The sequence below is a fragment of the Rhizobium sp. 01T417 genome (genome assembly GCF_056398905.1).
The window spans coordinates 1-57671 of record NZ_JBFTQH010000015.1 but is presented as its reverse complement, the minus strand read 5'-3'; the positions used below and the strand labels follow the sequence as shown (position 1 = coordinate 57671).

Genomic DNA, 57671 nt, shown 5'->3' with positions numbered 1-57671 from the left:
CATGGTGCCTCCACCGGGCGTCTTGCATAATCCCCCTGCGCTGCAGGCATGCGTCGACTTCGTTGCCGCAGAGAAGGCTCGATTCGTGTTCATCGCGATCGGGTGCCCGCAATCGGAAAAAATCGCTCACGCCCTCGCTCAGCGACCGGACGCGTGTGGGGTTGGATTATGCATCGGAGCCTCATTGGAATTTCTCGTTGGTGCACAAAGGCGTGCGCCTCTATGGATGCGCCGCGCGGGGATGGAATGGGCACACCGGCTGGCGTCCGACCCCAAGAGGCTCTGGCGGCGATACGCGTTTGCGGTGGCGCCGCTCACCCAGCTCTTTGTGAGGGAACTCGTTACCCGCGCCCGGAAGCATCCTTCATAATTCGGCAAAAGGACGGCGGCATTCAACGACGCCCGCCCCGGCAACTCCGGTTTCCTGCGCCCTACACTGCCGGCCAATTGCCGCATTGAGGTTTGCGAGAATCTGCCGTAGAGCTTCTTGCCAACTGGAGGAGCATGGCTCAGGTGAGTGTCGCCGGTTCGAGATTGACGGAGTGGCTCGTGCGGGTGATCTGCGCGATAGCATTGCTGTTTTCCGGCTTTGCCTATCAAGCTCCGGGCATCACGATTGGCGCCGCAGCCGCGGCGGAGTTCTCCGAATACGTTCTGCCGGACGGCACACTGCCGGTAATCTGCGCCGACGGCAGCAAAGGTGCCGCCGGTCAACATGACAAGTCGCATGTCCCTGGCTGCGAGGTGTGTCGGATCAGCCCGTCGATCCTTCTGCCTTTGCCCGACGCGATCAAGATCGCATTCCTTCGCATCGATACCCGCATCATCGCGCCGACGATGGTTGAGGGAAGGCGCGAGGAGCCGTTTCCGCCCAATAAGGGCCCAAGAGCGCCACCCCACCTTCCTGTCCTCGGATAATCCGCCTTGCGGTCGACGCCGTAGCGCCAGTGCAGTTGTCGGTTGCCCGTCACCAGCATGCAGGCCGACCGGGGTCACGGCGTAATTTTCGTTCTTTTTACACCCAGGCACGTTGCAAGATCGGTACAATCGTAATCAGCCACAACGCGACGGCCAAACCGAGAATCGCACTATGAAAAAGCTCATGATCCTCCTCACCGGCCTGATCTTTGCCGGTTTTTTTGCTGCAATCGCTACAGCCAATGACGTCAAGGTTGGCGCCATCGATATCGGCCACCCCCGCACTCGCGCCATGGTGCCGGGTGCCAAGGTCGGCGGCGGCTACTTGAACCTGACCAACACCGGGTCAGCCGATGACAAACTCGTCAGTATTACGTCCGATCGGGCAGCAAAAACTGAAGTGCATCAGATGAGCGTCAACAACGGCGTCATGACCATGCGCCCCGTCACCGGCGGCCTCGTCATTCCCGCTGGTCAAACAGTTGAGCTGAAGCCAGGCGGCTTCCACATCATGTTCATGGATGTTGCGCAGCCATTCAAGCAAGGGGAAACGATCAAGGCCACCCTGAGCTTCGAGAAGGCGGGATCGGTGGACGTCGAGTTTGCAGTCGGCGGTGCTGGCGGCGCGAATGCAGCCGCAAAGGACGGCCACTCGGACATGGGCGGGATGGACATGTCCAAGCCGCAGTAAAGGCGGCGACCACCAGGCTTGCTTGCGCTGCCGCATCAGAACCGTGACCAGAATATGAGATAGAAACATGTCCAAACATTCACGCTTTGCCGCACTGTCGGCGATTGCACTCGCCATTTTTGCCGGGCAGGCTTTTGCACATGCTCATCTGACCAAGAGCGTGCCCGCCGACAAGGCAACGGTCGCAGTCTCTCCCGACGAGCTCGACCTGCACTTTTCCGAAGAGCTGGATCTCAAGTTTTCCGGCGCGAAAGTCATCGGCCCGGACAAGGCCTCAGTGAAGACCGGTGATGCCATGCTGATGGATGAAGGAAAGACCCTGATGGTTCCTCTTCCGGAAAAGCTCGATCCCGGCGCCTATGAAGTGGAATGGCACGTTCTTTCGACAGACGGCCATAAGACCACGGGCGCATACGGATTCACGGTCAAGCCGTGACACCAGACGCCGCGCTCGTCCTGTGCCGCTTCCTGTTCTATGGTTCCGCCATATTTTTGTGGGGCGCATCAGCTTACATCTGCTGGATTGCGCCAGCAGATCTGGCGGCGCAGGTGAGTCGACGGCTCCGTCATTGCTATGGCCTCTCAACGCTTCTGATCATCGGCACGACGGCGTCCCTGCTCCCGCTGCGGGCGGCTGCGATCGGCGAGGGCTGGGCCGACGCGTTCGCGCCGCAAATGCTATCCTCCGTCCTTACAGGGACCAATGTCGGGCAGGCCTGGATTGCCCAGGCTGGTGCCGCCGCTCTCCTCATCGCATCTTGCATGGTAACCGGCCGTTTCAAACACAGCGCGCGCGTGGTGAGCGCCGGCTTCCTGCTCGTCAGCCTCACGCTCAGCGGCCATGCCGCGATGCACAGCGGCTGGTTACGCATGATGCATCGCCTCAACGATGGGGTTCATCTCCTGTCGGGCGGCGCCTGGCTTGGCGCCTTGGTCCCCATCGTCGTCACCTTGCCGTTGTTGAGAGATGCCCGATGGCAGAAGGACGCACGAACGGCGTTGATGCGGTTTTCAACCGCGGGTCATGTTGCCGTGGCACTCGTCATCACGACCGGCATCATCAATACGGCCCTGATCGTCGGAACTCTCCCGCTGGACTGGCAGCTCGAGTATCAGCTTCTGCTCAGCATCAAGATCCTGATCGTATTCGCCCTGATTGCGCTTGCGATAGGCAATCGCTACCTTCTTGTTCCAAGGCTTGCCCGCAACCCGTCGCTCGAGCCCCTCAAGTGGACGACTGGCGCCGAAATAGCCCTGGGGTTTGCCGTGCTTGGCCTTGTCGCCGTGTTTGGCATGCTGCAGCCGACTTGAGCGGCTCGATGTCGAGCCGACCTACGTCAAATGACGGTGTCGCTGATTTTTTTGCTTTATCCCCCTGATCCAGCGTGCCATTTTCGGGACAACGTGGACAAAGTAGGGGCCAGTCATGTTTTCAAAGATTTCCAGATTTAACGCCGCGTTCGCGGCTTGCGTCCTTGCTCCATCGCTCGCCTTCGCCCACACCGGCACTGGCCAGACAATTGGGTTCGCCCACGGCTTCACGCATCCCGTCTCCGGGCTCGATCACGTTCTCGCGATGATCCTCGTCGGCGTTCTTGCCTGGCAGCTCGGCGGCCGTGCGCTGTGGCTCGTGCCGACCACCTTTGTCTCGGTCATGGCGATCGGCGGCGCACTCGGGATGATGGGAATTTCCGTTCCATTTGTCGAAGCCGGCATTGCTTTTTCCGTGATCGTCCTTGGTGCCGTCGTCGCGCTGAGTATCCGCGCTCCCCTCGCCATCGCAGCCGGTGTCGTCGGCCTTTTTGCTATCTTTCACGGACATGCGCACGGCTCCGAAATGCCCGCGGCTGCAGGTGGCGTTGCCTATGCGGCAGGCTTCATGCTGGCAACGGCGGCACTGCACATTGCCGGCATAGCCCTCGGCTATCTGCTCGCCAAAATGAGCGAACGGCAGGGTTCAATCGTCATGCGCTCGGTTGGCGGCACTGCAGCACTCGCCGGCATCGGGCTGTTTACCGGCCTCATCTAGCAAATCGGCTGCCCGGCCAAGACGGGGCACGCCCTCAGCGCACCCCGATACCGGCCGTCAGACCGCCGTCGATACGGTGATCCGATCCGGTAATGAACGCGGCCTTGTCCGACGCCAGGAAGGCCGCAAGTGCGGCCACCTCTTCGGGTTCGGCAATGCGGCCAAGCGGATGCGCCTTTCCGAAACGCCGAAACACCGCATCGATATCGGCATCCTTTCCTTCGAATGTGCGTGCCGCCAGCTCCAGGATAGGTGTGCGCACCGAACCGGGGCTGATCGACACCACGCGTATATTGTCTCCCGCAAAGTCGATCGCCATCGCCCGCGTCAAAGCGTGTATCGCCCCTTTCGAAGCGACGTAGGCAGAAACACCAGGCTGGCAGGCAAAGCCTTGCACACTTGAAATATTGACGATCACGCCACCGCCGCGCTTGCGCATCTCGGGCACGCCATGCTCGGCCGTCAAATGGATCGAGCCGACATTCACCGCCATGCAGCGCATGAACGTCTCGAAGGGTGTATCGGTGGCGTTGCCGTAAGGGTGCACCGCCGCCGAATTGACGATGATATCCACGCCACCGAACGCTGCGACAGATTCGGCAAAGGCGTCAGCCACGCTTGCCGGGATGGAAACATCCGTTCGGATAACGCGCAGGGCCAGACCGTCCTCCGCACCGATCTCCGCAAGCTTGGTATTCGCCTCTTCATCGATGCCAAGGCAGGCAACGGCCGCGCCCTCGCGCGCCAGGTGCAATGCGATCGCGCGTCCGATTCCGGTTGTCCCAGTAACGATTGCGATCTTGCCGGCATATTCTCCCATCAGCCTCTCCTCCTGTTCCGCATGCTCATTCAGCAATGAACTCAAGACCGGCACTGAGGTGCCGATCCATGTGATAGACAAAGGCAATCCGGTCGCGATCGCGAAGGGCCCGAAGGATGTCGCGATGCTCGGCCACAACCGCCTCCAAAGTCAGTCGATGCGATTTTCCGGCGAGCATCAATCGCTGTATGACAGGCTTCAGCATTCCATAGGTTTCCGACAATGTGCGATTGCCGGCAGCTTCCACAAGCAAGCGGTGAAACTCGAAATCGAGCTCGGAGGCACGCTCGGCGTCCTCCGCCATCAGGATGGCTGCGTTGACTGCTTCCATCTCGGCAAGAGCCTGTTCCGTCAGACGCTCGGCAAGCAGATCGAACAGGTTCATTTCCGTCAGTCGCCGATAGCCCTGGATGTCGCGGAAGGCATCGACGGAAATCTCCATGGCAAAGGAAAAGAGATCGCGCATGGCGTTCTGATGCTGGTCTGTCAGGACGGCGCCGACTTTTTGTCTGGATTCGGCGACCCCATAGGCCTTCAAGGTGCGGAAGGCTTCACGCACCGTATTTCGGCTGGAATCGAACATCGCGGCAAGCTCGACTTCGCTCGGCAGGACATCGCCCACACCGAGCCCCCGCTCGCGGATCAGACGCCGGATCTGCCGGACGACGTCATCGACCGCCGAAGCACGATTCCCTAACTCCACAGTGCGTACCTCCGCTTTCGAGAAAGCCTAATATGTTGGCCTTATCTTGACAACCGCCGCTTTTGTCTTGCGTCAGGCAGAAAAAACGAGCCTAATTGTCCAACATTTTAGGGAGGCCTTGTCATGCTGGAAAGTTGGCGCTGGTTCGGACCGCAGGATCCTGTCACATTGTCCCATGCTCGTCAGGCCGGCGCGCACGGCATCGTAACCGCGCTCCACCACATCTATGACGGCCGGGTCTGGACGCCGGACGACGTTGCCGAACGCAAGGCCCTGGTAAGAAATGCCGGCATGGTCTGGTCGGTATGCGAGTCCATCCCAGTCAATTCGGCGATCAAACTGCGAAACGCGAACTGGCGTCGTTATGTCGATGCGTGGAAGCAGAGCCTGGCCAATCTCGGCAAAGGCGGCGTACCTGTGGTCTGCTACAATTTCATGCCCGTCGTGGACTGGACACGTACCAACCTGCTCTATCCGACGCCCGTTGGCGGCCTGGCGCTTCGCTTCGACATGATCGATTTCATCGCCTATGACGTCTTTGTCTTGAAGCGGACTGCAGCCGAAGAGAACTACAACGCTCCGCTCGTTGAAGCGGCGCGAGTTCGATTGGCAGGCATGAGCGAGGAGGATGTGGATACCCTCGAGAGGAATATTATTGCCGGCCTTCCAGGCGGCGAGGACAGCCACACGCGGGAAAGCATCCGCGGGCATATCGCGGCATTCGACGAGCTCTCGGACGACGACATGCGCAGCAATCTCGTCGAGTTTCTCAAAGAGGTCGTGCCGGTAGCCGTCGAAAACGATGTACGTCTTGCAATTCACCCGGACGACCCGCCCTTCTCGCTGTTCGGATTGCCGCGTGTCGTCTCGAAGTCGGAAGATATCGAGACCATCCTTGCAGCGGTCGATCACGCTGCCAACGGCATAACCCTGTGTGCCGGATCCTACGGCTCGCGCCACGGCAACGACGTCGTCGGCATGGCGAGCCGCTTTGCCGAGCGCATCCATTTCGCGCACCTGCGAAATGTCAGCAAGGAACCGGATGGATCGTTCATCGAATCCGAGCACCTGGGCGGTGACGTTAACATGGTCTCGCTTATTTCCGCGCTGCGTCGCGAGGAGCGCCGTCGGGCCGCGTCCGGCAGAGCAGACAGCGTCATTCCGATGCGCCCCGACCACGGCCATCTGCTGATTGACGACCAGACAAAGAAGGTCAACCCGGGCTATTCCTGCATCGGCCGGCTGAAGGGCCTGGCGGAGCTTCGAGGCGTGATTGCAGCGGTGGATCAGTTGGACGTTCAGACGGTATAGCTCTGGCCGCATGGCGACGCGGATAGCTGGCGCGTTTCGCGCATTTTCGACTTACAGCCTCGTCACGCGCTCCGGCGCGCGTCGAGAGCATGGCGCAGGGAGTTCTGCACGATCGATGGCGTTGCCGGCTTGCTGAGGACCCCAAGCGCCCCGTGCACGCGGCCAACGACCGCCGCGGGGTTGCTGGTCATAAAAATCACCGTGATGCCAAATTCATCTACGAGACGTCGTCCGATCTCTGGGCCAGTCGCGCCGTCGGCCAAGTTGACGTCGACAAATGCTATGTCGGCCTGCGGGGCCAGCGCCAGAGCCTGCCTTGTGTCAGTCGCGACACCGACCACATCAAGGCCTATGTCCATGACTGTCGTTTCAAGGTCCAGCGCAACGAGGAATTCATCTTCGACGATCAAAACGCTTTCACGCGTAGCGTCGCCGGTCCGCCGCTGTGTTTCGACATCGCTGCCCATGATTGCCCCTTGCTTCTGCTTATTTTGCAACACTGGCTACGCTTAACTGTATGTTGGCGAGCGGATAACGGCGTTGGCGATGATATGTTCCGCGATGAGGCGGAATAGTTCAGGGGCAAATAGCTATTAACGCTAACAAATCGTAACGAAGCCGGTCCCATCAAGGCGAGCTTGGCCAAAATATCAAACCATTCCGCAAGGAGCGTCGCCACGACGGTGGGACGGTAGATGGACGTGAATGACTGCTGCCGCCAGCAGCCCTGCACTTAAGCAAGCCACTCAGTCGCCTGCGCCAACGGATCCTGCCATCGCAGCGTGGATTATCACCTGGATCCCGCTGTTGCTTCTGGCGCCCGGTGACAAACATGTCGAGGCTAAGCAATGCTAGCGGTCTCAACCAAGATTCCAATCCTTGCCAGGGCGCGTGTTCGCACTTCAAGAGGGGTGCCTGACTTCGCCGAGATCATGACCGCGACATCGCTTGACGATGCGTTCGACATGAAGGTCGCAAGGGCGTTCTCATCGAACGGAGATTCGTCCCAGTAATTCATGCACAGCATTGTATCGGCCGAATAGGGCGTTCCTCCCAAGACCTCATCGACATAGACGCCATAGAGGATTCCCTCGGAAAAATGCAGTTGAGCTGCAATTGCCGACTGCCACGTCTTGCCGGTCGTCTCCTGGATGCGCTGCAGCATCGAACGTACGATCTGAGGATCCCAAGACATCGGCCAGCAAATATAGTCGTGCAACGGAATCCGATCTGAGGCTGGCAATCCGAGCAATTTCCGCGCTACGCGATGCCAAAGGATATGCCTTTCCATTCCAATGTGGATAGCATTTGCTGCACGGAAGAACCGAGTTTGACCGTTCCTGTAAAAGGTATCCACCGAAAATGGACGTATGAACACAATATCGGAATCGACCAAGAGAACGACACTTGAGTGCGATTGAGCCGCTGATGCCAATTTGATCACCTGCTGCGCAATCCAACCTCTGATTGGAGGGATCGGGTGCCGCAAATTAATCCATAAGTTTCGCGGAATGGGTACGAAGCTTCTGGGCAGGTATTGGCTGGCATCCTGCACATCACCAATTCCCGCAAACAAATCCAAGTCTACCGTTGGGACAATAATCCTATGCGTTAGATCCGCCGGTCCAAATTTTTGAAGCGATTGGTTCAATTGACGACATAATTCAAGATCTGGCCGGTAGCTCGGCGTAACGACTGACAACGATGCCACTGCATTCTTCCTTTCTGATGCGCAATGTTGCGCGTCGCGCATGAAGGTTTGGCACTCTTTAAAGATATGGCGAGATCGAACCTATGGACTTCATCTGGGTTTCAGAGGCTTACTCCAGCAATGATTTCTCCAACCGTCTCACCCGATTGGTTCTTCTCCCACCTCCAAATTCTGCGTGAACCGGCAGGGCCCGCGTTTTCTGCAATCTTGACCTCGGCAGGTTTGCTTCCCCCGTTGCGAGGGCAGCATCAGGCTTGCTGTCCCTGATCCAAAGGCCACTTCCAAGAAGCAGCAGAAAGAGCACGTAAGCGGCGTCCCAGTAATAGACGGTCATTCCAACCAGGCACCAGTTTAGAACCGCGATGATATAAGCCGTGCGGCACGCTTCCTGCTTCTCGTCGAGGCCGCTTTTCCAACCGGTTGATACAACGCAAAATAGAACTGCCAGGGCGAGCAGTAGCGCCGATGGGATCCCGTTCATGACCGCAAAAGCAAGCCAGAAATTATCGATGCTGGCGGGCATCCAAAGAGGCCTGTCCCACCGACCCATTGCCGTTCCGAACAGAGGGTGATTTGCAACCGAGTGCCACGCATACTCAAAGATTAGATTCCGCGACCAGTATGACATCGGATCAAACGTTAGCCTACCGACCACGAATTCGATCATCGATCGGTTTGCTACCCAGAAAATCCCTTGCACAACCAAGTAGGAGGTGATCGTGACAATGCTGAGAAGTTTCATCCCGATAGCATCAGCCAGTCGCTTCCAGGCGATTAACATGCACTGAATTGCGATCCCCAAAACGGGACCGGCGGAAAGCGAAAGCGCAGCGGTGAATGCCACAATGCCAGCCTTCCCGTACCTTTCGATAAAGCGATTTCGGAAGCCCACGACCAGAAAAGTGAGCGCAAATCCGGTGCTACAAAATGCCCCAAAGAGTATGGAGTGGTCGAATGGCCCCTGTACCCTTACCAAACCGGCTCGGAATTCCATTCCAAAATCTTGGTAGGTGGGAAGAAGAGTACCAAAAACCTTTAAGATCACCCTCGAGCCGGTCGTTGCTTCAATGAGGGCGAACGGCATCATTACAGCAATCACAACAAAGAGTGTCTTTGCCATTGCTCGAAAATCATCGGCTGAACGGACACACGCCCGCGCGAGGAAATACGCGCCGAGCGTTTCCACAAAGGATATTCCAATCGTTTGAAGCGCGATCGACCCGTCCATGACGAAAAACGATGCGGCCCTCCAACAAGAAAAAAGAATGACTGCAAAATCCGCAATCCGCATTTTTCCAGTGCGGCCCGTTACCCAAAGAAAGGCGCAGGGAAGTATGGTGATGCACAGTGTCAAGCGATAGACGGACATCCGAGCCGGGCCGATGGAAAAAATCCAAGGAATCACCAGCGAAACGATGAATAGCGCAATGAGCCGTCGGCGCCATGTCGATCCGGAGTCGGAACTTCTACTTTCCGATTTTCGCGTTACTCGGCCCCCGTTCCGCAACGCATTTGGACATTCTGCTTTTTGAAGAGATGCCCCCGTCTTCAGGGGATCATCAAATGCTGAATGGTCGTCGATCTCATGTCGACCATCCACACGCCGGCCGGCCGGCATTGACAAGCCGCTTTTGCGGGATCGGGCGGTCTGAGTTGGTATTTCGCCGTACACTTTCACCTTGGAAGCGTTTCCACACTCTGGCTTGGATGGCTGCGGGTCCATCAAGAGTTCCTGATCCGACGGAATCCGACCAGCCGCTGGAATTTCAGAACCCCGATATTGAAGTTTGGCTCATCTAATAAGCCCGAATAGATTTGCGAGATAGAAACCCTTTCGACGTAGGCGCGCAATTGAATCGCCAGCCTGGCGTTCGCCGCTCTTCGAGCATGCATCAAACGGCCGGCCCAGTCGCCGCTGTTGACGCGAAAGGATCGCTAACCACAAAGGCGAGGAGCGAGCGAATTGGCTCACAGGAATACATCGGCCGCCCGGTAATCTGCCAGATAGAACAGCGCCCCCCAAACCGTTCTCGCCTACCCTTGGCTCATTCCGAAACAACGCTCTGGCCAAGTTGACAACCGGTTGTGGAGTGCGGAGAGTGCACTCTGGACCAGCGCCAGTCACCTTGGGGGGACCTATGTCTGTACGCGCGTTTTTCGCCTTCACCGCCGTTGCTCTTGCGTCTCTTACTGCAAGCCTTCCCGCATACGCGGCAGACACAAAACGCGAAATCCAGACAACACAGGATGCCGATTACTTCGGCTTCGATTTGCGGACCGAACAGAACCTTTCGCTGGATCAGTGCAAGGCGTCCTGCATCGGCGACAAGTCCTGCAAGGCCTTCACCTACAATCCGAAGGTGAAGTGGTGCTTCCTGAAGTCCGACTTCAAGACGATGAACGCATTCCCGGGCGCTGTCGCCGGCAAGATCGTCGAGACCGCCGCTGCGAAACCGGAGCCGGATATCGGTGCCGCCCCCCGGCTCAACTTTCTTTCCGGAGATGTGAGAGAGCAGGCGCGCGACGACAAGGCCAATCTTGAAGTGGCCGACGACCAGCAGGGCCAGAGCGCCGACAGCCTGATCGCCAACGGCCGTCTCGACCTGACGGCAGGCAATGTCATTGATGCCGTGAAATCCTTCCGAAGTGCGCTCGCACTTTCCCCCGACAATGCCGATCTTTGGCTGGAAACGGCGCGCGCCGGTGACAGCTTTACTAAGACCGACGACAACGATGGCAGCGAGATCTACGGACAGGCTGTGCTCGACGCGGTCAATGGCTATGAGTTGACACGAACAGCCTCGGCCCGTGCCGAGGCGCTCTCCGTGCTTGCCGCCGCGCTCGACAAGAACACCAACTATCGCGCCGCACTCAATGCCTACAAGGCAAGCCTGGCACTCGTGAACTCGAAGGAGGTCCAGGCGGCCTTCCTGCAGCTGAAAACGACGCAAGGATTTCGCATTACCGAGCATACCGTCGATGCCGACAGTGCAAATCCGCGTATCTGCGCGACATTCTCCGAAACCCTGGTCAAGACGCAGGACTATACGCCCTTCGTGACGCTGAATGGTTCCGCCCCGAAGGCGCTCGAAACCAAGGACAAGCAGGTCTGCATCGAGGGGCTGACCCACGGTGAAAACTACAAGATCACGTTCCGCACCGGCCTGCCCTCTTCGGTCGACGAGGTCCTCGAGGCCCCCGTCAGCCTCGATATCTACGTCAAGGACCGCACAGCCAGCGTACGCTTCACTGGCGACAGCTTCGTTCTGCCGTCGACGGCCCGCCGCGGGATCCCGATCGTTTCCGTCAACATGCCTTCCGCCAATCTGAAGCTCTATCGTATCGGCGATCGCGGCATCGCTCCGCTTTTGACGAGCTCGCAATTCCTGACCCAGCTCGACGGATACAGCGCACAGCGCATCGAAGACGAGAGCGGCGAACTGGTCTGGCAAGGCTCGATCGAGATGACCAACGACCTCAACAAGGATGTCGTCACCAGCTTCCCGGTTGATGAGGCGCTGCCCGAGCGCAAGCCTGGTGTCTATGTGCTGACGGCAACGGCGCCGAACGCCCCGGATCAGGATTGGAATGCCCAGGCGACACAATGGTTCGTGGTTTCCGATATCGGCATCACGACATACGCGGGTACCGATGGCCTCAACGTCTTCACCCGCTCGCTCGCCTCGGCAAAGCCGATCGCTGGCGTTGAGCTCCAGCTTCTGGCGAAGAACAATGAAGTACTCGGCACTGCAACGACCGATGAGAACGGTCGGGCGACGTTCACCGCCGGTCTGATGCGTGCGACGGCTGCCCTGACGCCCGCTGTCATCACCGCCCGGAAGGGTGGCGCCGACTATGTCTTCCTCGATATGACGCGCGCGGGCTTTGATCTCTCCGATCGTGGCGTCACCGGGCGTGCTTCTCCCGGCGCCATCGATGTCTTGAGCTGGACGGAGCGCGGCATCTACCGCGCTGGCGAGACAGTCCACGCGGCTGCCCTTGCCCGCGATACCGATGGCAAGGCCATCGAGAGCCTGCCGCTGACCTTCATTTTTCTGCGCCCCGATGGTGTCGAGGACCGGCGGATCGTCAGCCAGACCAGCAATGTCGGCGGTTATGCCATCGACCTGCCCGTTCAGGAAAATGCCATGCGCGGCACCTGGACGATGAACATTCACACCGACCCAAAAGGCTCGCCGATCGCGACAAAAACCTTCCTGGTCGATGACTTCGTGCCGGATCGCACCGACATGGAGATCAAGACAGAGGCGAAGGTTATCGGTCCGGAGACGTCAGCGACAATCAATATATCAGGCAAGTATCTCTATGGCGCACCTGCGGCAGGGCTGTCGCTCGAAGGCGATGTCGTGATCAAGCCGACCCGCCAGGCGGACGCCTTCCCGGGCTATTTCTTTGGGCTTGCCGACGAGGAAGCCAGCGAAGAGACGCGCCAGACGATAGAAGGCCTGCCCGACCTCGACGAAGATGGCGAAGGTATCACCGACCTGACTGTCGGCGATCTGCCGGCGACGACGCAGCTTCTGAACGCCACGGTCTATGTCCGCATGCAGGAAGCCGGTGGCCGCGCCATCGAGCGTTCGCTCGTGCTTCCCGTCAAGAACCAAAGCCCGATGATCGGCATCAAGCCGGAATTCTCCGGCGACCTTGGCGAGAATTCGATCGCGAACTTCACCATTATCGGCGTTGATGAAGACGGGGTGAAGCAGGCGATGAGCGGCCTGCGCTGGAAACTCTACAAGCTGAACCGCGATTATCAATGGTATCGCGACGGTACCGCCTGGAAATACGAGCCGATCTATACCGCCGAGCAGGTCGCCAACGGCAATCTCGATGCGTCCCTGGACGGAGCGAAGATATCGTCTCCCGTCGCCTGGGGGCGCTACCGCCTCGAAGTCGAAAGCACGCAGACCGACGGCCCTGCTTCGAGCGTGGAATTCGATGCGGGATGGTTCGTCCAGGCAACGTCGACGGAGACGCCTGACGGGCTTGAGATCGCGCTCGACAAGGAGAGCTACAGGATCGGCGAGACGGCGAAGCTGAAGGTCTCATCGCGCTACGCAGGCGAATTGATGATCGCGGCCGGTACGGAAACCCTCGTAGCCATCCAGAACGCATCCATTGGCGAGAACGGTGGCGAAGTCGATATTCCCGTCACTTCAGATTGGGGGGCTGGCGCCTATGTCACCGCGACATTGTTCCGCCCCGGCGATGCTCAGGACAGCCACATGCCGATGCGCGCGATCGGCGTGAAGTGGCTGAAGGTCGATCCCGCGGAGCGAGCATTGCAGGTAGCGATCGATGCGCCGGAGAAGATGCTGCCGCGCGCACCGCTGCCGATCACCCTTGCCGTTGCCGGCGCGGGCGCCAACGAGGACGCCTATGTGACGGTCGCGGCTGTTGATGTCGGCATTCTCAATCTGACCCGCTACGAGCCACCAAACCCAGAAGACTGGTATTTCGGCCAGCGCCAGCTCGGTCTCGAAATTCGAGACCTTTACGGACGGTTGATCGATGGTTCGCTCGGCACTGCCGGTAAGCTGAGGACCGGCGGCGACGGAGGCGCTGTGGCTCTTCAGGGAAGCCCGCCGACGCAAAAGTTGGTTGCCTTCTTCTCAGGCCCGATGAAACTGGATGCCCAAGGCAAGGCGAATGTCAGCTTCGACATTCCCCAGTTTAACGGCACTGCCCGCGTGATGGCGGTCGCCTGGTCGAAAGCCGGCCTTGGCCATGCGACGAAGGACGTCATCATTCGTGACCCTGTCGTGGTGACGGCGAGCCTGCCGGGCTTCCTCGCGCCCGGAGATACCTCCGAGCTTCGGCTCGATATCGCCAATACGGACGCGCCGGCAGGCGACTTCAAGCTGACCGTTGCTGGCAACGATGCCGTGCGCATTGGCGAGGCGTCGCAGACCATTCATCTCGAGGCCCGCGCCAGATCAGCCGTGACGCTCGCTGTTACCGGTACGCAACCGGGCCATGGCAGCGTTTCGATCAATCTCGCTGACGCGGCCGGCCTGTCGCTGGATCAGACGGTTGACGTTCCTGTTCGACCAGCTGTTCTGCCGATGACCGAACGCCGCGTTCTGGCGCTCAATCCAGCCACCAGGCTGACGGTCGACAAGGCATTGCTGGCAGACAGCGTTCTACAAGGCGCCTCCGTCAGCGTCAGCGTCACGCGTTCGGCCGCCTTCGACATACCGGCTCTGCTGATGTCGCTCGACCGTTACCCGTTCGGCTGCGCCGAGCAGACGACCAGCCGTGCCCTGCCGCTGCTCTATCTGAGCGAGCTTGCCCATGAGGCCGGTCTGGAGGATGACGCCGACGTCAAGAAGCGCGTTCAGGACGCAATCTACCGCGTGCTTTCCTATCAGGCGTCAGCCGGAAGCTTCGGCCTTTGGGGACCGGATAGCGGCGACCTCTGGCTCGATTCCTATGTCACCGATTTCCTGACCCGCGCACGCGAGCAGAAATACGACGTCCCGGATCGTGCATTCGCGCAAGCTCTGGAGAACCTTCAGAACGCGCTGAGCTATGATGTCAATGTCAAGGATCAGGGCGACCAGATTGCCTATGCGCTCTACGTTCTCGCCCGCAACAAGAAGGCAGCGATCAGCGACCTTCGCTATTATGCCGACACGATGATCAACGACTTCCCGACGCCGCTCGCCAAGGCACATATCGCGGCAGCACTGGCGCTTTATGGCGATGCGACGCGCTCGAAGAACATCTTCGTCGACGCATTGCAGATGTCTGAACAGTCCATGGTGACGCGCGTCAATCTTTCAAGAACGGACTATGGCTCGATCCTTCGCGATGGTGCCGCAATCCTTGCTCTTGCCGCCGAAAGCCGTCCGGTCCCGCCGGTGGTTTCGGAACTGGCCAAAGCGGTCGCCAAGGAATGGAACCGCAGCAAATACACGAGCACCCAGGAACAGGCCTGGATGCTGCTTGCCGCGCGCGCCATAAAGGGCGGTGATGACTCTATCAAGATCGACGTCAACGGTGCGCTGCACAATGGCGCCTACATGGCGAAGATGACCGGGGATGCCTTGATGGGCAATGCGCTCACGCTCACCAACCAGACCGGCGAGCCTGTCTCGGCGGTGGTGACGACATTTGCTGCACCTGTCGTGCCGCCGCCCGCCGGCGGTGACGGCTTTGCCATCGAGCGCACCTACTACACGATGGATGGCGAGCAGGCGAATGTGACCGAAGCCAGGCAGAACGAGCGCTATGTCGTTGTGCTGCACGTCACGGAAAGCAACAACTGGCCGTCGCGGATCGTCGTGACGGACCTGCTTCCGGCCGGTTTCCAGATCGACAATCCGAACCTGGTCGACAGCGCCCAACTGACGAACTTCGACTGGATCGGCGAGGTGACGGCGGCCCACACCGAATTCCGCAATGACCGCTTCGTGGCCGCGTTCAATCGGTCGGCGGACGACAATCGCGAAATCAATATCGCTTATGTCGTGCGCGCCGTGACCCCAGGCACCTACGATCATCCGGCCGCCGTCGTCGAGGACATGTATCGACCGCAGCTCTCCGCACGCACCGCGACTGGCAAGATGGAGGTTACCGCAGCGTCGAAATGAGACTTGCAACGAAGCTCGCGATCGGAAGCGCTGCCGGGATCATCCTTGCCGGCACCGGGTTGGTCTTGCTTGACATCGCCGACCGGGCCTATCCGCCGCCGCTCGACAAGGCGGAAACGGTCTCTGCGGAAATGGTCGATGCCGATGGTCAGTTGCTGCGTGCCTTTGCAACGCCTGAAGGCCTCTGGCGTCTGAAAACCACAGCCGCCGATGTCGATCCACAATTCCTCAAGATGCTGATCGCCTACGAGGACCGGCGTTTTTACAGCCATGCCGGTGTCGATCTTCAGGCAATGGCACGTGCCGCCCTGCAGTTCGTTACCAATGGCCGCATCGTCTCCGGTGCATCGACGCTGTCGATGCAGGTCGCCCGGCTGATCGAGCCGCGTCAGGGCCGCTCGCTGTTGGCGAAGCTCCTGCAGATGGCACGCGCCATCCAGATCGAGCGGCGGCTATCCAAGGCGCAGATCCTCGATCTCTACCTGACGCATGCGCCCTATGGCGGCAATCTCGAAGGTGTGCGGGCGGCGAGCCTCGCCTATTTCGGCAAGGAGCCACGGCGGCTGACGGTCGCGGAAGCCGCTCTCCTCGTCGCGCTGCCACAGCTGCCTGAAAAGCGTCGCCCGGACCGCAACCTCGCGACAGCCGAGGTGTCGCGCAAACGGGTGCTTGAGCGTGTCGCGGTCGCCGAGGCTGTCGGCGAGGGTGAGGCGGCGCGTGCCGAAATCGTGCCGGTGCCGTCTCAACGCATGCAGCTTCCGGCGCTTGCAGCCCATGTTGCCGAAGCGGCACGACGCAAGGATCCGAAAGCACGGCAATACGAGACGACCCTGAAGAAACAGGTGCAAGCAGGATTGGAGGCCGTTGCCCGTGCCTCCGCCTTGAAACTGGGTCCGAAGCTGTCAATTGCCATGGTCATGGCCGATGCACAAACGGGCGACATTCTCGGCGAGGTTGGCTCGGCCGACTACTTCGATGCCAGCCGTTCAGGCTGGATCGACATGACTCGCGCCAGCCGTTCGCCAGGCTCGACGCTGAAGCCATTCATCTATGGCCTCGCATTCGAAGAAGGCCTTGTCAGCCAGGAGACGATCATCGAGGACCGCCCCGCAGATTTCTTCGGCTACAGGCCGCGGAATTTCGATATGAGCTATCAGGGCGACGTTACGGTGCGCGAGGCGCTGCAATTGTCGCTGAACGTCCCGGCAGTCAAATTGCTTGATGCCGTCAATCCGGCCAAGCTGCTGATCCGTTTTCGCCGCGCCGAAGTGCGTCCCCTGCTGCCCCCGAACGAAACACCCGGGCTGGCAATCGGTCTCGGCGGCCTCGGCATCACGTTGAAGGATCTCGTCCAGCTCTACACCGCGCTTGCCAATCGTGGCCAGCCGGTCCGCATCGGCGATGGCGTCAACGACCGCCCCGGCAAGATCGATGGCGAGGGCATGCTTGATCCGGTGGCCGTCTGGAATGTCGCAGATATCCTCTCGGGCGTCATTCCACCGGCCGGCGCTCCGAAACGCGGGATCGCCTACAAGACCGGCACCAGCTACGGCTATCGCGATGCCTGGTCCGTCGGCTACGATGGGCGCTATGTGCTCGGCGTCTGGGTTGGGCGCCCTGACAATGGCGCTGTCCCGGGATTGACGGGTTACGGCACTGCCGCGCCGATCCTCTTTGAGAGTTTCGCAAAGTCAGAGATTGCGAGGACGCCCCTCCCGCGCCCGCCCTTGGGAGCAATACGGATCGCCCAACCAGAACTGCCGATCAGCCAGCGTCGCTTTGCCATCAATCCAAGCGGCCTGTTGGCGACCTCCGGCCGTGAACCGGCGCCGCAGATCGTCTATCCCCCGGAGGGCGCACATGTCGACCTTGGGGCGAAGAGCGGCGATCTCTCGCCGTTGATGCTGAAGCTGCAGGGCGGACGCGCGCCCTTCCGTTGGCTCGCCAATGGCAAGCCTTTGCCCGATATTTCCCGGCGCCGCACCAATCAGTGGATCCCGGACGGCGGCGGCTACTCAAAGCTCACGGTGATTGACGCCATGGGCCGGGCGGCAAGCGTCGGCGTCTTCATCGATTGATCGTCTGCAGCGATCAGTCATATTTTCTCTAGGTATGCCGGATCCAGAGCGCGTTGACCGGCTCCAGCGTGGTTCGCCGAACAATCTGGTGACCATCGCGATTCGTGGGACTAGTCCGCGCGCGGCCGGAGGACCCAGTTTGCCGCAAACCCCAGGCCCACGCCAATCGCTGCACCGACAGCCTTTACAGCAGCGTCCTCAAGCCGCGCATGCCGGGTTGGTGAAAGATACTGAAGGAGTTCTATTGCGGCCGCTCCGAATACGACCAGGACAGCGCAAACCCAAAACCGGCGGGGATAGGCTACGACGAACAGGAAAGCCATTGTCGTGAAGGCGAGCGCCCGGTCATCGCGCACGGACATGACGTCGTGCGGTCGCAGACCGATCGGCGAAACAGTCACGAACAGGATGGCGGCAAGCGACAACCAAGCGGCGATCTTCAGGAGTCGGTCGAAAAGCATGTACTCAGGATAGCGAAGTGCTCCGGCTGTATCCAGTCGGGTTGGTCGGCTAAACCACGCATTTCATTGCACCAATAGGTGTTTTTGACAACTGGATTGGGAATTCCTGCTTCGAGCATGGCGGCACCACACGAGACGTGCCCTTTATTGCAATATTACTACATCTGAATGTACAACTTTTGAGCGATGAAATCGGCCGATTTGGGAAGTAGCGCGTTCAACCCAACACGTTCAGAATTGCAGGTGTCTACAAATGGGGATTGTCGATGGCCGAGGAATATAGTCTCCGCACTGAAGACGCAGGCTGGTCTATCATCGATCGGGCGACGCACGAGCCAGCGCGCCTGGACGGCATCCCACTGTCCGCGATGGACGCAGAGGAAGCCAAGCACATGTTGGCCATTCTCAGAGGCATTGATCGCGTTCGGACAGCTTCAAAAAGAGCGGCATCATTCGCGAACAAGAAACGCGCCAATACGGGCCAAACCGCGGCAAGTCCTCAAATCAACGCAGATTTTGGAATGTTGAGACCCTTCAGAGGCGACTGAGCGCGCTGCGGCAGCTGCAGGCAGATATGCGGACGAGGATGAGATGAAGTCGGTGAAACAATCGACTGGGATGAATCGTCTGATCGCGCGAAGGAAGCTGCCGTTTTCGTAAGTAATGAAACAGTCGTAAAATAAAGCCCGAAACATGTGACTTACAAAGTTCTCTTCCCGCTCGGACCCTTCGGTATCAGTGCGCCAGCCTAGAGATGCGACCCCATCAGCTTTGACAGGCCGATGCTGGTTGGCGCTGAGCGTGGCGACACGAGCGCGCAGGGCCACGGAATGTACTTGCCTGTGGCTACACCCAACGGAGTACGTGCCATCAAAGGGAAGTTGCGACACTATTGGATCATATCAGAACGATCGGTTGTATTGGATACCCCATCACTCTTCGTCGGCTTTTCCTTGTTTGCGTCGTCGGCAAGCCAAGTCTGCATCCCGCAGTGCGATCAACAGGGACGTGAACATGAACAACAGCGAAGAACCCCAGTGGGAGCTCGACGACGAGTTCAAGACGTTGACGATCACCTTTCCGACTGATCCACCCGTCGCGTTTGTGCTTGATACCGAGTCCGTATCAAAGCTCATTGAAGGTGCCGGCCAGATCAGGGCGGAGATGCCGCCGCCTCACGACGAGACCTGGGAAGGCGGGCAAATGGTCGACGCCGTGCTTGATCCACGCTGGTACACAGAGCCCGACGCATTGCTTGGAGAACCGCTTCTGCACATTCGCGATCCTCGCTATGGATGGCTGCACTACTGCCTGCCACGAGAGTCAGCCAGAGCGCTCGGAACCCTGCTAATTCTTCAGGCTGATGAGGGCCCGGCGGACGATCAGGAGCAGCCTCGCAAGAACTGACCTCCTAGCCAAATGACGGGCCTTGATACTACTTTTTCCTGCGATGCGACCCTTAGCCGGGTGTGGTGTTATATCTCGCAGGATGCGGAATTTGTTACTAGTCATATTTCAATATCGGCCATTATCTCATGCAAGGCCTGCCTCGCGGCAGGCCTTTTTGTTTCACGACGCCGTTTCTTGGGTCGATGATCAGCCCGCGCGCCGACCGCAGCCTCAACAGTCGCGACCGCTGTCTTTGCCGTGAGGCGGTCCTGCTACCCGGGTCATGCTTTCCGTTTCGCCCGCGCAACCTGACGACAGGCGTGTCAAAAGCACGTCGAAATGCGGCGGCAGGTCCGAATGGGCTATTCTATCCACATTCGTCGTTGCGCAACTTTCCCCTTGACCTTCCAGTCGCTGGAAGGTTCATAAGGATGTCCAATGCCACATCAGGGCAAGGGAGAATCGCATGGATAGCACGCAGGACCATCATAACCACGGGCATCATGGCCATGACCACCATGAGTACCGAGCGCCCTCTGCGGACGACGTTGTGCGCGATCCTGTGTGCGGCATGACGGTCGATCCCGAGGCAGGCAAGCCCTCGCTCCGGTATGACGGGCATGCCTATCATTTCTGCTCGGAAGGCTGCCGGCGAAAATTCGAGGCTGCGCCACAAGACTACCTGACAGCGAAGGATCCGGTCTGTGGCATGACCGTCAATCGGGCGAACGCCCGGCATTTCCTGAAGCAAGGGGGTGAAAAGTTCTATTTCTGCTCGGCCGGCTGCAAGGCGAAGTTCGAAGCCGATCCCGCCGCCTACCGCGATGGAAACCGGCCCGCCGCAAAGCCGATGCCGAAAGGGACGCTCTATACCTGCCCGATGCACCCAGAGGTCGTCAGCGATCATCCGGGCGACTGCCCGAAGTGCGGCATGGCCCTGGAACCGATGGGTATTCCACCTGTCGATGAAGGTCCCAACCCGGAACTCGTGGATTTCACCCGCCGGCTCTGGGTGAGCGGTGTGCTCTCGATCCCGCTGCTTGCAATCAGCATGGGGCCGATGATCGGCCTGCCGCTGCGTGACTGGATTGGAGAGCCGCAGGCGACGTGGATCGAACTCGTTCTTGCGACACCTGTCGTCCTTTGGGCCGCCCTGCCCTTCTTCCGCCGCGCCTGGGCCTCTCTTGTCAACCGCAGCCCGAACATGTGGACCCTGATCGGCCTCGGCGTCGGGACGGCGTATCTTTATAGTGTCGTAGCGGCAATCCTGCCTGGCATCTTCCCTCATACCTTCCGCGGCCATGGCGAGACGGTTCCTGTCTATTTCGAGGCCGCCGCCGTCATCGTCGCTCTGGTATTCGTGGGTCAGGTTCTGGAACTGAAAGCCCGCGAGAAAACCGGTTCGGCCATCCGTGCATTGCTTGATCTTGCGCCGAAGACCGCGCGCCGGGTCAACGAGGACGGTTCTGAAACCGATGTACCGGTCGATGATGTCCGGGTTGGCGATCATGTGCGAGTTCGCCCGGGCGAGCGCATCCCGATCGACGGATCCGTCAGTGAAGGGCAGTCGACGGTCGACGAGTCGATGATAACTGGAGAACCCATCCCGGTCGAAAAACAGAAAGGCGACGCAGTTACCGGCGGTACCATCAACAAGAATGGCGCCCTGGTGATGGTGGCAGAAAAAGTTGGCGCCGACACGACCCTGTCGCGCATCGTCGACCTTGTCGCAAAGGCACAGCGTTCGCGCGCCCCGATCCAGGGCGCGGTGGACCGCGTTTCTGCCGTCTTCGTGCCCGCCGTCGTTGCCGCGGCTGTCGCTGCCTTCGTTGTCTGGAGCCTTGTTGGCCCCGAGCCGCGCATGGCGCATGCGCTGCTCGCCGCCGTTGCCGTGCTCATTATCGCTTGCCCATGTGCGCTTGGTCTTGCAACCCCCATGTCGATCATGATCGCGACCGGGCGCGGCGCTCAGGAAGGCGTTCTCATCAAGGATGCAGAAGCGCTTGAGCGCTTCGCGCGAGTCGACACGCTGATCGTCGACAAGACAGGCACGCTGACAGAGGGAAAGCCGAGGCTTACGGATGTCGTCGCGCTTGGCGGTATCGAAGAGGCTCGCCTGCTGCAGCTGGCCGCCAGCCTGGAGCGTGGATCCGAACATCCGCTGGCCGAGGCGATCCTATCGGGTGCCGAGGAGCGTGGCATTGAGCTCAGCGATGTCACCGACTTTGAAGCACGAACGGGCAAGGGTGTCGTGGGCAAGACCGGCGGGATAGTCGTTGCGCTCGGCAACGCCGCAATGATGGATGATCTCGGTATGGACGTCACGCCGCTCGCCGAGCAGGTTCGGTCACTGCGCGACGAGGGTAAGACGGTGATGTTCGTCGTCATCGATCAAGGTCTCGCCGGTTTTGTGGCGGTTGCCGACAGGATCAAGCCAACCACGGCGGCTGCGATAAAGGCGCTGCACGAGCACGGCCTGAAAATCATCATGGCCACCGGCGACAACGAGCGCACTGCGCGCGCCGTTGGAAAGAGCCTCGGCATCGACGAGGTGCGCGCCGACATCCTGCCCGAAGGCAAGAAGGCTCTGGTCGACGAATTGCGCGGCAAGGGTGCCGTGGTCGCAATGGCAGGCGATGGCGTCAACGATGCACCTGCGCTTGCGGCAGCCGATGTGGGTATCGCGATGGGCACCGGTGCCGATGTGGCCATGGAAAGCGCCGGCCTGACGCTGGTCAAGGGCGATCTGACGGGGATCGTGCGCGCCAGACGGCTTGCCATGGCCACCATGCGCAACATTCGCCAGAACCTCGGCTTTGCCTTCGGTTACAACGCACTCGGCGTGCCGCTCGCCGCTGGCGTGCTCTATCCGGTGTTTGGCCTGCTGCTGTCGCCGATGATCGCCGCGGCCGCCATGAGCCTGTCGTCCGTCTCGGTCATCACCAACGCACTTAGACTGCGGCTCGTCAAACTATAGGAGATTGCCATGAACATTGGGCAAGCATCGGAACACTCCGGACTGGCTCCGAAAACGATCCGCTACTACGAGGATATTGGCCTGATCCGCCCCGACCGGGGCGGAAATGGCTATCGCGACTATGCCGAGGCCGATGTTCACAAACTCCGCTTCCTTCAAAGGTCGCGCGGCCTTGGTTTTTCCGTCGAGGAATGTCGCCAGTTGCTGGCACTCTACGAAGACAAGAGCCGGGCGAGCTCGGATGTAAAGGAACTGACGCAGACGAAGTTGACAGAGATCGATCGAAAGATCCGGGAGCTTACCGAACTGCGCCGGACATTGGAGCATCTGGTCCACGCATGCCACGGCAATGACAGACCTGATTGCCCCATCCTTGAGGAGCTGTCGGACGCTCGGCCTGAATAAGGCCCCGCAGCCTCCTGCGTGCCTTTGCCTCGGCGTCATCGCGACGCCAGCCTTCCGGCTTCCTACCGATCCCCCAAAAAACCGGGCCAAATTTTTTTTGCGGCGGCTGGAATAACTCTTCGCTCGCATCCGTATACTCAGTCATGGAACGGAAAGAACGCCCATTCGATGTCATCAGCCAGCTTGCGGCGCTTCGGCGCTACGCGCGCTCGCTCGTGCGCAATTCGGATGATGCGGAAGACCTCGTTCACGACGCGCTGATGCGCGCTTACGAGAAGAAGCAGAGTTTCCGTCGTGGCGGCAACCTGCGAACGTGGCTGCTGTCGATCATGCACAATGCTCACATCGACCGCATCCGCCAGGACCGCTCCCTGGTACGCCGGCACGACGAGGCAGCGCTGGAGACCGAACAGTCTTTGCAGGCCGGCCAGGAACACGCGGTTCGTCTCCAGCAGGTACGCGACGCGTTCTTCCATCTTCCGGAAGAGCAGCGAGAGGCACTGCATCTCGTTGCGATCGAGGACCTTTCCTACCAGGAAGCGGCAGCGGCGCTCGGCATCCCGATCGGCACATTGATGTCGCGCATATCACGCGCCCGTGCCCAGCTTCGCGAGTTCGAGGAGAAGACGCCGCGCGCGGTACACCTGAGACTCATCGGAGGGAACGGCAATGAAGGCAATTGATCCTATCGTCGACGCTGATCTCGATGCTTATGTCGACGGCGAACTCGATGTGGCGCGCCGCATTCAGGTGGAATCCTTCCTGTCAGAGAACCCGGCAATTGCCGCCAAGGTCATGGCTGACCTCAGCATGAGGGGTGAGTTGCGCCTTGCGCTTGCCAGCGAAAACGCCTTCGGCCGCCCGGAAACGCGCGACGCTGCTCGACGCCTGGAGCGCGGCCTCACCTATGGCCGGATCTTCCATTCGATGCAGCGGATCGCGGCTGTCGCCGTTCTCATCGCCGCAGGCTGGGTCGCCCACACTTCTTTCGGCGCGTTTACGGCAACCGAAGTAGCCGCCTCTGTGCCAGCGCCGGCCTATGTCGAAGATGCAGTGCGCGCCTATCAGACGGCGCTGCTTCGCCAGTCCGTGCCGTCTCAGCCCGTCGCGAGCTACAAAGCCGAGGACATTCGCGCAGCAACTGCGATCGTCATGCCGCAATTGCCCGAGAACTGGAAGATCTCCGACGTACAGATCTTCCCGTCCGAATTCGGTCCGAGCGTCGAAATGGCGATCAAGACGCCTGAGGACAAGCAGATCTCGCTTTTTGCCGTCCGGCCGGGTGCATTTGCCGTGCAGTCCGTAAAGCATGTCGCCCTCGACAAGGCCGAAGCAGCCTACTGGCAGATCGGCGATGTGGCTTATGCGCTCGTGACCGGCGATCGCGACATAAATCTCGATGCGGAAGCCGAGCGGCTTGCCCGCGCCCTCTACTAGTTCGTTCAACCGAGGAGATCAGCATGAACCCCACCAATCCGCGTTTTGGCTACGGCTCGGCCGCCGGCTCTCAGGCGCTGTTCGACGAGGGCCTGCGCCGGCATATGCTGCGCGTCTACAACTACATGGGCCTCGGCCTCGTCATCACGGGCATCGTCGCATTCATCGTCGGCAGCACACCGGCGCTTTACGTGCCGATCTTCCAGTCCCCGCTGAAGTGGGTCGTGATGTTTGCGCCGCTTGCCTTCGTCTTCTTCTTCTCGTTCAAGCTTCAGACGATGTCGGCCAGTGCGGCCCAGATGACCTTCTGGGCCTTCTGCGCAGTCATGGGCCTGTCGCTCGCATCTGTCTTCCTGGTGTTTACAGGCACGAGCATCGCACGCACCTTCTTCATCGCCGCGACCATGTTCGGCGCGACCAGCCTTTACGGCTATGCGACCAAGCAGGATCTCTCACGCTTCGGCTCGTTCCTGATGATGGGCCTGATCGGCGTCGTCATCGCGAGCATCGTCAACATCTTCCTTGGCTCGAGTGCCCTGCAGTTCGCAATCTCGGTGATCGGTATCCTCGTCTTCGTCGGCCTGACGGCCTACGACACGCAGAACATCAAGGAACAGTATTCCGAAAATTATGATCAGGAATCGAACCAGAAGCTTGCCGTCTTCGGTGCGCTGTCGCTCTACCTGAACTTCGTCAACATCTTCCAGCTGCTGCTCAATTTCACGGGCGAGCGGGAACAGGGCTAAGCGCTTCTGGGGGCAATGGAAGCGCTAGGCACCCGGTTCGCACTCTGTGACAGGATGCGCGGATCGGGTGCTCACTAACGACAGCGGCCGGGTCTCCACGCCCGGCCGCTTTCGTTTCTTCTGAGATCAGATGATGCCCCAGGCGCGGTAGCGCCCTCGCCCGGTGATTTCCCGGATGCCGATATCATTCAGCAGATTGAGCGCGCCACGGCTCGTTATCCGCAACTCGCGGGCCACCATTGCCGAGGAAACCATCGGCCGCGACAAGACAAAATCCGCAAGCTGCGGCAGGCTGCTGTTCGAGCGACGATCCCTGAAGCGGATTTCCATCTGTGTGCGCGCCAGCGAAAGCCGGTCCATTTCCTTCAAGCCCGCAGCCGCGCTTTCCGCCATCGCTTCAAGGAAGGCCTGAAGTCGCGTCAAGCGATCGCGCGAACGTCGTCGCTCATAGCGTACCGTCTTGAGGCCGGCATAGAAGGCGAAAAGGTGCGATGTGACTTTGCCGCGGGCGCGCAGATAGCTGGCAACAAGAAGCCCACCAAGCCAATGCTGACGACGAAGTGGCTCCATCCGTTCCCACGCATCAAACAGTAAGGCCGCACCAAGCGCTGGGGGCAGGCTGTCGGCGATCGAAATGGTCTTGCGCCACGCGCGAAGGCGCGCCGCCTCATCCCATTCTTCGTCGTCGAAGAGACCGAGAGGGTCGTCGCTCCGCTTCTCGCGAACGCGGTCAGGCGCCTCATGCGGCTCCGGCGCACCAGGACTGCCATGGCTGTCCAATAGCCGCTGCGATCTCTCCAGGATCGCATCAATCTCGGCCAGTTCAGCGGAGAGAAGCGCATCTGCTTCATTTTCGGCATCGTCGTCTTCGACCAACGCCTTTGCGCTCCCGGTTTCTGGAGCAGCCCCCTCCCCTTGAGTGTCGCCGCCGAGGATCGACAATCCTGAACCGCTCAAGGCCCAATCCGGCGCTGCCGTCCAGATGCGCCGTCGTGCGCGCAGGATCGAATGGGCAATCGTCAACTCGTGGCTTGGCGTTCGTGTGTCCATATGTGCGTCATGCAGGACAAGGTCCTCGACGTGAACCAGCTCGCCTGCGACCCACAGAGCACCGACCGCATCAAAAAAATTCCGGCGCTGGGCAAAGCCTTCAGCGATCGCTGCGCGTGCCGCACGCTCATCGAGCCTCGCCAGGCCATCTTCGGCCTCGACAATCGTCGGCAACAGACTGACCAGCAAAGGACTGTCGATTTCATAGCGCATTGTTAGCTATTTCGATTTCCCCGCAACGGAACCCAAATCACCTTTAACTTCCGTCATGTATGACATGAGTGGAGAGCACATTCAAATCGCCGGACGACTAAATTCTCGCCTGATACTGAAGATCCAGAGCTTATTGGCAGGTTCAGTGCTGTCGTCGGCCCCGGAAGGTTATTTTCCGCCCCTGAACGCGTCGTAGAGATCGTCGAGGTGGCGCGAAATATAGTCGCCAAAGTCTGCTGCATCGCCCGTCTTCAGCGTGATGGTGAACGAATCACCGGCGCTCCTGATGCGGCCCTTGATCTTGCCCGGCTGCTTCGGAGCCCATTCATACTCGCTCACCGCTTGCCGATCCGGCTTCCTTGCCAGTTCGGCGACAACGAGCTCGAAGCGTCGATCGCTGTCCTGATCGGCGAACTCAGTGGAGCCAAGGAGCTTGTGCAGGCGCGAGGTCGTCGCATTCGTCCAACCTTGCGCAAGGGCAATCCATTTGCGCCGTCCGGCAGCCGGCGCCGCACCGATCGCTCTGATCACGTCCATCGGGATCGTCCTGGCGACCGAGATCAGTTTCGACAATTCCGTCTTGTCGGTTGAAAGCGCCTTCATGATGACGGATCGCTCGAAGCCCTTGCTCTCGAGATTAAAGGCAAAGACGGCCCGCTCGACATAGGACAGGTTGCGCCTCGCAGAGTTCTCGATACCTTGCGCAATGACGACATCAACATCATCGAGCGTCCTGATGATCGCCTGTACCTTGCGCCCGAGCAGTCGCAGCGCCTGGAGGCGCCGATGGCCGTAGACCACCTGGTAACGCGCATCGTCGTCAGGATGCTGGCGAACGAGAATAGGGACCTCCTGCCCATTTTCCTCGATCGAGCGCACCAGCTCATCGGCGAGATCCTGCGGCAGGTCGGCAAGACGATCCCTGACGAAGGACGTGTCCACGAGTTCAGGATCGAGTTCGACGACGCGCTCACCTGACAGCAGCGCCTCCTGCATCGCCCTGCTCTCTTCTTCCATGCGTCCGAGCGTCAGCGCCATCGAACGAACCGGACCGGCCGGACCGCGCATGGGCGCTTCGTCTTCCGGGTTGGCCGCGGCCAACTCCTGTGCGGTATCGTCGAACAGCCCCTTCAGTCGATCTCGTCTGCTCATGTCCGGCCCCATGCCCTGTGAATTCCGGCAAGCACCTCACCATTGGCGGCGTTCACCGACTCCAGCGCTCTGTCGTAGGTAGAACGCCGGACCTGACCCCTCTCGATTTCATAGAGCGACTGCTTCGTCAGCCCGGCATCGGCGATCGCCGTGGACTTGAGGATCGTCGCCGTCAGGACATCGTCACCAAACAGGTTGCGCAGTAGCGCAACGATCTGTGATTGCGGCGCATCGAAGGGCTCATGGCGCGTGACCACGTACTTGATGAAGTCATGCTGCAGGTCACCGCCTGCCTTGCGTACGACCGATAGCAAATCGGAGGTCATGAGCAGGAATTGCGACATCGAAGCCACGTCGACCATCTGCGGATGGATGGTGATGAGAAGCGACGTTGCCGCACAGACGGCGCCGAGCGTCAGATAGCCGAGCTGTGGCGGGCAATCAATGACGACGACATCGTAGTTCGCCTCAACCTCTGAAATGGCAACGCCGACGCGCCGGAAGAACACCTCGCCGGTCCGCTGGCGATCACCGAGCGCGCGCGGCGTCTCGTGCTCGAACTCCATCAATTCGAGATTTCCGGGCACCAGATCCAGACCGTCGAAATAGGTCTTGCGCACCACGTCCTTTAGCGAGCGGCGGCTCCCGTCATAACGGATCGCACCGTATAGTGTATCGCCATCGGCAAGATCGAATTCCGGCTGGACGCCGAGCATCGACGACAGCGATGCCTGCGGATCGAGGTCGATTGCCAGCACGCGATAGCCGTTCAGCGCCAGATACTGGGCGAGGTAAAGTGTTGTCGTGGTTTTCGCCGAACCGCCCTTGAAATTCGTAACCGCGACCGTCTGAAGCTTTTCACCCGGCCGACGCCACGGCAGATAGGACAGCGCGTCCTTCGGCTTGATCCTGGCCATATGCTGTCGCAACTCGCTGATCTGGCCGAGCGTATAGGAACGCCGACCGTTTCCGGAGAGCTCCGGCTGCGGCCCCTTGCCGTCGAGTGAGAGCTGCCGCAGGTATCCGTCCGATACGCCGATCATCTGCGCTGCTTCCCCTGACGTGAACGTCCGCAACGTCTTTTGCGACAATGGCGGGAAGAGCTTTTCGCGGAGGAGCTTCAGCTGACGAGAAAGCTGATTCGCGTGCCGCTCGATGCGGACGTCCGTCGTCGATACGCTAATGTTGTCCAAAACACCCGATCCCTATCAATGCGCTTTTCTATCAACATCGCGCTAAAAAGCGTATCGAAGATGCCATGATTCGCGAATCGCGACAACAACAGCCATGCTGGCCTTTGCGAAGTTGGCCGCGGCCAACTCCATGCCCTGCCCCTTGCGGAGACAGGCTGGCTGCGCCAGAAACGGACAGAACGGAAGAGGAAAAGGCGTGCGTCATATCCACATCATCGGCATCGGGACGGGCAATCCCGAGCATCTGACCGTCCAGGCGATCAACGCTATGAATGCCGTCGATGCGATCTTCATTCCGACGAAGGGCTCTGAAAAGGAAGGACTTGCGGCCGTGCGCCGGGAGATCTGCAGCCGATACGTCACAAACAGCCGCACCGCCATCATTGAATTTGCCGTACCGAAACGCGCCACCACCGACCGGACATATCTTGAGAGTGTGGATGAATGGCATGCCGCCATTGCCGAGACCTATGTACGCCTCATCGGAGAGCTACCGGAAGCCGGCGAGGGTGCATTCCTCGTCTGGGGCGACCCTAGCCTCTATGACAGCACGATCCGCATCCTCGAGCGCGCCCGACAAGCCGGCACCCTCGCCTTCGAGTTCAGTGTCATTCCGGGTATTACGAGCGTCCAGGCACTCGCCGCAAGCCACCGCATACCGATCAACCTTGTTGGAAAGCCGCTTGAAATCAYCACGGGCCGGCGTCTTCTCGAACAAGGCAGTCAGGCCGAGAGCACAATAGTGATGCTCGATGGCGAAACCGCCTTTTCGAAGATCGATGACCCCGACGCGGAAATCTTCTGGGGCGCCTACCTCGGAACGCCGGACGAGATTACCCGGGCCGGCCGATTGGCTGACGTTGCAGAGGAGATCGTCCGGCTCCGGGCTGAAGCACGGGCGCGTCACGGCTGGATCATGGATATCTATCTACTTCGCAAGGGACATGATTTCGACGATCTTTGACACGGATCAGGTTTTGCGATGATCACGCCCGCTATATAAGGACATGATCCAAGGAACTGGCAGTGATGACATTGGGCGAACAGACGGCGCATAGCGGCCGGGAAGAGGCACTCTCGACCTGGCAGCGCCGTGGCGCCTGCCCGACGCTGCTGGAACCGATGCAAACCGGCGACGGCCTCCTGGCGCGGCTGCGCCCCACCGGCGGCATTCTGACTGCCCGGCAATTCATCCAGTTGGCCGAGGCCGCAAAAAGTCACGGAAACGGGATCGTCGAGATCACGGCACGCGGCAGCCTGCAGATCCGCGGCCTTCGATCAGGCTCGGTCCAGCCACTCGCAGCCGATCTCGCGGCATCAGGTATCTCGGTTCCCGCCGGCCCGGTCATCGAGCTCTCGCCGCTGCATGGAATCGCGCCCGACGAGATCGGAAATCCAGGCGAGATCGAGGCACGGCTTCGCGAGGAACTCGCTGTCGAACTGCTCTCGCCGCTGCTGGCCCCGAAGCTGTCGATTGTGATCGATGGCGGCGGCATCGGTGGCCTTGCTGCAGTCACCGGCGACATTCGCGTGAGCGCGGTTTCTGTTGGTGTCTGGCACGTTGCCATCAACGGCGACGAACGAACGGCGCTGCCGTTGCTGACGGGGAATGCCGATGAAGCAGTTCGGGCGGTCGGTGAGCTACTTCGCCAGCTTGTTCTGCTCGGCCGGCACAAACGGTGCCGGGATATCGAGCGTGAGCGGCTGCTGTTGGCCTTTCCTTCGATGGAGGCGATGACGCTCGCAAGAGCGCCCATACGCAAAGATCCTCTGATCGGCACCATCGCCCTGCCCGACAGTTCGGCAATCCTTGGTCTCAGGTCGCGCTTCGGCCAGATGCGTGCCAGCGAGCTTATTTCATTTCTTGAACAAGCCGAAGCGCTGGGCGCAACAGAAGTCCGGCCTGGCCCTGGGCGCATTTTCTTCCTGGTGGGGCTCGACGGCCAGTCAGCCGTAACCGTTGCGGAGATGGCGCCCCGGTACGGACTGTCAGTCGACTGCGACGATCCGTCGATGCACATCGCCACTTGTGCCGGCGCCGGCGCCTGTGCTTCCGGCCGCTTTCAGACCAAGGCCTGCGCCGAGAGATTGGTCGGCAAAGCACGGGAACTGCTGGACGGCTCGATGACTGTTCACCTCTCAGGCTGCGCCAAGGGCTGCGCCCATCCGCGACCCGCTCTTTGCGTTGTCGGCGCGGACGATGGTTATCGTCTCATGTTGGACGGCGTCGCATCGGACATTCCCGATGCACAGATTGCTGGCGGCGATATCGATTCCGCTATAGAGAAACTCGCTCGCCTCATCAAAAACGAGAGACAAGCTGGCGAATCGGCTGCCGCCTGCCTTAGACGGATCGGCAAACACGACGCCATAAAGGCGCTGCGACAGGAATAGGAATGCCTGACTACGACTACATTCACAGCGGGGACGCCATCTACCAGCGGTCCTTTGCGATCATCCGCAGCGAAGCCGACCTTTCACGGTTTTCTGTCGAGGAAGCCGATATTGCCGTGCGCATGATTCACGCATGCGGGCTCGTTGAGGCGGCAGAGCATTTTGTGTTCTCGCCAGGCTTCGTCAGCGCCGCACGCGCCGCCTTGCATGATGGCGCACCGATCTTCTGCGATGCGGAAATGGTGGCGCATGGTGTCACCCGGACACGCTTGCCCGCCCAAAACGACGTGCTCTGCACCCTGCACGATCCGCGCACCGCGGAGCTTGCGAAACAGAACGGCAATACCCGCTCGGCGGCGGCGCTCCATCTTTGGCTGGACCGGCTGGCCGGCAGCGTCGTTGCGATCGGGAATGCTCCGACAGCCCTCTTCCATCTGCTTGAATTGCTTCGAGATGGCGCACCGAAACCGGCTGCGATCATCGGCATGCCGGTCGGCTTCGTTGGTGCGGCCGAATCGAAGGATGCGCTGGCGCAGAACTCCTACGGCGTGCCGTTCGCGATCGTGCGTGGCCGTCTCGGCGGTAGCGCCATGACGGCCGCCGCTCTGAATGCCCTTGCGAGGCCCGGCCTATGACGAATCCTGGCCGTCTTATTGGCGTCGGCACTGGTCCCGGCGACCCGGAACTCCTGACGGTCAAGGCCGTCAAGGCGATCGAGGCAGCGGACGTGGTTGGCTATTTTGCCAAGCAGGGCAGGGGCGGCAACGGCAAGGCGATCGTCGAGCATCTCCTGACCGCGGAAAAGACGCTGCTGCCGCTCTATTACCCGGTGACGACCGAGGTCGAAAAGACGGACGAGGCCTATCGAAACCAGATTACCGCCTTCTACGATCAATCGGCCGCCGCCGTTGCCGCGCATTTGGAGAACGGTCTCACTGTCGCCGTGTTGAGCGAGGGTGACCCGCTGTTCTATGGTTCCTACATGCATCTGCATGTACGCCTGGCGAACCGTTATCCAACTGAGGTGATCCCGGGGATCAGTGCGATGTCAGGATGCTGGTCGCTTGCCGGCCTCCCGATCGTTCAGGGAGATGACGTGCTTTCCGTACTGCCGGGTACGATGGCTGAAGCCGAGCTGCAGCGCCGACTGTCAGACACACAGGCCGCGGTGATCATGAAGGTCGGACGCAACCTTCCCAAGATCCGCCGCGCGCTGGAGGCATCCGGACGCCTTGCCGAGGCCGTCTATGTCGAGCGAGGCACCATGGTCAATGCGGCGATGACGAAACTCGCCGACCGTCCCGACGGCGACGCACCCTACTTTTCACTGGTGCTCGTGCCCGGCTGGGAGTCTCGCCGATGACCGGCAGGCTCTTCGTGATCGGGACCGGTCCCGGCAATCCGGATCAAATGACACCGGAGGCGGCTGCGGCGGTTTCCAAGGCAACTGAGTTCTATGGATACGGACCCTATCTCGACCGGCTGAACCTCAGATCCGATCAGCGGCGACAGGCCTCCGACAACAGGGAAGAGCTGGATCGGGCATCGGCCGCGTTGCGTGCGGCGGCAACCGGCGCAACCGTCTGTGTCGTGTCCGGCGGAGACCCGGGAGTCTTTGCGATGGCGGCCGCAGTATGCGAGGCCATAGACAACGGCCCGAAAGAATGGCGCGCGATCGACCTCGTGGTGCTGCCGGGGATTACCGCCATGCTTGCGGTTGCCGCTCGAATTGGTGCTCCGCTTGGCCACGACTTCTGCGCCATTTCGCTATCTGACAACCTAAAGCCTTGGAATATAATAGCAAACCGTCTTTCAACGGCTGCAAAGGCAGGCTTCGTCATTGCGCTTTACAATCCGATCAGCAAGGCACGGCCCTGGCAACTGGGCAAGGCGTTCGACTTGCTGCGCTCGGACCTGCCGGCAACGACGCCAGTGATTTTCGGTAGAGCCGCAGGACGCCCTGACGAACAGATCACCATCCAGCCGCTTGCAGAAGCCGACGCGACGACGGCTGATATGGCAACCTGTGTCATCATCGGTTCGCCCGAGACAAAGGTGATCGCTCGAGACGGGAAGCCGGACCTCGTCTACACTCCGCGGTTCATCGCAGGGGGAAACAGGTGATCGACCGCCGCCAGCATCGCTTCAACAGTGGCAACCGTCTCGATGGTGGCGGCTGGCGCCCGCGCGACCATGAATACTTCGATGCCGAGCTGGCGTGCAGCCTGGATCTTCGCATAAGTCGCCGAACCACCGCTGTTCTTGGTCACAAGGGCATCGATGCGATGGGTACGGAGCAGCGAAACTTCGCTTTCGACACAGTAGGGGCCGCGATCGAGAACGAGCTGGACGTCGGGAAGAACAAGCGGCGGCTCGACAGGATCGACGCTTCGCACAAGGTAAGAGTGCTGGGGGGCGGCTTCGGCGCGATGGGCTTCCTGGCGCCCGATTGCCAGGAAGACCCGGCGAGGGGAGGGGCCAAGCCGCTCTATCGCTTCCGCGATGGTCGCAACAGGCGTCCATCGATCGCCCGGCTCAGCCATCCATTCCGGCCGGCGCAAGGCCAGTGCGGGAATGCCCGCTGCAGCTGTCGCCTCACTGGCGCTTCTGGAGATGCGAGCAGCGAACGGGTGCGTTGCATCGATCAAAAGGTCGAAACCACCATCACGCAGAAAGGCGGCCAGACCTTCGGCACCACCAAAACCGCCAATGCGCAGCGGAACTGGCTGATCGGAGGGTTTCTCCGTTCGGCCAGCAAGCGAGAGCAAAATATCGTACCGGCCAGTGCGATCAAGCGCTTCAGCGAGAGCTCGCGCTTCGCCGGTGCCTCCGAGCATCAGGATGCGGATTTTGCCCATGTCTGATATGCCTTCCGCTCCCGGCCAACGCTGGCTGACTATTATCGGCATCGGCGAAGATGGTCCAGCCGGACTGGGTGACGAGGCGAAGCGGCTGATCGCTGCCGCGCCCGTCGTCTTCGGTGGCAAGCGGCATCATGAGCTCGCGGCCGGGCTCATTACCGGCAAGAGGCTCGCCTGGGAAAGCCCTTTCGAGACGTCCATTGACGCGGTCGTGGCACTCCGGGGCTCGCCGGTGGTCGTCCTCGGTTCAGGAGATCCGTTTCTCTACGGTATTGGCGCAACGCTGTCGCGCCGCATAGGTGCCGAGGAAATGTACGTCATCCCGGCGCCATCCTCGTTCAGCCTGGCTGCCTCGCGCCTTGGCTGGCCGCTCCAAGAGACGGCGACCGTTTCGCTGCATGGGCGACCACTGGATCTGATCCGGCCACACCTACACCACGGCAGGCGGATCATCGCATTGACGTCCGATGGCGAGACGCCGGCGCAACTTGCGGAGCTCCTCCGCGTCTCAGGCTTCGGCGAATCTCCACTGCACGTCCTAGAGGCGCTTGGCGGGGATCGCGAGCGGCAGCGCTCAGCGCGTGCCGATCGCTTCGACCTCGGAGAGATTGACCCGCTGAACGTTTGCGCAATCGAGATCGTGGCAGGGGAGGGGGCGCGAAAGATCGCCTTCACACCGGGGCTGGACGACACGCTTTTTGAACACGACGGCCAGATCACCAAACAGGAGATCCGTGCAATCACGCTTGCAGCCTTGGGTCCGCGCCATGGTGAACTGCTTTGGGACATTGGCGCCGGCTCCGGCTCGATCGGCATCGAATGGATGCTCGCAGACCCGTCACTGCGCACAGTCGCCATCGAGCAATCGAGTGAGCGCGCCGCGCGCATCGCAAGAAATGCGGTTTCCTTCGGCGTTCCAGGGCTTGCGATCGTGGAGGGAACCGCCCCGGAGGCGCTTGCGAACCTGCCCGAGCCCGACGCGGTCTTCGTTGGCGGCGGCGGCAGCGAGGAAGGTGTACTCGCGGCCGCGCTTCACGCCTTGAAGAGGGGAGGGCGTCTCGTTGCCAATGCCGTTACCCTTGAAATGGAATCCCTGCTGTTTTCGTTGCAGCGGCAGCATGGCGGCACATTGACACGTATCGAGATAGCGCGCGCGGCGCCCCTTGGCGGTATGACCGGTTGGCGTCCGGCGATGCCCGTCACGCAATGGCGCTATATAAGGAAGTGAGAGAAATCAGATGACGACAGTGCATTTCATCGGCGCGGGGCCGGGGGCAGCGGACCTGATTACGGTGCGCGGCCGTGACCTCATCGCCAAATGCCCGGTTTGTCTCTACGCGGGTTCGATCGTCTCTCCGGAATTATTGCAATATTGCCCGCCCGGCGCACGCATCATCGATACGGCACCGATGTCGCTTGATGAAATCGAGGCCGAGTACCTGCGGGCCGCCGCAGCCGGGGAGGACGTTGCACGATTGCATTCGGGCGACCTTTCCGTCTGGAGTGCCGTTGCCGAACAGATACGCCGGCTCGAAAAGCACGACATCGGCTATACGATGACGCCTGGCGTGCCTGCCTTTGCGGCGGCAGCGGCAAGCCTTGGCAGGGAACTGACCATTCCAGCCGTAGCGCAAAGCCTCGTGCTCACGCGTGTCTCCGGCCGTGCATCCCCAATGCCGAACGAGGAAACTCTGGCGAGATTCGGAGCGACGGGCTCGACGCTGGCCATCCACCTGGCCATTCATGCCCTGGAACAGGTTGTTGCGGAACTGACACCGCTCTACGGCGCTGACTGCCCGGTTGCGATCGTCGCCAAGGCGTCCTGCCCGGATGAGCGGATAATCCGGGGGACGCTCGGTGACATCGAGGAAAAGCTTGCCGCCGCGCCCATCGAGCGGACGGCGATCATCTTCGTCGGCCAGACGCTTGCTGCCAGCGGCTTTCGCGAGAGCTCGCTCTATGATGCGTCCTACCAGCGACGCTTTCGCGGCCGGAAGTAGGGGAGGGGACTGCACGCCTCAGACCTCTGCGGAAAGGTAGTCCATGCTCGCCCGCAGCGCCTTTGCCGGATCGCTGAGGTCATGCACCTTGGCCGCGAACGGTTCGAAGGAAAACGGTCCGGTGTAGCCCGCCTCTATAAGGGCACGCATTTGCCCGGCATTGTTCAGGCGATCATCTGCCGCCACCAGAACGCGGTGAGGATCGCGCATATCCGCGATCGAGACGGCAGGATCGCTAACGCCGGAGATATGAACCAGCCCGGTCAACTCAGCGAAGAGTTGTTCCTCGCCGGCAAGGTGATGATGGAAGGTGTCATGCACCAGCTTGAATGTGGATCGTCCAGCCACAGCGTCGATTGCCGCAACAGCCTCTGCCTTTGACCGGAGCGAACAAATCTCGAAGCCGAGGGGTTCGACAAGTCCCATGATTCCGGCGGCATCGAGCATCGGCTTCAAGGAAGCCAGCGACCGGCGGAGATTTTCCTGCCGCTCGCCATCTGCACGACCAGTCCCATCGTTTTTCGGGACAAGAACAAGTGCGCGCGCGCCGCAAGCCTTGGCATAGTCGATCAGTTCCCGGGCTTCGTCCGCACGGGTGGGGTTCCACTCGTTGAAGCGCTGCAGCGCATTGATCGAGAGGATAGTCAGCCCGTGACGCTCTGCGGCCTGGGCAACGGTCGCGGGCGAGGTTCCATCGAGGATCGCATTGCCCGCAAGGTCGTTGCGGATCTCAACCGCATCAATGCCAAGCGACGTCGCCAACGCAAAGAGATCTTCAATCGCCAACGATGGCGCCGCCATATGGTTGAGGGCAAAACGAACGAGCGGCATTCCTGGTCTCCTCCTAAACCTTGGTATTCACGGCGGGTGTTAGGCACCTCTCTACCCCAATCGGCTTCCTGATCCATCCACTGCGAGCCCCGAGGCCCTTTCATTCGTGACAGAAAATAGGCCAGCCATGAGAGATGCCCCTCATGGCGAGGCAACCACGACAGCACAGGAATAATATCGCTCGGGAGCGCGCAACGAACGCCATATAAGAATAGTAGAGCAACCTCTGTATATTCGTCGATTGCTGGAAACCTAAACAGTTACTTAGGCACAACCAACGGCGTTAAGAATATATAAAATGCGATTTTCGGGCGTATTTTTGGTTAATAACGATCCCGCCTGTAACATAATTCAGGATTTTTATTCCAACGCCATTCAGTTGATACGGCCTTTTAATACTGCGTGTTTCTTTTAGTGAAACTGAATTTCAAGATTTAACAAAGATAGGTATAAATTTGTATGCCCACCTTTCGTACGTTAACCTTTGGAAATATTTTTGTATTGCTTATTAGCATGTATGTATGTAGCTTCTTAATAAAGTAGAAATTCGACAACAACAAAATAGTTGTTGGGCACAAGTCGAATATCTACTTTGTTGCATACTAAAGGGGATCATCACAGCGTTCAGGGGACCGTCGCAAAGTATTGCGTATACTTGATGCGTACCGTCCCCCAGCACTAAAGGGTATGAGGGCTAGTATGAATTACGTACCTTCGGAATTCGAAAATGGCAAAATCGCATTGAACAGGCTCCGGCCTGTACCGACACTCTCCAAGGCAAGCACGGAATTCGAGCATACTGAAAGGGAGCACGGCGATGACCAGTGCCTGCTGATTATCGACGCCAGAACGCTCGAACGCGAATGCCTTGCGACGACCTTGAAAGCGAACGGCCTTAGCATGGGTGCTATTGCCGTCGGCTCAATTGCAGAGTGGCAGCGCAAGAAGGATACGAACCGACCCGTCGGCGCGGTCCTTCTCAACATTGCCGGCCGGAAGGCCGACGATGCTGCCCTGTCCGAAGAAATCGCTACGATCACCTCAGAGCTTGCGCCGGCTCCGGTCGTTATCCTGGCCGATGGCGACGACCTCAACCAAACCTTGAAGATGCTCCAATGCGGCGCGCGCGGTTTCATACCGACGTCCGTCGGAATTGAGGTATGCGTCGAGGCACTTGCTCTTGCGGTTGCAGGCGGCACCTTCATCCTCGCGGGTAACAACTTTTCTCCGTCTGCAGGAGAAACTGCCTCGATCGACATGAGCCAGAAGCCGCAGCGACCGAACGAGCTGACGCGCATCTTTACGCTAAGGCAAGCCGAGGTCGTCCAAGCGCTCCGCAAAGGCAAAGCAAACAAGATAATCGCGTATGAACTCAACCTCCGCGAAAGCACGGTCAAAGTTCATATTCGAAATATCATGAAGAAGCTGAAGGCAACGAATCGGACGGAAGTTGCCTACAAGTTAAACGATATGTTCCAGTAGAGTGAGACAAGCTGGACCGGTTTGATCATTGATGCGGGAGCCGTACAGGCTTGCTCGGATTGGGCTGCAACAAGGCCCGATCCGAGCAAGCCAATGCCTGCAAGCTTGCGAATGAGACGATATCACCAGTTCAGGGCGTTTTGGGAGTTCCCTATAAATTCCGAAAGCGCACAGAACCGACTGAAAACCGCTCAACGCATCCACGCGGCGATCTTTAGTAGCCGGCGCGATACCAGCGCAATTTTCGCCACTTCCCACGCAGGCCTCGATATACCCGTCCAATGAAAAATATCGGGTGGCAGGCTGCTTTTCCGGGACCAACAGAGATACGCCATTCGAGACCGCGCCAACCGGGAACCTCCTCAACATTCGGCACCATCTCACGCGCCAGCCCGGACATGAGCTTAACTCGTTTCATGTCTACCTCCCAATGGCAATACAAGTGAATTGCCATCTCCAGACAATGTCTCGCGAGAGCCAGGTTCGCACTCGAGCGCAGCGTTTCCGCTTCCGGAATGGAACCGGCAATACTCCCGAATAGAACGTCAAAAGCTGCGCGGCGCTCATGCACATCCTTCAGGTCGTCCACGCTGGCCGAGAGGCTCTTGCCATGCTCACGGTGCCATGCCTGATCCGCCCCGTGAACAAAGGCAACATCCGAAAATGCAGACAGTCTCAACCACATTTCCATGTCATGGGTATGGGCCAACTCCCGTTGCCCACCAACTTGATCGACAACGCTGCGTCGCATCATCACCTCAGGGGAGGTAATAACGTTAACTCCATTCCTGCAACGGTCCGCGAGCCATCTCCGACCAGGCCATATTGTCCAGCTCAGAGCCGTGGTGCGCGGCCTGGGCAATTTCTCGCCACTGAAATGAATTGGATGGCCGTAGACCAAGCCGACAGACGGAAAACTGCACATGACATGAGCCGCACGCTGCAGCGCGCCGGGCGTTAGGATATCGTCGGCGTCAAGTCGAACCAAAAACTCCCCTTGAGCTGCAGCCAGGCCATCATTGAAGGTTTCGACAGGCCCGGCGTTTTTCCGATGACTGATCACTTTCACACGAGGGTCGTTTGCCGCAAACTGCCGTGCTACCTGCAGACTTTCGTCTGTCGAAGCATCGTCGACCACGACAACTTCGACATCGACCCCGCACTGCGATAACGCGCTTTCAATTGCCTCAGGCAAATAGCGCGCATAATTGTAACAAGGGATTATCACAGCAACAGTTGGCCGAGTGAGTAGTGAAGGCCATGGTTTGACTCTCAGCCGGCGGTCGACAGCAGGCACGGTCCTATCAGGGCAGTCGTTGTCGGGCCCCAGTATCTGAGTAGTGCAACGCAAAAATGCAGTCATGCCGATCTGCCCCTAAGCTGCCGTCCAGCAATGCCCCAGATCGCTTTTCCAAAAGGGAAGTGCGACACCTGAATATAATATTATTACCCTAGTGCCACATCATCGCAAAATACACATCTCTGTTTTGACTAAACAATACTTGGAGAGTACCTCAAATTTGGCACAAACTCCCTCTTGCTTCTAATTGCTTTGTATTTAGTATCAAGAACAATCTTTAAATATCCAAGCGTCGAGCTGATGGCCACTGTCCAGATCCTTGTGCCGTGCTATAACTATGGACGATACCTTGACCAATGCGTGTCAAGCGCTCTCGACCAAGAGGGCGTCGATGTCAAAATTCTGATCATCGATGACTGTTCATCGGACCACACGCCTGAGGTAGGTCGGGCGCTCGCGGCGAGAGATTCTCGAATTACATTTCTTCGCCACGAAACGAACCGGGGACATATCGCGACATACAACGAAGGCATAAAGCTGATCGACGCCGATTACTTTGTATTGCTTTCGGCTGACGATTGCCTGGCTCCGGGCGCGCTCGTGCGCGCAACATCGCTCATGGATGCCAACCCAAACGTCGGAATGGTTTATGGTCAAGCAATATGCTTTTCTACAGATCATCTTCCAGAAACCCGCCAAGCGTCGAGTGGCACATCGATTTGGTCGGGCGAACGGTGGATGCGGCAAGTCTGCAGATCCGGGAAGAATTTCATCATTTGTCCGGAAGCTGTTGTACGTTCTAGTGTCCAGAAAGAAGTCGGGGGATACGATCCATCGCTTCCTCATTCCGGCGACATGGAAATGTGGCTGCGCATCGCGGCGATCTCCGATATTGGCCGTGTGAGCGGGGCCGATCAGGCCTTCTATCGGGTTCATGAGCAAAGTATGCAAAGAACCGTTCATTCCGGTTTTCTTTTCGACCTCATCGGACGCGCTGAAGCATTCCGGTCAGCGTTCACCAAGGCGGGCGCGACACTTCAAGCCCGCGACGAACTTCACGCGCTTGCAAAGCAGGCACTCGCATTAACCGCTGTGCGGTACGCCCTGGATCTTGTCTATTTCCCGTCACAGGACCCCCATCCGGCCAGTGACTATCGCGACTTCGCGGTCTCGCTGTTCCCTGACATTGTAGAGACCCGCCCATATCAATCTTTGCTGGCAGCGGAGCGGGCAGATCGCAGCGCACTGCGAAAGTCCGTGAATCACTTGAAAGTCCGATGCCAGAAATTTTTCGAGGCTCACCTGTTCAACCGGATCGAATTCCGTTGGGCTCGGCAAACCGGCGTGTACTTCCCTCGATGCGACTTTGTTGGCTACCTGCAAGAAGTAACTGCAATTCGCCGGACAAAGGGAGCAGGCTTATAGGGCGACCACGCCGGGCTCCGCGAGATGCCACCCTCTCGCGACCAGTTCAATGAGACCAAACAGCATTGATCCAAAACTGCCGTAATCGTCAAAGCCAACTTTTTTTGAAGCCATTGATCCAACCAACCGGATGGCGATCGCCCGCCGGTCCGCCGTCCGTCACGCGGTGGACTCGAATTTGGACAATCGCCCATCTCCAGTTGCTGACGGAGAAGCTGATCCGCGCCACAAGACAGCCGATCGGAGGAACGTCGCCCAAGAATCCAGCCCCGGGCACAACGCACCAAGTCTCTCGCAGCGGCGGCCAGGGCCTCGAGGCCGTTCGTCATATCTGCTCATCGGGACGCCACCCGGAATGAGGGTCGTCGCCGCGCGGCCAGGTCCCGCACCCAATCCAAGTCAGCCCATTGACGTCAACGCTGGGATGCACACGAAACGTGCAGCCTTGCCAGTGCCGATTGTCCACGATTCCTTTCCTCTTGCGCCGCCGAATTGGCAGGGAGATCTCCACGCCTTCCGGTGCAGGCAGGCGACTGCTTCGATCTGAGCAACTGCTGGACAGGCAGCGGTGACATCAGCCGGAAGGATCATACGCGCGACAATCCAGTTGGCGATGTCTTCTAGATTCACGCATCTTAATTTCAGTATCCAGCATCCGCTTCAAGGCGTCGGCCAATATGGTCCGGCGCGAGAAACTCGCGGTAGGCGGCAACAACGTCTTCACGTTCCGCTGCTGTTGAATAGCGAGAATGAACAAAACCGGATGCTTGATAGCCGCGCTCTTGGCACCAGCCCGGCTGCGCTCTGTCCATATTCAGGGCATGTTCGATCGCCATTGCGAACGACGTAATGTCACCGTTGTTGATCGAAGAGCAAAATTCGGGCTGAAAGAACTCGCTACCGCCGAAACCATGATTTCCGACTACATAACAGCCGCATGCCATTGCCTCAGCTGCCGGCAAGCCAAAGCCTTCCTGATGGGTAAATGCCAGAAATATCCGGGCCTGTCGCAGCTGTTCCGCAACTTGTCGATGCGAAAGTCCGTCCAATGCGGTAACTTCCCAGCCATCGAGTGTGCCACGCGCACGAAGAACTTCGAGCACCTGCGTTGCGTCGCCATGGGCACGCCGTGGCATATAGGCGATACGCCGCGGCCTCTCGCCAATACCTAGATGAAACACGTCGGGATCAATGCTAATGCGAATCCGGCTCGCTCTGCACGCGGGATATGCATAGCGGAGCATCGCCAAATTATGGTCGGAGACTGTCAGAACACCGACGAGATCGGGCGATGCAGAATAAGCTATCCCGCAGGGCCGATGTCGTTGCCATGTCAAATGGGTGTTTTGATTGAAGATTACATGCTGGATTCCACGCGGCAATGCCTTGATCACCGACACATCGAGCTCGGACACGACGAGCAGATCGCCGCGTTGCACTCTCACTTTGGAAATATCGGTCACTCGCGTGTCGTTCTCAAACCAGTTGCATCTGAAGCCTCGCTTCTGGTGAAGGACAAGCGCGTTAATTCCAGCCGCGTTGAGAATATCAACGTGTCGATAAATGACGCGAATTCCACCCGATGGATCGTCGTAATCCGGAGTCAAGAAGTAAACTGCGGGATTGGTGGATTGTTCGTCCGCCGTCACAACCCGCAGTTCCCACCTCGCGGTACGCGCGGCTTTGACGACCCGTTTAAGGGCAGTCGAGATGTCAGCTGATATGCCGGAGACGTAGCGATTTATCATGTTTCAGACACGTTCCTTTCTTTCCGCATTGTAACGGGGCCTAGCGTTTCAACAATTGGCTCAAACGTCGAATCCGGTACATCCAAAGGACGATTGCATCCGTCGTGCTTAAGAGCTGACTTTTCCTGAACCTGTGCAGAAGCTCGTTCAGCAACAACATGCGCAGAAAGGTGGGCGACGCCGGAAGCATGGCGCATCCTCGTGATTTGGTATTGGCTACCTCGAAACCACAGGAAGATCCTGGAGCGCAAATCAGCATGTATCCTGCGACAGTCCATTGAACGTCACCAGTGAAAACCCTTCCACAGAATTGTTCAAATTGGATAAGCAAGTATATCTCTGATTATAAACTTAGAATGTCTTTAATAAGAATAATAACACCATGAACAGTACCACTTTTGGGTGGCAGCAATACCGATTTTTGTTCGATTTACTGGATCCTGAGAAAGTTGTCTTCTTTTCCCTCGAAAGGCAAGGCGTTGTCGGCTCACTAGCCGCATCTTCGGCCGCCTTTGGGTATCGCGTATCAGTGGGAAGGGAACATCACGATATGATTGCACCAAGCGTTGCCTTAGGTGACGGCGTCGTTATTCACCATCCCGATCTGGTCAATCTATACGGCTGCACCATCGGTCGAGGAACACGGGTCGGCACGTTTGTCGAAATCCAGAAGAACGCCTCGATTGCAGGGAACTGCAAGATCTCCAGCCACTCTTTCATCTGCGAAGGCGTGACCATCGAAGACGGTGTCTTCGTCGGTCACGGGGTGATGTTCACCAACGATCTGCATCCACGCGCCGTCAACCTTGATGGTTCCCTGCAGTCCGACGCGGACTGGGCGGTCGTGCCGACACTGGTCAAGCGCTACGCGTCAATCGGCAGCAACGCGACCATCGTCGCCGGCATAACGATTGGTGAAGGCGCTCAGATTGGCGCGGGCGCGGTCGTTACCAAGGACGTGCCTGCCTACGCAATTGTTGCCGGTGTACCGGCAAGGATTATTGGTCGCGCAAAGGATGCGCCAGTCGAAGTCATTTCATCCGGGAGAAGAAGATGATCGGGATTGCCGTCGTCGGTTACGGGTATTGGGGGCCGAACCTGGTCCGGAATCTTGCAGAAACGCCGGGTGCGAAGCTCATCTGGGTATGCGACCTCAAAAAGGATCGCCTCGCCGGCGTCCAGTTGCGCTACCCCACGGTCCAGATTACGGACGACTTCGACGAGGTGTTGCGCGATCCCCGTGTTGACGCAGTCGCCATCGCCACCCCGGTGTCCGCCCACTACATGCTGGCGATGAAAGCGCTCATGGCCGGCAAGCACGTGTTTGTCGAAAAGCCCATGGCGTCAACGTCCGAAGAAGCTCGCCGGATGGTCGACGAGGCGGCGCGTCGCCGGCTCATTCTCGCGGTGGACCACACCTTCATTCATACAGGTGCGGTCCGCAAGATGCGGGAAATCATCGAGAATGGTCTTGGAGACATCTATTACTACGATTCCGTGCGCGTGAATCTCGGCCTCTTCCAGCATGATGTCAGTGTCATCTGGGATCTCGCCGTCCACGATTTGTCCATCATGGACTACGTGCTGCCGGAAAAACCAGTGGCAGTCTCGGCAACGGGCATGGGCCACGTTGCCGGAGAGCCAGAGAATATCGCCTATCTGACGCTCTTCTTCGAGAGCAAGCTGATCGCCCACATCCACGTCAACTGGCTCGCCCCCGTCAAGGTGCGCCGCACGCTGATCGGCGGTAGCAGCAAGATGATCGTCTATGACGATCTCGAGCCGAGCGAGAAGATCAAGGTCTATGACAAGGGCATCACTCTCAACGGCAATCCGCAGGCCGATGGCAAGAAGGTCCACGACATGCGCGTCGGCTATCGCACTGGCGATATGTACGCGCCACAACTTGATATGACGGAAGCGCTTGGACGTGAGCTCAAGCAGTTTGTCGATTGTGTCATGACAAATGGCCAGCCGATCGCCGACGGTCATGCGGGACTTCGCGTCGTTCGCATTCTCGAGGCTGCCACCCAGTCGCTCGCTCAGCGCGGACGTGTCATCGAGCTCGAACCCGCGAGGCTGATTGCATGATCCCCCTTCTCGATCTCAAGGCTCAGTACGCCGCCATCAGAAGCGAGGTTGAGCCCGCAGTGCTTCGCGTGCTGGCGTCGGGCCACTATGTCCTTGGCGAGGAAGTTGCTCGCTTCGAAGAGGAGTTCGCGGCCTATTGCGATGCCAAGCATGCGATCGCCGTCAACACCGGTACAAGCGCTTTGCATCTTGCGTTGCTTGCTGCCGGCGTCGGCCCCGGCGACGAGGTCATTACCGTTTCCTTCAGCTTCGTCGCGACCGCATCCGCCGTCTGCTATACCGGCGCCCGCCCGGTCTTTGTTGATGTCGAACCGGTAACGCTCACAATGGATCCGGCCAAGCTTGAAGCATCAATAACGCCTCGGACCAAGGCTATAATGCCTGTCCATCTCTATGGACAGATGGCCGACATGGACGCCATCAAGGCCATTGCTGACAAGCACGGAATTCCTGTCATCGAAGACGCCTGCCAAGCCCACGGCGCAGAATACAAGCAACGCCGTGCGGGAAGTATCGGCGTGTCGGGCTGCTTCAGCTTCTACCCCGGCAAGAACCTCGGGGCCTGTGGCGAGGGCGGCATCGTCGTCACCAACGACGATGAGCACGCCAAGACGATCAGGATGCTGCGAGACTGGGGCCAGGAGCAGCGCTATCACCATGCACTAAAGGGCTACAACTATCGCATGGATGAGATCCAGGGCGCGATCCTGCGCGTCAAACTTCGGCACCTGGAGGCCTGGACCGAAGCACGCCGGGTTCGTGCCAACCGCTACTCCGGCCTTTTGGCCGACTCGCGCTCGGTCAGCGCCCCCGTTGCGATGATGGATCGGCGCCACGTCTACCATGTCTACGCCGTGCGCTCGCGCGACCGTGAGCATCTCCAGCATTCGTTGCGGTCGGCTGGCATTCATACCGGCCTCCATTATCCGATCCCGATCCACCTTCAAAAGGCGCATCTCGATCTTGGATATCGTGCGGGAGATTTCCCGGTATCGGAAGCGGCGGCGCGTGAGGTCCTCTCGCTTCCGATCTATCCGGAGCTGACAATGAGGCAAGTCGATCAGATTGCAGCTGCTGTGGAGCAGGAAGCCTATGTCAGCTGACCCCGTCACCGGCGTGCGTCTTGTCCTGGCCGTGCATGGACGTCAACAAAGCTCCGTGGATCCTGATTATGTCGTTCATCTGGCCGAGGAACTGACACGCTCCTACGGTACAGCGGGCCTCGTCGAACTTTACGCGCGCTTTGCAACGGGCGACGGTTTCGTCGACGGTTTCATGCGCAAGACAATCTGGAAAAGCCTGGCGCGCGCTTGTGGCGACGGCTTGCAGGTCGGTAGCGGAGCCGGTTTCAAGCACCCGGAAACCTTCGAAATCGGCGACGGGGTGTTTATCGGCGCTCAAGCCTACATCCAGGGCAGATTCGACGGCACTTGTCGGATCGGAAACAACGTCTGGATCGGCCCGCAGGCCTATTTTGATGCCCGTGATCTCGTCCTTGAGGATCATGTCGGATGGGGGCCGGGCGCAAAGGTCCTCGGTTCGAGCCATACCGCAATTCCGGTCGACATGCCCATCATCCGCACCGACCTGGAAATCAAGCCGGTCCGCATCGGCGCATGGGCGGACATCGGCACCAATGCCACCATTCTCCCCGGCGTGACTATCGGCAAGGGCGCAATTGTCGGCGCGGGTGCCGTTGTCGTTGACGATGTTGCGCCTTTTGCTGTCGTTGCCGGCGTTCCTGCAAAATTCCTTCGTTGGCGAACAGATCAAAATTCAAGCGGACCAAATTCGGAGTGATAGAGTATGAAGAACAAGCGGATTTTGATCACCGGCGGCGCCGGTCTCATCGGTTCGCACATCGCGGATCTCGTCGCCCGCGAGGAACCCAAGGAAATCGTGGTCCTGGACAATTTCGTCCGAGGCAGGCGTGAGAACCTTGTTGACGCCATCGATCGGGCTCCGGTGACCATTGTCGAGGGCGACATCAGGGATCGCGCACTTCTCAAGGACGTCAGCCAGGGCATCGATGTCGTCTTCCACCAGGCCGCCATTCGCATCACGCAATGCGCCGAGGAGCCACGGCTTGCCTTTGATGTTCTGGCCGGTGGAACGTTCGACGTTCTCGAAGCGGCCGTGCAGGCTGGGGTTTCCAAAGTTGTCGCAGCGTCCTCCGCCTCGGTCCTGGGGCTGGCCGACACCTTCCCGACCACCGAGGAACATCACCCCTACAACAATCGGACTATTTACGGTGCTGCCAAAGCCTTCAACGAAGGCCTGCTGCGTAGCTTTGCGGAGATGTACGGCCTTCGCTACGTCGCGCTTCGCTACTTCAACGTCTACGGTCCGCGCATGGATGTCTACGGCGCCTATACGGAAGTTCTGATCCGCTGGATGGAGCGAATTGCCAGCGGCCTGCCGCCGATTATCCTCGGCGATGGCATGCAAACGATGGATTTCGTGCATGTGCACGACATCGCGCGGGCCAACCTGCTAGCCGCGAAATCCGATGTCACCGATGAGGTTTTCAACGTCGCAAGCGGTAGCGAGACGAGCCTCCGCGAACTTGCGGCCCTCCTGACCAAGGTCATGGGCTCTTCGCTGGAACCGCAATTCGGGCCGGCGCGAAAGGTCAACGCCGTGCCGCGGCGTCTCGCCTCGACTGCCAAGGCAGAGGAGCTTCTAGGCTTCAGCGCAAAGGTGACGATGGAAGAAGGCCTGCGCGATCTCGTAGACTGGTGGCGCCAGGAAAAGAGCCTGAACGCAGGAGAGGCAGCATGAGCCAGATCCCGGTTGCCAAGCCTGTTCTCGACGAGCAGGAGGTCGAGGCCGTTCGTCGCGTCATTCTGTCCGGCTGGGTCACCCAAGGCCCAGAGGTGGCTGCGTTCGAGGAAGAGTTCGCCGATTTTGTCGGTGCCAAGCACGCATGCGCTGTTTCCAATTGCACGACCGCGCTCCACCTTGCCCTGAAGGCGGTCGGTGTCGGCGCTGGCGACGAGGTCATCACCGTAAGCCACACCTTCATCGCAACCGCGAATGCGATCCGCTATTGCAGTGCTGTGCCTGTTTTCGTCGATATCGAGAAAGATGGCTACAATATCGATCCCGACTTGATCGAAGCGGCCGTCACGCCCCGAACGAAGGCCATCATTTGCGTCCATCAGCTAGGAATGCCCTGCGACCTGCGCCGGGTCGTTACGATCGCTGCTCGCCATTCCATTCCAGTGATCGAGGATGCGGCTTGCGCAACGGGCAGTGAAATTCTCTGGAAGGGTCGATGGGAAAAGATCGGCAAGCCTCACGGCGATATCGCCTGCTTCTCCTTTCATCCGCGCAAGGTGGTGACAACGGGCGACGGCGGTATGCTGACGACGGCCAATCCGGAATACGATCGAAAGTTCCGCTTGTGGCGGCAACATGGCATGAGCGTTACAGATGCGGTACGCCACGGTTCCAGCCAGGTCATCTTTGAATCCTACCCCGAGCTCGGGTACAACTATCGCATGACTGATATGCAGGCGGCCGTCGGCCGCGAACAACTCAAGCGCCTTCCCGCGATTGTCGCACGTCGGCGCGAGCTCGCCTTACAATACGCAGAGCAACTTGATGCGGTAACAGATATTGCCCTGCCGTTCGAACCCACATGGGCCCACAGCAACTGGCAAAGCTTTTGCGTCGGCCTGCTCCCCCATCTCGACCAGCGCGCGGTCATGCAGGAATTGCTGGATCGAGGCATATCCACAAGACGCGGGATCATGAATATCCATGTCGAAGAAGCATATGCGGACGGCGCATCGCATCGCATTTCAGGCAGCCTTGAACGAAGTCTCGCAGCCCAACAGAACGCTATCATTTTGCCCCTGTTCGTGCAGATGGGAGACAGTGAGTTGACCTCAGTCGCCGACGCGATGAAGGCAATGTTCCAGGTTTTCGAGCCAGCTGTCCAACGAGCGGTCTAGTTCCGCGGGCAGCCTTTCGCGGCGAGCGCTATAGCCAAGGCGTCGGCAGCGTAGTGTCAATGCATGGGACACCGCCTGGGCCACCGATGGCACCGAACTTGCGGCGGCGCAAGGAAGCGCCAAAATGCTCGGCCAACTCTGAGCTCTGGCAGGAAGCACTATTTCCAGCGTAACCATTCGGCCAAGGCCGCGCTAACGATGCCGGCGGTGAGTGACCCGCCCCCCCCGCGCTGGAAGCAGGTCAGGTCGGAGCAGCCGCGACCGACATGGCCGCATCCCAAGCTAGACTAAGACTTGGGCGTTGGAATCAAAGGACTGCGACGCCCTCGATACAAGTCGTAACGTCGCCACCGACCCAAATCCGATCTTCGACCTGCGCCCGCTCAGCGGCGTTGTTGGTGAGGCAGATCCGCCGCCACTCAGGAAGGACGTGAACCCGTCCCAGCGCTTCAGCATGCAGTCGATCGGCTCGGCCATCGGTGAACTGCGCGACAGCTTTGTTCGCTCAGATCGAAGCCAGGTCTCGAGCTCATCAGCGAGCGGACGGCTATCCTTCCGACGTCGTTGAGGCCCGTCGCTGGCGTAAAGCCCGTTGATCTCACGCTCGATGTCAAACAGCGCGTCGATGCAAGCCCCGCGGCGTCACATGGAAGGGCGCGGGCGGCGGCCACGCTTAGTGCTAGACGCTGCGAAATCCTTGGATCAGCGGGCGAATTGCTGGTGGGAACGTATCCTGAGGAAGAAGTTTGACAAGGACCCAGAGAGAATAAAGTCCAACCAATGCTGCAAGAACCAAACCCAGCATTGTTGCTTGCCACAACGGCAGAATCTCGAAGGCAGCGAACACGGCAGCAGAGATAGGAAGATAGGCCAGGATCAATCTTCGGTTTGCGGCCGTCCAGCGGAAATGCGTTAGGCGTCGAGCTATCCAGTAGAGCAGTATGCCATGCCATGCATAGAGACCAAAAAATGCAAAACCCGCTCCGGCAAGACCGTATTTCTGCACAAACAGCCAAGCAAGACCGACTTGGACCGAGGCGGCAGCGATTTCCGTCCAGAAGAAGATTGCCTTGGCGCCTTTGGCCAGCACAATGAATCCAATCGGCCAAGCGATGATACGCAGCATCATGCCCAGACAGATCCATCTCAGTACGACGACTGCTGCCTGAAAATCAGAAGAATAGAAGAGCGTCATGACCAGGGGAGCAAGCGTAAGGGTTGCTATCAAGCCGGGACCGGCAAGTAGCATACTTACTTCTGCCTGCTCGTTTACGAGGCGATTGCATTCGGCATTATCAAATGCGACGGCTGTCAGCCGAGGGTAGAAGTCGGTGCCCATGGCCTGCAGGATGAAGCCGGCGTACAGACCGCCAAGTGCCCATGCGGCTTGATAGAGCCCGGCGGCATGTATTCCGCTTTCGGAAGTGATGATAAGGCGAATGGCGTAGGCGCTACCCATCGTCAAAAAGCCGCTCGCCATGAAGACGACGCCAAGTTTGAAAAGCGCGCTGGTTTCGTGAAGCATTTGCGCCGCTGAAATCGAGCACTGAGCCATCTGGATTCGGCGACTAAACCACCACGAGGTTGCAAAGCTGGCAAAAGCCGCAGCAACTAAGGACGGCGCGATGCCGCGCTCCCCTAGGAAGTAGATCAGTGGGACGCCAACGACCAAACTGAACAAGCCTGTCAGTACACTCATTCGGGCAAGGCTTAAGATCTCACGCGTCCCTTGCAAGAGGGCGGCGCGACCTCCGGCAACCACCTGAAAAAACACCGCCAAGGATAGGATCATTATCCCGGATACGTGTTGGTAATCACCAAAGGTGAACTGCGCGATCCGCGAAGAAGACACCAGTAACAAAAATGCTCCCGCAAGACCGAGAAGCAACGAGGTCCAACGCACGACTGTTACAACCCGTGATGTCTGTTCCCTGTCTCCTCCGTCGGCGGCAGCAATCTGGCGAACACCGCTCGCGCTGATGCCGAGCCCGGCAACGGTCTGGGAGATGTCGACGATGGAGCTGAAAAGGGCCATTAGGCCGACACCCTCTGGACCGAGGAGCATAGCCATCGCTTTATTACGAAGGATTGAAAACCCCACATTGATGATTGACGAACCGCCCACCAACGTCGTTGATCTAAGTATCTGGCGATAGCTTTGGCCGCCGGCAGCGTTCTTAAATTGGGTCATTGTGCGCGACCGCCTTCCAGCACCGATAGGGCAGGTTCCGCAGGCGCGTGGAAGCCCACATCACAGAACACCAAAGGAACCGCTGTGACAAATTCGGGTACTCTGCCAGATGTCATTGGCTCGCCTGCGGTAGCGGTGCGGCTACGACTTCAGCTCCGGCAGCTTTGGTCTGAGTTGCAACAATGTCCCCCTGAGGACGATTCATTGTTACCTTGATGACGTCACCGGGCATCAAAATCGTTGTATCTGTTGCCGGAAAATTGTTGAGCTTGCCGCCTTCACGCCGCAAGACCTCAAAAGTCACACGTGGCTTCCCGTCAGGATTTGCAAGCGAAGGATTGGCGGAAAGCGTCTCAAGCAACAGCTTCTGGTTCGTCTCCCGCTTTAGCCGTTCCTGTGCCATCAGGGCGCGCTGTTGTTGCAAGTCAATAGCGGCTTGCGATCTGCGCTCGTCGGACAAACCCTGAAGGTCCCTGCTTGCTTTGCTAAATTCCTGCCGCGCACGCATAACGGCAGTCTCGAGGTCGAGTCGTTCCCCTTGGTCATTGCGCAAATCGCGCTCGGTGTCCATCTGCCGGGACGCCGTAGCGATACCACGCGTCACAAGCTGGTCAACTGTTGCCAATTTCGCTTCGCTAGATTTGATATTCGCTTCAACGTTTGTCAGTTTCTCTTCAAGCGAGCCGATTTCTTTCTCAAGCAAATCACGCAGCTCGGTCAATGATTTCGTCTGTTGCTCCATTGCTCTTCTTCGCGCAGAGAAGATCGTCTTTTCCTGATCAAAAATCGCAGTAGCAAATGGGTTGGTTTCGCTATCCGCTTGCGGAAAGCGAAGTTCGCTTGCATCGGACATCTCCGCCTCAAGGCGCGCGCTGCTAGCGGTGCTGCGCAAGATCGCGTCATCGCTTGCTCTGATTTCGCCAAGAAGGCGTGTGACTTGAAGCGAGCTTCCTACGGAGTCAGATCGAACCTCACCGCCGCTGGTTGCAAATGCTTGGATAACCGTAAGACCCGAGCGATATGGAAGTTCTCCCGGCCTCATGACATCGCCAACGACATAGACCGGAGGATAGCTGATGATTTCGACGGTCGCCTCAGGAGCAGAAACCAGACCAAGCTTGGTACGCAATCGCTCCGCGATATCAGCGGCCAAACCTGCGTTGTCATGATCGCCTATCGCCACTGACCCCAACACCGGCATTGAGACCGTCCCCATGTCGGAAATGGTATACTCACCGCTGATTGCTTCCCAAGGCTCATAGGCTCCTTTCGTGGGGACCCATTGCACTAAGGAAACCCGGATTTTCGACTGTGGCAGGAGTGCGTCGGCTTGCGCGACACCGGCCTGGAGTGCCAGTGGGGGGAAAATCAACATTGGCACGGCCATATTGCCGAGCGACAGTAACATAGAAAATGTCGTCTTAGCAGCCACAGAAACATCCCTCCACTCATTACACGACGAACGTAGACAATTTCTTTCCATGCTCCGAATTCATGCGAGAAATATAACTTCAAAAAATATGATTACCTTACTACGTATATTGTGGCAAATTTAGGTAACCATCACGATCTTTTACACTTGTTTTTTAATATCCGTACTTGTCTACAGTATATCTGCACTTGTTTAATACCACGCCGACGACATTTGTATTTGCGGAAAGCTCTTGCTCGCAGCGATCCACCTCACTGATCGTGCTGTATTCGGCCGCGACGACCAAGATAACACAATCTACATTTGGCAGAAAAGCCAGAACGTCATCGTTGGCAAGCATCGGCGGCAGATCACAAAGCAAAACGTCCGGCGCCATGGTTTGGTGAAGGCGCTGCAACTGGTCTTTAGCCTCGCAACTTTGCAACAGCTCTGCGGGGAATTCAGCGGGCCGATTGTTGGCAGCAATTGCCAAGTTCTCACCATGTCGCCTGAAAGTTTCGGATATGCTTGCGTTTCCACTCAGAAACGCCTCCATGGAGGCGGCATCCTTCATGCCGAGAGATTTCCCCACTTGTGGGCGACGAAGATCCAGGTCGAGAAGAAGCGTCCGGCACTCTTTCTGGTGGGCCAGACTGAAAGCAAGGTTTAGTGAAACGAACGTTTTCCCGCAAGCCGGCGTAGGAGACGTGATGGCTACGGATTTCCAATTGTTCTGCCGCAAGCGTTGCATCAATTTGGTGCGCAGCATATCAAAGGCAACGTGTTCGGGCATGGCTCGTTCGGCAGCCACAATGCGGTTCCGGGACAATAGTCCATAGTCTGCATGGAGTTCGGGCAAGGTCAGCCAATCCATTTGCATTGTTGCTCTTGATTCCAGTCCTCCCGTCCGAGGCAAACGTCCGCTCGCAAAGTGTTCTGCGGTTTCGTGAGTAATGACGTGTGGATATTCCATGCTACGCTTGACCCTTCCTTCCAGGGAATTATTCAACGTCATGCAAGTGCGTCGACACCTCGCATCAGCGAACTTTCGCTATGGAAAACGCGGATTCCATCCTCCTCCGTAAGCGACCCGCGTTTTTCGGTCCTTCGATATAAGGTATTACTCCCAACGGCTGGCTCTCGAGCAGGTACGCGAGTTCCTTGGGGCGCCGTATCGTCCGGTTGAGAAATTCGAGGAGCACAACGAGGATTGCACTCAGCGCAATCCCCGCAAACATGCCGGCCGCAACAATAAGCCTCCGCTTTGGTTTCAGTGGCGTTTCTGGCGGTGTGGCTTCCTCAAGAAGGATGAATCGGCCCCCATTTGAACGGGTTTCGACTTGCTCGCCAAGCGAGGCGTCGGCTCGCCGGGCCAAGGCAGCATCATATTGCGTTTGAATGTTCGCTCGGTTTCGCTCGAGTGAATTCAGGCTGTTTTCCGTAACCGGCGTCGCATCGATAGACTGCGTGACGCGTGCGATTTCGGTCGTAATCTTCGACCGTTCCGTCTCAATAGCCTGAAGACGCTTGTCGATGTCTGCCAACTGCAGTTCGATTCCCGAACGTGGTCCCGTGATTGTGTCGCGGTCCCCCTTGGATCCGCCAGTTGGCGCTGACTCGGTCTGCAGAGATGCGATGCGGGCGCGCAATCTAACGATGTTTGGGCTTGCTTCCGAGAAGATTTCCAATTGATCTGCAAGTGCCTTGTTCAAATCGGCCAGCGCTTGCTGCTTGGGTGCGACGGCCCCTACGGTGGTTTGGCCGGTTGCGGTAAATGTGTCCACCAAAATGCTTCGCCTGGTGATCAAATCAGCAGCTTCACGTTCCAGTGATGTCAGTCGCAGTTGTTGATTCTCTTGCTGTTGGCGGCGAAAACCCAAACTCTCCGGCAACGAAGTTTTGTTGTCCGTTTTGAACTTCAGCAGCTCCTTTTCTGCATTGCTGAGTTCGTTACCAAGTCTGGTCACCTCGGAATCAAAAAATTCCAGGGTATCCCCAGCGATACCCTTCCGCTGACGCTGGCTTGTAAGCAGGATGAGGGACGCAAGCTGGTTTGCGCCCTTTGCCGCCAGGACAGGCGTATCAGCGTCAAAAGCTACACTGAAAACGGCCGCAGCTCCCAGCCCCAACGCCTGTTGATCGAATACCAGGCGAGAACGCATATCCTTGACGATGTCGTCGGCCGGGGGCAGGACCTTTCCACGATAAAGTTCAAGTTGCTTGGCAAGTTCAACGAGATTGGCACGAGTCGTGATTTGCTGCTGAACGATCAGCAATTGGTCGAGCGAACTTGTCTGAACTGTCGGCTTTACCATTTCAGCAGGAATTTGCGGAGCTTCAATGAGGATTTTGGCGGTCGACCGATAAACCCGTGGCATCTGCAACGCAGCGACGATCGACAACGCGATCGTGGTGAGGATTATGACCACGATATACGGCAATCGGCGAACAACGATCGTCATGTAGAATTGTATGTCCGCAGCCGTCATATTCACACCCAACCCAAACTCGCACAACATTATTCCGCCAATATTCCTTGGCTTTACCCAGCACGATAGTTCTTCAATAGTATATCTTCGCGTCCGTCGACGCTCTTGCGCTCATCCTTTCGACTAGCGCCGCGCCTTATTCTCCTGTGGCGAGTAAGAAGCAGCGCGAGATCGACACAGTTGAGGATCGAAAAGCTATCCCGCCACACCTTCTCCACGGCACCCGAATTGAACGGACAACCGTTCTAAAAGCACCCAACTGAGTTCGGCGTCACGATATTCAGCTAAACGGCCAAACGGCTGAGCCTCTTCAACCATTGATCAAGCTGACTGCGCGCTGCATGCTTCGTAAGCTCTCGGAAATCGTAGAGCGTTGGATAGTTGCGAATTGCTGCGGTAGCGTCGGTAGCCGGAGGGCCTTCGGATTTGGGAGCCCCCATGAGTTGCCAATCTTGCGCTAATGCAAGGCAATCCCAAGGAGGAACCATAGTCGATTACCTGGCCCTAGGCTGTGAACACCGGTTGCATGAATGCAAAGTTTTGCAGCGCGCTAGTCATGCGCTTGCGGTTTTCACAATCGTCCGCGGTGTTCCGATGAAGAGCACCGCGAGGTGTTTTGGTAACCTCCTCGTTCGCGGCCGGATAAGGCCAAATTTGCAGTCACAAACGCACCCGGGTTTCCCTTGATCCATTCGACAATCGCCTCTGCCCCTTTGAACCAATACGATGCTTGCGTGGTGGGCTCGGGCCCAGCCGGGATCGTTTTCGCTCTTGAAATGGCTCGACTGGGAAAGAAGACCTTGGTTCTGGAATCTGGCGGCCTCAAGCCGAGTAGACGGCAGGCCGCCCTGTCAGACGCGGTGCTTCTGGATCCATCCAAACACGACGACATGTCGATTGCTGTTTCGAGGCAGCTTGGCGGCACCTCCAACTTGTGGGGCGGACGCTGCCAACCCTATGATCCCATTGACTTTCGATCAAGACCGGGAGTGGATGGACGATGGCCAATTGCGCTCGCAGACTTGGAACCATTTTATCCAATTGCCTGCCACTACCTGTCCGCCGGCAACCCCGTCTTTAAAGAGGCTGAACAAAATGAGCCAACAACCTCAGCGTTTGAGGTGCGCCTTGAGCGATTTTCGAATGCGCCAGCCATTCAAAGAGCGTTTTGGACCGATCTGGCATCGTCCGAACTTGTCGACATAAGGTTGGACTCGACAGTGACATCAATGGGCTACTCGGAAGGCGCCATTACCGACGTCACAGTTCGAGACCCAGGCGGCAGGGAAACGTCAGTTTCCGTGAAACGCCTTGTGTTGGCAAGTGGCGGCCTGGAAACCACGCGACAACTGCTGATCTTGCAAAGGAAACATCCGCACCTTTTCGGTGGCACAAGCGGCGCTCTTGGCAAGTACTACATGGGTCACATAATCGGTGAAATTGCCGATATTGTCTTTAACCACGAGGAAATCGCAAAGAAATTCGACTTCTTTCTCGATGGGAATGGATCCTATGCGAGGCGGCGTTTCATTCCGTCTGACGAGATACAGACAGCCGACAATCTGTTGAACGTAGCGTTTTGGCCAGTGGTCCCGCCTGTCGCAGACGCTCGCCACGGCAGTGCTACACTGTCCGCCGTATGTCTGGCTCTCGGCTTTGCGCCGCTGGGCCGCCTTTTGGTAGCTGATGCTATCCGGAAGCGACATATTCCGGAGTCAATTGATTGGTGGGGCCATGTTCGCAACGTTCTGCATGGTTTGCCAGAGGCGGTGGCCTACATTCCGTGGTTCTTCCGTCACAGATATTTTTCTTCGATGCGCCTTCCCGGTTTTTTCGTTCAGAATACAGGTAAGCGTTACGGATTGGCCTATCATAGCGAACATAGCCCGAACCCGGAAAGCCGCGTTTGGTTGTCTGATGAGGTAGACCCATATGCGATGCCTAAGCTCACCATCGATCTCCGGTTCGCTCGGAAAGATGCAGAAGCGCTATTGAGAGCACATGAGAGATTGAACCAATGGCTGGTGGATGCCCGCATTGGAAGGATTGAATATCGGCAACCATTCGCGGCTTCATCGGATGCAATTTTGGATCAAGCTTCGCATGGAACGCACCAGATTGGCACTGCTCGCATGGGAACAGATCGGCTGAACGGCGTCGTTGACAGAGATCTTTCAACTTTCGACTGCCGGAACCTCTATGTTGCCAGCTCCGCTGTTTTTCCCACATCCGGCCAATGCAATCCGACCCTGACGATTGCTGCGCTTTCGGCGCGCTTGGCTCAGAAATTGGCCAAGGAATGCAACTAGCCGGCCGCAAATTTGCGATGATGGTCGGAAGCGGCGAATCCTTAGCGCTTCCTTCGATCTTTCTTCCTTATCTTCCGTTTCCAGCTCGGGCGCTCGGCCCACCATCGCTCGCAGCAGCAGTCGAAGCGGGTCGTGTCCCGCCGAGTGGTGTAGTTCGGCGGTAGAGAAGCCGCTCGGGAGCGCGCCCTCATCAGCGCTGTAGCGAGCGAGCGGCGGTCATCGAAGTTCTCCGGTAAAGTCGGGTTGCTGACACCAACCTGATTGGAAGGAACCACCGCCG

The 57671-nt window shown here is 58.6% G+C and carries 48 protein-coding genes and 1 pseudogene (1 of these 49 running past the window's edge); 31 read left to right on the top strand and 18 right to left on the bottom strand.

All coding sequences use genetic code 11. The features are described from left to right. The 6 genes from AC1DPR_RS16430 to AC1DPR_RS16405 all read left to right on the top strand — a co-directional run. Positions 1-370, top strand: partial view of a WecB/TagA/CpsF family glycosyltransferase gene (locus AC1DPR_RS16430; RefSeq protein WP_477816732.1) — the final stretch only. 872 nt of this gene lie to the left of the window's left edge; the window shows 370 of its 1242 coding nt (coding positions 873-1242); its start codon lies beyond the left edge, outside the window; it ends in the stop codon at positions 368-370. Between the two features lie 134 nt (positions 371-504). Next, positions 505-918, top strand: coding sequence for a hypothetical protein (locus AC1DPR_RS16425; protein ID WP_477816731.1), 414 nt, complete (start codon positions 505-507; stop codon positions 916-918). A 172-nt stretch (positions 919-1090) separates the two neighbouring features. Then, positions 1091-1609 (top strand): copper chaperone PCu(A)C, encoded by a 519-nt coding sequence (locus AC1DPR_RS16420; RefSeq protein ID WP_477816730.1) that lies wholly within the window; start codon positions 1091-1093, stop codon positions 1607-1609. Between the two features lie 67 nt (positions 1610-1676). Then, positions 1677-2045, top strand: a complete 369-nt coding sequence (gene copC, locus AC1DPR_RS16415) for a copper homeostasis periplasmic binding protein CopC (RefSeq protein WP_477816729.1) — start codon at positions 1677-1679, stop codon at positions 2043-2045. Next, the gene (gene copD / locus AC1DPR_RS16410; protein ID WP_477816728.1) at positions 2042-2920 is read left to right on the top strand and encodes a copper homeostasis membrane protein CopD; all 879 of its coding nucleotides are present in this window, start codon (positions 2042-2044) and stop codon (positions 2918-2920) included. The genes copC and copD overlap by 4 nt, the downstream gene beginning before the upstream one ends. Positions 2921-3035: 115 nt before the next feature. Beyond that, entirely contained in the window at positions 3036-3638 is a 603-nt protein-coding gene (locus tag AC1DPR_RS16405; protein WP_477816727.1) for a HupE/UreJ family protein, read from the top strand. A 34-nt stretch (positions 3639-3672) separates the two neighbouring features. Here the strand turns inward: AC1DPR_RS16405 and AC1DPR_RS16400 are convergent, their stop codons facing one another. Then, a complete protein-coding gene (locus tag AC1DPR_RS16400; protein ID WP_113469880.1) occupies positions 3673-4458 on the bottom strand; it encodes an SDR family oxidoreductase in 786 nt (261 codons plus the stop codon). A gap of 25 nt (positions 4459-4483) precedes the next feature. Continuing rightward, entirely contained in the window at positions 4484-5161 is a 678-nt protein-coding gene (locus tag AC1DPR_RS16395; RefSeq protein ID WP_477816726.1) for a FadR/GntR family transcriptional regulator, read from the bottom strand. A gap of 123 nt (positions 5162-5284) precedes the next feature. Here AC1DPR_RS16395 and uxuA point away from each other — a divergent pair, with 123 nt between their 5' ends. Beyond that, the gene (uxuA, locus tag AC1DPR_RS16390; RefSeq protein WP_477816725.1) at positions 5285-6472 is read left to right on the top strand and encodes a mannonate dehydratase; all 1188 of its coding nucleotides are present in this window, start codon (positions 5285-5287) and stop codon (positions 6470-6472) included. Between the two features lie 62 nt (positions 6473-6534). Here uxuA and AC1DPR_RS16385 read toward each other — a convergent pair whose 3' ends face one another. From AC1DPR_RS16385 to AC1DPR_RS16375, 3 genes are all read right to left on the bottom strand, one after another. After that, entirely contained in the window at positions 6535-6939 is a 405-nt protein-coding gene (locus tag AC1DPR_RS16385) for a response regulator (RefSeq protein WP_477816724.1), read from the bottom strand. Between the two features lie 374 nt (positions 6940-7313). Further along, a complete protein-coding gene (locus AC1DPR_RS16380) occupies positions 7314-8183 on the bottom strand; it encodes a DUF6492 family protein (protein ID WP_477816723.1) in 870 nt (289 codons plus the stop codon). 109 nt (positions 8184-8292) lie between these two features. Continuing rightward, the gene (locus AC1DPR_RS16375; protein ID WP_477816722.1) at positions 8293-9906 is read right to left on the bottom strand and encodes an O-antigen ligase domain-containing protein; all 1614 of its coding nucleotides are present in this window, start codon (positions 9904-9906) and stop codon (positions 8293-8295) included. Between the two features lie 415 nt (positions 9907-10321). Here AC1DPR_RS16375 and AC1DPR_RS16370 point away from each other — a divergent pair, with 415 nt between their 5' ends. Beyond that, positions 10322-15799 carry an MG2 domain-containing protein gene (locus tag AC1DPR_RS16370; RefSeq protein ID WP_477816721.1) on the top strand — a complete coding sequence of 1826 codons (5478 nt, stop codon included), beginning with the start codon at positions 10322-10324 and terminating at the stop codon, positions 15797-15799. Next, entirely contained in the window at positions 15796-17877 is a 2082-nt protein-coding gene (pbpC, locus tag AC1DPR_RS16365; RefSeq protein WP_477816720.1) for a penicillin-binding protein 1C, read from the top strand. Before AC1DPR_RS16370 ends, pbpC begins: the two co-directional genes overlap by 4 nt. Positions 17878-17987: 110 nt before the next feature. On the opposite strand, the gene AC1DPR_RS16360 is transcribed toward pbpC, so the two are convergent. Next, positions 17988-18338: a VanZ family protein gene (locus tag AC1DPR_RS16360; protein ID WP_477816719.1), complete on the bottom strand. Its 351-nt coding sequence runs from the start codon at positions 18336-18338 to the stop codon at positions 17988-17990. 1014 nt (positions 18339-19352) lie between these two features. Between AC1DPR_RS16360 and AC1DPR_RS16355 the strand changes: the two genes are divergently transcribed. The 6 genes from AC1DPR_RS16355 to AC1DPR_RS16330 all read left to right on the top strand — a co-directional run bounded on the left by AC1DPR_RS16355 (position 19353) and on the right by AC1DPR_RS16330 (position 25292). Further along, positions 19353-19745, top strand: coding sequence for a hypothetical protein (locus AC1DPR_RS16355; RefSeq protein WP_477816718.1), 393 nt, complete (start codon positions 19353-19355; stop codon positions 19743-19745). Positions 19746-20193: 448 nt separating this feature from the next. After that, positions 20194-22704, top strand: a complete 2511-nt coding sequence (locus tag AC1DPR_RS16350; protein ID WP_477816717.1) for a heavy metal translocating P-type ATPase — start codon at positions 20194-20196, stop codon at positions 22702-22704. Between the two features lie 9 nt (positions 22705-22713). Continuing rightward, complete coding sequence (gene cueR / locus AC1DPR_RS16345; RefSeq protein WP_112665031.1) at positions 22714-23109, top strand: Cu(I)-responsive transcriptional regulator; 396 nt, start codon at positions 22714-22716, stop codon at positions 23107-23109. Positions 23110-23252: 143 nt separating this feature from the next. After that, complete coding sequence (locus AC1DPR_RS16340; protein WP_477816716.1) at positions 23253-23792, top strand: sigma-70 family RNA polymerase sigma factor; 540 nt, start codon at positions 23253-23255, stop codon at positions 23790-23792. Beyond that, positions 23779-24546: an anti-sigma factor family protein gene (locus AC1DPR_RS16335; RefSeq protein WP_477816715.1), complete on the top strand. Its 768-nt coding sequence runs from the start codon at positions 23779-23781 to the stop codon at positions 24544-24546. Before AC1DPR_RS16340 ends, AC1DPR_RS16335 begins: the two co-directional genes overlap by 14 nt. 23 nt (positions 24547-24569) lie before the next feature. Continuing rightward, the gene (locus tag AC1DPR_RS16330; protein ID WP_477816714.1) at positions 24570-25292 is read left to right on the top strand and encodes a Bax inhibitor-1/YccA family protein; all 723 of its coding nucleotides are present in this window, start codon (positions 24570-24572) and stop codon (positions 25290-25292) included. Between the two features lie 126 nt (positions 25293-25418). Here AC1DPR_RS16330 and AC1DPR_RS16325 read toward each other — a convergent pair whose 3' ends face one another. The 3 genes from AC1DPR_RS16325 to repA form a co-directional block, all read right to left on the bottom strand. After that, a complete protein-coding gene (locus AC1DPR_RS16325; RefSeq protein WP_477816713.1) occupies positions 25419-26555 on the bottom strand; it encodes an RHE_PE00001 family protein in 1137 nt (378 codons plus the stop codon). 168 nt (positions 26556-26723) lie between these two features. Then, positions 26724-27707, bottom strand: coding sequence for a plasmid partitioning protein RepB (gene repB, locus AC1DPR_RS16320; RefSeq protein WP_477816712.1), 984 nt, complete (start codon positions 27705-27707; stop codon positions 26724-26726). Further along, positions 27704-28900: a plasmid partitioning protein RepA gene (repA, locus tag AC1DPR_RS16315; protein WP_477816711.1), complete on the bottom strand. Its 1197-nt coding sequence runs from the start codon at positions 28898-28900 to the stop codon at positions 27704-27706. Before repA ends, repB begins: the two co-directional genes overlap by 4 nt. A gap of 196 nt (positions 28901-29096) precedes the next feature. On the opposite strand from repA, the gene cobF reads away from it, so the two are divergent. The 5 genes from cobF (at position 29097) to AC1DPR_RS16290 (ending at position 33418) form a co-directional block, all read left to right on the top strand. Beyond that, positions 29097-29864 carry a precorrin-6A synthase (deacetylating) gene (gene cobF, locus AC1DPR_RS16310; RefSeq protein WP_477816710.1) on the top strand — a complete coding sequence of 256 codons (768 nt, stop codon included), beginning with the start codon at positions 29097-29099 and terminating at the stop codon, positions 29862-29864. A 65-nt stretch (positions 29865-29929) separates the two neighbouring features. After that, the gene (gene cobG / locus AC1DPR_RS16305) at positions 29930-31294 is read left to right on the top strand and encodes a precorrin-3B synthase (protein WP_477816709.1); all 1365 of its coding nucleotides are present in this window, start codon (positions 29930-29932) and stop codon (positions 31292-31294) included. Positions 31295-31296: 2 nt separating this feature from the next. After that, positions 31297-31929 carry a precorrin-8X methylmutase gene (locus AC1DPR_RS16300; protein WP_477816708.1) on the top strand — a complete coding sequence of 211 codons (633 nt, stop codon included), beginning with the start codon at positions 31297-31299 and terminating at the stop codon, positions 31927-31929. Further along, entirely contained in the window at positions 31926-32657 is a 732-nt protein-coding gene (locus AC1DPR_RS16295) for a precorrin-2 C(20)-methyltransferase (RefSeq protein WP_477816707.1), read from the top strand. The genes AC1DPR_RS16300 and AC1DPR_RS16295 overlap by 4 nt, the downstream gene beginning before the upstream one ends. Further along, positions 32654-33418: a precorrin-3B C(17)-methyltransferase gene (locus tag AC1DPR_RS16290; RefSeq protein WP_477816706.1), complete on the top strand. Its 765-nt coding sequence runs from the start codon at positions 32654-32656 to the stop codon at positions 33416-33418. Before AC1DPR_RS16295 ends, AC1DPR_RS16290 begins: the two co-directional genes overlap by 4 nt. On the opposite strand, the gene AC1DPR_RS16285 is transcribed toward AC1DPR_RS16290, so the two are convergent. Beyond that, positions 33382-34152, bottom strand: a complete 771-nt coding sequence (locus AC1DPR_RS16285; RefSeq protein ID WP_477816705.1) for a cobalt-precorrin-6A reductase — start codon at positions 34150-34152, stop codon at positions 33382-33384. The genes AC1DPR_RS16290 and AC1DPR_RS16285 overlap by 37 nt on opposite strands. On the opposite strand from AC1DPR_RS16285, the gene cbiE reads away from it, so the two are divergent. After that, complete coding sequence (gene cbiE, locus AC1DPR_RS16280) at positions 34151-35383, top strand: precorrin-6y C5,15-methyltransferase (decarboxylating) subunit CbiE (protein ID WP_477816704.1); 1233 nt, start codon at positions 34151-34153, stop codon at positions 35381-35383. The two genes, AC1DPR_RS16285 and cbiE, sit on opposite strands and share 2 nt — an antisense overlap. Positions 35384-35393: 10 nt before the next feature. After that, complete coding sequence (gene cobM, locus AC1DPR_RS16275; protein ID WP_477816703.1) at positions 35394-36155, top strand: precorrin-4 C(11)-methyltransferase; 762 nt, start codon at positions 35394-35396, stop codon at positions 36153-36155. Between the two features lie 18 nt (positions 36156-36173). On the opposite strand, the gene AC1DPR_RS16270 is transcribed toward cobM, so the two are convergent. After that, positions 36174-36986, bottom strand: coding sequence for a TIM barrel protein (locus tag AC1DPR_RS16270; RefSeq protein WP_477816702.1), 813 nt, complete (start codon positions 36984-36986; stop codon positions 36174-36176). A gap of 699 nt (positions 36987-37685) precedes the next feature. Between AC1DPR_RS16270 and AC1DPR_RS16265 the strand changes: the two genes are divergently transcribed. After that, positions 37686-38468, top strand: a complete 783-nt coding sequence (locus AC1DPR_RS16265; protein ID WP_477816701.1) for a response regulator transcription factor — start codon at positions 37686-37688, stop codon at positions 38466-38468. Positions 38469-38682: 214 nt separating this feature from the next. On the opposite strand, the gene AC1DPR_RS16260 is transcribed toward AC1DPR_RS16265, so the two are convergent. Then, the gene (locus AC1DPR_RS16260; RefSeq protein ID WP_477816700.1) at positions 38683-39831 is read right to left on the bottom strand and encodes a glycosyltransferase family 2 protein; all 1149 of its coding nucleotides are present in this window, start codon (positions 39829-39831) and stop codon (positions 38683-38685) included. 237 nt (positions 39832-40068) lie between these two features. On the opposite strand from AC1DPR_RS16260, the gene AC1DPR_RS16255 reads away from it, so the two are divergent. Next, the gene (locus tag AC1DPR_RS16255) at positions 40069-41193 is read left to right on the top strand and encodes a glycosyltransferase family A protein (protein ID WP_477816699.1); all 1125 of its coding nucleotides are present in this window, start codon (positions 40069-40071) and stop codon (positions 41191-41193) included. A 641-nt stretch (positions 41194-41834) separates the two neighbouring features. Here the strand turns inward: AC1DPR_RS16255 and AC1DPR_RS16250 are convergent. Then, on the bottom strand, positions 41835-42941 hold the full coding sequence (locus AC1DPR_RS16250; protein ID WP_477816698.1) for a glycosyltransferase: 1107 nt from the start codon (positions 42939-42941) through the stop codon (positions 41835-41837). A 550-nt stretch (positions 42942-43491) separates the two neighbouring features. Here AC1DPR_RS16250 and AC1DPR_RS16245 point away from each other — a divergent pair. Genes AC1DPR_RS16245 through AC1DPR_RS16220 form a run of 6 tightly spaced genes read left to right on the top strand, consistent with a single transcriptional unit; the run spans position 43492 to position 48991 of the window. After that, on the top strand, positions 43492-43998 hold the full coding sequence (locus AC1DPR_RS16245; protein ID WP_477816697.1) for an acyltransferase: 507 nt from the start codon (positions 43492-43494) through the stop codon (positions 43996-43998). After that, positions 43995-45032: a Gfo/Idh/MocA family protein gene (locus AC1DPR_RS16240; RefSeq protein WP_477816696.1), complete on the top strand. Its 1038-nt coding sequence runs from the start codon at positions 43995-43997 to the stop codon at positions 45030-45032. Before AC1DPR_RS16245 ends, AC1DPR_RS16240 begins: the two co-directional genes overlap by 4 nt. Then, a complete protein-coding gene (locus AC1DPR_RS16235; protein WP_477816695.1) occupies positions 45029-46135 on the top strand; it encodes a DegT/DnrJ/EryC1/StrS family aminotransferase in 1107 nt (368 codons plus the stop codon). Before AC1DPR_RS16240 ends, AC1DPR_RS16235 begins: the two co-directional genes overlap by 4 nt. Continuing rightward, complete coding sequence (locus tag AC1DPR_RS16230) at positions 46125-46832, top strand: acyltransferase (protein WP_477816694.1); 708 nt, start codon at positions 46125-46127, stop codon at positions 46830-46832. Before AC1DPR_RS16235 ends, AC1DPR_RS16230 begins: the two co-directional genes overlap by 11 nt. Positions 46833-46838: 6 nt before the next feature. Next, on the top strand, positions 46839-47813 hold the full coding sequence (locus AC1DPR_RS16225; protein WP_477816693.1) for an NAD-dependent epimerase/dehydratase family protein: 975 nt from the start codon (positions 46839-46841) through the stop codon (positions 47811-47813). Further along, entirely contained in the window at positions 47810-48991 is a 1182-nt protein-coding gene (locus AC1DPR_RS16220; RefSeq protein ID WP_477816692.1) for a DegT/DnrJ/EryC1/StrS family aminotransferase, read from the top strand. Before AC1DPR_RS16225 ends, AC1DPR_RS16220 begins: the two co-directional genes overlap by 4 nt. 376 nt (positions 48992-49367) lie before the next feature. Here AC1DPR_RS16220 and AC1DPR_RS16215 read toward each other — a convergent pair. The 5 genes and pseudogenes from AC1DPR_RS16215 to AC1DPR_RS16195 form a co-directional block, all read right to left on the bottom strand. Beyond that, positions 49368-49615: pseudogene (locus tag AC1DPR_RS16215) on the bottom strand (IS66 family transposase); the annotation flags it as partial. Between the two features lie 55 nt (positions 49616-49670). Beyond that, positions 49671-51182: an O-antigen translocase gene (locus tag AC1DPR_RS16210; RefSeq protein ID WP_477816691.1), complete on the bottom strand. Its 1512-nt coding sequence runs from the start codon at positions 51180-51182 to the stop codon at positions 49671-49673. Between the two features lie 112 nt (positions 51183-51294). Further along, positions 51295-52614 carry a polysaccharide biosynthesis/export family protein gene (locus AC1DPR_RS16205; RefSeq protein WP_477816690.1) on the bottom strand — a complete coding sequence of 440 codons (1320 nt, stop codon included), beginning with the start codon at positions 52612-52614 and terminating at the stop codon, positions 51295-51297. Between the two features lie 154 nt (positions 52615-52768). Further along, positions 52769-53566, bottom strand: a complete 798-nt coding sequence (locus tag AC1DPR_RS16200; protein ID WP_477816689.1) for a CpsD/CapB family tyrosine-protein kinase — start codon at positions 53564-53566, stop codon at positions 52769-52771. A gap of 64 nt (positions 53567-53630) precedes the next feature. Continuing rightward, complete coding sequence (locus AC1DPR_RS16195; protein ID WP_477816688.1) at positions 53631-55055, bottom strand: GumC family protein; 1425 nt, start codon at positions 55053-55055, stop codon at positions 53631-53633. A gap of 761 nt (positions 55056-55816) precedes the next feature. On the opposite strand from AC1DPR_RS16195, the gene AC1DPR_RS16190 reads away from it, so the two are divergent. Then, complete coding sequence (locus AC1DPR_RS16190) at positions 55817-57391, top strand: GMC oxidoreductase (RefSeq protein ID WP_477816792.1); 1575 nt, start codon at positions 55817-55819, stop codon at positions 57389-57391. The last annotated feature ends 280 nt before the right edge of the window (positions 57392-57671 follow it).

Excerpts from the sequence above, each read along its gene's own strand:
- AC1DPR_RS16195 (WP_477816688.1), bottom strand. The coding sequence starts at position 55,055 with ATGACGATCGTTGTTCGCCGATTGCCGTATATCGTGGTCATAATCCTC.
- AC1DPR_RS16300 (WP_477816708.1), top strand. The coding sequence starts at position 31,297 with ATGCCTGACTACGACTACATTCACAGCGGGGACGCCATCTACCAGCGG.
- AC1DPR_RS16340 (WP_477816716.1), top strand. The coding sequence starts at position 23,253 with ATGGAACGGAAAGAACGCCCATTCGATGTCATCAGCCAGCTTGCGGCG.
- AC1DPR_RS16235 (WP_477816695.1), top strand. The coding sequence starts at position 45,029 with ATGATCCCCCTTCTCGATCTCAAGGCTCAGTACGCCGCCATCAGAAGC.
- AC1DPR_RS16250 (WP_477816698.1), bottom strand. The coding sequence starts at position 42,941 with ATGATAAATCGCTACGTCTCCGGCATATCAGCTGACATCTCGACTGCC.
- AC1DPR_RS16230 (WP_477816694.1), top strand. The coding sequence starts at position 46,125 with ATGTCAGCTGACCCCGTCACCGGCGTGCGTCTTGTCCTGGCCGTGCAT.
- AC1DPR_RS16240 (WP_477816696.1), top strand. The coding sequence starts at position 43,995 with ATGATCGGGATTGCCGTCGTCGGTTACGGGTATTGGGGGCCGAACCTG.
- AC1DPR_RS16420 (WP_477816730.1), top strand. The coding sequence starts at position 1,091 with ATGAAAAAGCTCATGATCCTCCTCACCGGCCTGATCTTTGCCGGTTTT.
- AC1DPR_RS16325 (WP_477816713.1), bottom strand. The coding sequence starts at position 26,555 with ATGCGCTATGAAATCGACAGTCCTTTGCTGGTCAGTCTGTTGCCGACG.
- AC1DPR_RS16350 (WP_477816717.1), top strand. The coding sequence starts at position 20,194 with ATGGATAGCACGCAGGACCATCATAACCACGGGCATCATGGCCATGAC.
- AC1DPR_RS16255 (WP_477816699.1), top strand. The coding sequence starts at position 40,069 with ATGGCCACTGTCCAGATCCTTGTGCCGTGCTATAACTATGGACGATAC.
- AC1DPR_RS16265 (WP_477816701.1), top strand. The coding sequence starts at position 37,686 with ATGAATTACGTACCTTCGGAATTCGAAAATGGCAAAATCGCATTGAAC.
- pbpC (WP_477816720.1), top strand. The coding sequence starts at position 15,796 with ATGAGACTTGCAACGAAGCTCGCGATCGGAAGCGCTGCCGGGATCATC.
- uxuA (WP_477816725.1), top strand. The coding sequence starts at position 5,285 with ATGCTGGAAAGTTGGCGCTGGTTCGGACCGCAGGATCCTGTCACATTG.
- AC1DPR_RS16295 (WP_477816707.1), top strand. The coding sequence starts at position 31,926 with ATGACGAATCCTGGCCGTCTTATTGGCGTCGGCACTGGTCCCGGCGAC.
- copC (WP_477816729.1), top strand. The coding sequence starts at position 1,677 with ATGTCCAAACATTCACGCTTTGCCGCACTGTCGGCGATTGCACTCGCC.
- AC1DPR_RS16375 (WP_477816722.1), bottom strand. The coding sequence starts at position 9,906 with ATGGACCCGCAGCCATCCAAGCCAGAGTGTGGAAACGCTTCCAAGGTG.
- AC1DPR_RS16220 (WP_477816692.1), top strand. The coding sequence starts at position 47,810 with ATGAGCCAGATCCCGGTTGCCAAGCCTGTTCTCGACGAGCAGGAGGTC.
- AC1DPR_RS16285 (WP_477816705.1), bottom strand. The coding sequence starts at position 34,152 with ATGGGCAAAATCCGCATCCTGATGCTCGGAGGCACCGGCGAAGCGCGA.
- cueR (WP_112665031.1), top strand. The coding sequence starts at position 22,714 with ATGAACATTGGGCAAGCATCGGAACACTCCGGACTGGCTCCGAAAACG.
- cobM (WP_477816703.1), top strand. The coding sequence starts at position 35,394 with ATGACGACAGTGCATTTCATCGGCGCGGGGCCGGGGGCAGCGGACCTG.
- AC1DPR_RS16400 (WP_113469880.1), bottom strand. The coding sequence starts at position 4,458 with ATGGGAGAATATGCCGGCAAGATCGCAATCGTTACTGGGACAACCGGA.
- AC1DPR_RS16355 (WP_477816718.1), top strand. The coding sequence starts at position 19,353 with ATGAACAACAGCGAAGAACCCCAGTGGGAGCTCGACGACGAGTTCAAG.
- cobG (WP_477816709.1), top strand. The coding sequence starts at position 29,930 with ATGACATTGGGCGAACAGACGGCGCATAGCGGCCGGGAAGAGGCACTC.
- AC1DPR_RS16370 (WP_477816721.1), top strand. The coding sequence starts at position 10,322 with ATGTCTGTACGCGCGTTTTTCGCCTTCACCGCCGTTGCTCTTGCGTCT.
- AC1DPR_RS16425 (WP_477816731.1), top strand. The coding sequence starts at position 505 with ATGGCTCAGGTGAGTGTCGCCGGTTCGAGATTGACGGAGTGGCTCGTG.
- AC1DPR_RS16330 (WP_477816714.1), top strand. The coding sequence starts at position 24,570 with ATGAACCCCACCAATCCGCGTTTTGGCTACGGCTCGGCCGCCGGCTCT.
- AC1DPR_RS16245 (WP_477816697.1), top strand. The coding sequence starts at position 43,492 with ATGATTGCACCAAGCGTTGCCTTAGGTGACGGCGTCGTTATTCACCAT.
- AC1DPR_RS16405 (WP_477816727.1), top strand. The coding sequence starts at position 3,036 with ATGTTTTCAAAGATTTCCAGATTTAACGCCGCGTTCGCGGCTTGCGTC.
- AC1DPR_RS16270 (WP_477816702.1), bottom strand. The coding sequence starts at position 36,986 with ATGCCGCTCGTTCGTTTTGCCCTCAACCATATGGCGGCGCCATCGTTG.
- AC1DPR_RS16360 (WP_477816719.1), bottom strand. The coding sequence starts at position 18,338 with ATGCTTTTCGACCGACTCCTGAAGATCGCCGCTTGGTTGTCGCTTGCC.
- repB (WP_477816712.1), bottom strand. The coding sequence starts at position 27,707 with ATGAGCAGACGAGATCGACTGAAGGGGCTGTTCGACGATACCGCACAG.
- cbiE (WP_477816704.1), top strand. The coding sequence starts at position 34,151 with ATGTCTGATATGCCTTCCGCTCCCGGCCAACGCTGGCTGACTATTATC.
- AC1DPR_RS16200 (WP_477816689.1), bottom strand. The coding sequence starts at position 53,566 with ATGGAATATCCACACGTCATTACTCACGAAACCGCAGAACACTTTGCG.
- AC1DPR_RS16335 (WP_477816715.1), top strand. The coding sequence starts at position 23,779 with ATGAAGGCAATTGATCCTATCGTCGACGCTGATCTCGATGCTTATGTC.
- AC1DPR_RS16260 (WP_477816700.1), bottom strand. The coding sequence starts at position 39,831 with ATGACTGCATTTTTGCGTTGCACTACTCAGATACTGGGGCCCGACAAC.
- AC1DPR_RS16385 (WP_477816724.1), bottom strand. The coding sequence starts at position 6,939 with ATGGGCAGCGATGTCGAAACACAGCGGCGGACCGGCGACGCTACGCGT.
- AC1DPR_RS16210 (WP_477816691.1), bottom strand. The coding sequence starts at position 51,182 with ATGACCCAATTTAAGAACGCTGCCGGCGGCCAAAGCTATCGCCAGATA.
- AC1DPR_RS16225 (WP_477816693.1), top strand. The coding sequence starts at position 46,839 with ATGAAGAACAAGCGGATTTTGATCACCGGCGGCGCCGGTCTCATCGGT.
- AC1DPR_RS16290 (WP_477816706.1), top strand. The coding sequence starts at position 32,654 with ATGACCGGCAGGCTCTTCGTGATCGGGACCGGTCCCGGCAATCCGGAT.